This is a genomic window from Mongoliibacter ruber, assembly GCF_003003005.1.
Lineage (GTDB): Bacteria > Bacteroidota > Bacteroidia > Cytophagales > Cyclobacteriaceae > Mongoliibacter > Mongoliibacter ruber.
On sequence record NZ_PVTR01000002.1, the window covers coordinates 173,015 to 230,685 of the forward strand.

The 57,671-nt window shown below is 39.6% G+C and carries 57 protein-coding genes (2 of these 57 running past the window's edge); 39 read left to right on the plus strand and 18 right to left on the minus strand.

Annotated features, from left to right (window positions below):
* On the minus strand, positions 1-173 hold the 5' portion of the coding sequence (locus CLW00_RS04035) for an HU family DNA-binding protein (RefSeq protein WP_106132376.1). 136 nt of this gene lie to the left of the window's left edge; 173 of the gene's 309 nt are visible here — the first part of the coding sequence; its start codon is at positions 171-173; its stop codon lies beyond the left edge, outside the window.
* A 161-nt stretch (positions 174-334) separates the two neighbouring features.
* On the opposite strand from CLW00_RS04035, the gene mutY reads away from it, so the two are divergent.
* The 5 genes from mutY to CLW00_RS04060 all read left to right on the plus strand — a co-directional run bounded on the left by mutY (position 335) and on the right by CLW00_RS04060 (position 9,700).
* Positions 335-1,408: an A/G-specific adenine glycosylase gene (mutY, locus tag CLW00_RS04040; protein ID WP_106132667.1), complete on the plus strand. Its 1,074-nt coding sequence runs from the start codon at positions 335-337 to the stop codon at positions 1,406-1,408.
* Between the two features lie 51 nt (positions 1,409-1,459).
* The gene (locus CLW00_RS04045; RefSeq protein ID WP_106132377.1) at positions 1,460-1,912 is read left to right on the plus strand and encodes a single-stranded DNA-binding protein; all 453 of its coding nucleotides are present in this window, start codon (positions 1,460-1,462) and stop codon (positions 1,910-1,912) included.
* Between the two features lie 63 nt (positions 1,913-1,975).
* Complete coding sequence (gldE, locus tag CLW00_RS04050; RefSeq protein WP_106132378.1) at positions 1,976-3,325, plus strand: gliding motility-associated protein GldE; 1,350 nt, start codon at positions 1,976-1,978, stop codon at positions 3,323-3,325.
* 407 nt (positions 3,326-3,732) lie between these two features.
* Positions 3,733-8,223: a glutamate synthase large subunit gene (gltB, locus tag CLW00_RS04055; RefSeq protein ID WP_106132379.1), complete on the plus strand. Its 4,491-nt coding sequence runs from the start codon at positions 3,733-3,735 to the stop codon at positions 8,221-8,223.
* A gap of 1 nt (position 8,224) precedes the next feature.
* Positions 8,225-9,700, plus strand: coding sequence for a glutamate synthase subunit beta (locus tag CLW00_RS04060; RefSeq protein WP_106132380.1), 1,476 nt, complete (start codon positions 8,225-8,227; stop codon positions 9,698-9,700).
* 260 nt (positions 9,701-9,960) lie between these two features.
* On the opposite strand, the gene CLW00_RS04065 is transcribed toward CLW00_RS04060, so the two are convergent.
* Positions 9,961-10,407 carry a Spy/CpxP family protein refolding chaperone gene (locus CLW00_RS04065; RefSeq protein WP_106132381.1) on the minus strand — a complete coding sequence of 149 codons (447 nt, stop codon included), beginning with the start codon at positions 10,405-10,407 and terminating at the stop codon, positions 9,961-9,963.
* 173 nt (positions 10,408-10,580) lie between these two features.
* Here CLW00_RS04065 and CLW00_RS04070 point away from each other — a divergent pair, with 173 nt between their 5' ends.
* Positions 10,581-11,021, plus strand: coding sequence for a gamma-glutamylcyclotransferase family protein (locus CLW00_RS04070; RefSeq protein ID WP_106132382.1), 441 nt, complete (start codon positions 10,581-10,583; stop codon positions 11,019-11,021).
* A 3-nt stretch (positions 11,022-11,024) separates the two neighbouring features.
* Here the strand turns inward: CLW00_RS04070 and CLW00_RS04075 are convergent, their stop codons facing one another.
* On the minus strand, positions 11,025-12,368 hold the full coding sequence (locus CLW00_RS04075; RefSeq protein ID WP_106132383.1) for an NAD(P)/FAD-dependent oxidoreductase: 1,344 nt from the start codon (positions 12,366-12,368) through the stop codon (positions 11,025-11,027).
* Between the two features lie 148 nt (positions 12,369-12,516).
* Here CLW00_RS04075 and CLW00_RS04080 point away from each other — a divergent pair, with 148 nt between their 5' ends.
* The 4 genes from CLW00_RS04080 to CLW00_RS04095 all read left to right on the plus strand — a co-directional run bounded on the left by CLW00_RS04080 (position 12,517) and on the right by CLW00_RS04095 (position 14,772).
* Positions 12,517-13,224, plus strand: a complete 708-nt coding sequence (locus CLW00_RS04080) for a YebC/PmpR family DNA-binding transcriptional regulator (protein WP_106132384.1) — start codon at positions 12,517-12,519, stop codon at positions 13,222-13,224.
* A gap of 330 nt (positions 13,225-13,554) precedes the next feature.
* Complete coding sequence (yjjX, locus tag CLW00_RS04085) at positions 13,555-14,145, plus strand: inosine/xanthosine triphosphatase (RefSeq protein ID WP_106132385.1); 591 nt, start codon at positions 13,555-13,557, stop codon at positions 14,143-14,145.
* A gap of 74 nt (positions 14,146-14,219) precedes the next feature.
* Complete coding sequence (locus tag CLW00_RS04090; protein WP_106132386.1) at positions 14,220-14,534, plus strand: thioredoxin family protein; 315 nt, start codon at positions 14,220-14,222, stop codon at positions 14,532-14,534.
* Positions 14,515-14,772, plus strand: a complete 258-nt coding sequence (locus tag CLW00_RS04095) for a DUF6952 family protein (protein WP_106132387.1) — start codon at positions 14,515-14,517, stop codon at positions 14,770-14,772. Before CLW00_RS04090 ends, CLW00_RS04095 begins: the two co-directional genes overlap by 20 nt.
* A 71-nt stretch (positions 14,773-14,843) precedes the next feature.
* On the opposite strand, the gene CLW00_RS04100 is transcribed toward CLW00_RS04095, so the two are convergent.
* Entirely contained in the window at positions 14,844-15,845 is a 1,002-nt protein-coding gene (locus CLW00_RS04100) for an NTPase (protein ID WP_106132388.1), read from the minus strand.
* 73 nt (positions 15,846-15,918) lie between these two features.
* On the opposite strand from CLW00_RS04100, the gene CLW00_RS04105 reads away from it, so the two are divergent.
* The 3 genes from CLW00_RS04105 to CLW00_RS04115 all read left to right on the plus strand — a co-directional run bounded on the left by CLW00_RS04105 (position 15,919) and on the right by CLW00_RS04115 (position 18,646).
* Positions 15,919-16,830 (plus strand): M20/M25/M40 family metallo-hydrolase, encoded by a 912-nt coding sequence (locus CLW00_RS04105; RefSeq protein ID WP_106132389.1) that lies wholly within the window; start codon positions 15,919-15,921, stop codon positions 16,828-16,830.
* Between the two features lie 705 nt (positions 16,831-17,535).
* Positions 17,536-18,015, plus strand: a complete 480-nt coding sequence (locus CLW00_RS04110) for a TlpA family protein disulfide reductase (RefSeq protein ID WP_106132390.1) — start codon at positions 17,536-17,538, stop codon at positions 18,013-18,015.
* Between the two features lie 7 nt (positions 18,016-18,022).
* Positions 18,023-18,646 (plus strand): thioredoxin family protein, encoded by a 624-nt coding sequence (locus tag CLW00_RS04115; RefSeq protein ID WP_106132391.1) that lies wholly within the window; start codon positions 18,023-18,025, stop codon positions 18,644-18,646.
* Positions 18,647-18,721: 75 nt separating this feature from the next.
* Here CLW00_RS04115 and CLW00_RS04120 read toward each other — a convergent pair whose 3' ends face one another.
* Positions 18,722-20,077 (minus strand): FAD-dependent oxidoreductase, encoded by a 1,356-nt coding sequence (locus CLW00_RS04120; protein ID WP_106132668.1) that lies wholly within the window; start codon positions 20,075-20,077, stop codon positions 18,722-18,724.
* Positions 20,078-20,102: 25 nt separating this feature from the next.
* Positions 20,103-21,389 (minus strand): kynureninase, encoded by a 1,287-nt coding sequence (gene kynU, locus CLW00_RS04125; RefSeq protein ID WP_106132392.1) that lies wholly within the window; start codon positions 21,387-21,389, stop codon positions 20,103-20,105.
* A 153-nt stretch (positions 21,390-21,542) separates the two neighbouring features.
* On the opposite strand from kynU, the gene CLW00_RS04130 reads away from it, so the two are divergent.
* Positions 21,543-21,923 (plus strand): RidA family protein, encoded by a 381-nt coding sequence (locus CLW00_RS04130; protein WP_106132393.1) that lies wholly within the window; start codon positions 21,543-21,545, stop codon positions 21,921-21,923.
* A 3-nt stretch (positions 21,924-21,926) separates the two neighbouring features.
* Here CLW00_RS04130 and CLW00_RS04135 read toward each other — a convergent pair whose 3' ends face one another.
* Positions 21,927-22,376 carry a DUF2867 domain-containing protein gene (locus CLW00_RS04135; protein ID WP_106132394.1) on the minus strand — a complete coding sequence of 150 codons (450 nt, stop codon included), beginning with the start codon at positions 22,374-22,376 and terminating at the stop codon, positions 21,927-21,929.
* Positions 22,377-22,432: 56 nt separating this feature from the next.
* Here CLW00_RS04135 and CLW00_RS04140 point away from each other — a divergent pair, with 56 nt between their 5' ends.
* The 3 genes from CLW00_RS04140 (at position 22,433) to CLW00_RS04150 (ending at position 24,816) form a co-directional block, all read left to right on the plus strand.
* Positions 22,433-22,903, plus strand: a complete 471-nt coding sequence (locus CLW00_RS04140) for a hypothetical protein (protein WP_106132395.1) — start codon at positions 22,433-22,435, stop codon at positions 22,901-22,903.
* 171 nt (positions 22,904-23,074) lie between these two features.
* Positions 23,075-24,475, plus strand: a complete 1,401-nt coding sequence (gene fumC, locus CLW00_RS04145; protein ID WP_106132396.1) for a class II fumarate hydratase — start codon at positions 23,075-23,077, stop codon at positions 24,473-24,475.
* A gap of 20 nt (positions 24,476-24,495) precedes the next feature.
* Positions 24,496-24,816, plus strand: a complete 321-nt coding sequence (locus tag CLW00_RS04150; RefSeq protein WP_106132397.1) for a hypothetical protein — start codon at positions 24,496-24,498, stop codon at positions 24,814-24,816.
* Positions 24,817-24,822: 6 nt separating this feature from the next.
* On the opposite strand, the gene CLW00_RS04155 is transcribed toward CLW00_RS04150, so the two are convergent.
* Together CLW00_RS04155 and CLW00_RS04160 are read right to left on the minus strand one after the other, a co-directional pair.
* The gene (locus CLW00_RS04155) at positions 24,823-25,791 is read right to left on the minus strand and encodes a sugar phosphate isomerase/epimerase family protein (protein WP_106132398.1); all 969 of its coding nucleotides are present in this window, start codon (positions 25,789-25,791) and stop codon (positions 24,823-24,825) included.
* 77 nt (positions 25,792-25,868) lie between these two features.
* A complete protein-coding gene (locus CLW00_RS04160; RefSeq protein WP_106132399.1) occupies positions 25,869-26,315 on the minus strand; it encodes a hypothetical protein in 447 nt (148 codons plus the stop codon).
* A 67-nt stretch (positions 26,316-26,382) separates the two neighbouring features.
* Here CLW00_RS04160 and CLW00_RS04165 point away from each other — a divergent pair, with 67 nt between their 5' ends.
* Positions 26,383-28,056 (plus strand): amidase, encoded by a 1,674-nt coding sequence (locus CLW00_RS04165; protein WP_106132669.1) that lies wholly within the window; start codon positions 26,383-26,385, stop codon positions 28,054-28,056.
* Between the two features lie 134 nt (positions 28,057-28,190).
* Here CLW00_RS04165 and CLW00_RS04170 read toward each other — a convergent pair whose 3' ends face one another.
* Entirely contained in the window at positions 28,191-28,613 is a 423-nt protein-coding gene (locus CLW00_RS04170) for a nucleoside-diphosphate kinase (protein WP_106132400.1), read from the minus strand.
* 189 nt (positions 28,614-28,802) lie between these two features.
* On the opposite strand from CLW00_RS04170, the gene CLW00_RS04175 reads away from it, so the two are divergent.
* Genes CLW00_RS04175 through CLW00_RS04190 form a run of 4 tightly spaced genes read left to right on the plus strand, consistent with a single transcriptional unit; the run spans position 28,803 to position 31,878 of the window.
* Positions 28,803-29,843, plus strand: coding sequence for a DHH family phosphoesterase (locus tag CLW00_RS04175; protein WP_106132401.1), 1,041 nt, complete (start codon positions 28,803-28,805; stop codon positions 29,841-29,843).
* On the plus strand, positions 29,830-30,768 hold the full coding sequence (locus tag CLW00_RS04180; RefSeq protein WP_106132402.1) for an FKBP-type peptidyl-prolyl cis-trans isomerase: 939 nt from the start codon (positions 29,830-29,832) through the stop codon (positions 30,766-30,768). Before CLW00_RS04175 ends, CLW00_RS04180 begins: the two co-directional genes overlap by 14 nt.
* Before the next feature lie 4 nt (positions 30,769-30,772).
* Positions 30,773-31,333 carry an FKBP-type peptidyl-prolyl cis-trans isomerase gene (locus CLW00_RS04185; RefSeq protein ID WP_106132670.1) on the plus strand — a complete coding sequence of 187 codons (561 nt, stop codon included), beginning with the start codon at positions 30,773-30,775 and terminating at the stop codon, positions 31,331-31,333.
* Positions 31,330-31,878, plus strand: a complete 549-nt coding sequence (locus CLW00_RS04190) for an FKBP-type peptidyl-prolyl cis-trans isomerase (RefSeq protein WP_106132403.1) — start codon at positions 31,330-31,332, stop codon at positions 31,876-31,878. Before CLW00_RS04185 ends, CLW00_RS04190 begins: the two co-directional genes overlap by 4 nt.
* A gap of 232 nt (positions 31,879-32,110) precedes the next feature.
* On the opposite strand, the gene CLW00_RS04195 is transcribed toward CLW00_RS04190, so the two are convergent.
* Positions 32,111-32,704 carry a methyltransferase family protein gene (locus CLW00_RS04195; RefSeq protein WP_106132404.1) on the minus strand — a complete coding sequence of 198 codons (594 nt, stop codon included), beginning with the start codon at positions 32,702-32,704 and terminating at the stop codon, positions 32,111-32,113.
* A gap of 235 nt (positions 32,705-32,939) precedes the next feature.
* Between CLW00_RS04195 and CLW00_RS04200 the strand changes: the two genes are divergently transcribed.
* Both CLW00_RS04200 and deoC read left to right on the plus strand, forming a co-directional pair.
* The gene (locus CLW00_RS04200; protein ID WP_106132405.1) at positions 32,940-34,154 is read left to right on the plus strand and encodes an NAD(P)-dependent oxidoreductase; all 1,215 of its coding nucleotides are present in this window, start codon (positions 32,940-32,942) and stop codon (positions 34,152-34,154) included.
* Between the two features lie 97 nt (positions 34,155-34,251).
* Complete coding sequence (gene deoC / locus CLW00_RS04205; protein ID WP_106132406.1) at positions 34,252-34,911, plus strand: deoxyribose-phosphate aldolase; 660 nt, start codon at positions 34,252-34,254, stop codon at positions 34,909-34,911.
* On the opposite strand, the gene CLW00_RS04210 is transcribed toward deoC, so the two are convergent.
* Complete coding sequence (locus CLW00_RS04210) at positions 34,912-36,093, minus strand: Na/Pi symporter (protein ID WP_106132407.1); 1,182 nt, start codon at positions 36,091-36,093, stop codon at positions 34,912-34,914.
* Positions 36,094-36,422: 329 nt separating this feature from the next.
* On the opposite strand from CLW00_RS04210, the gene CLW00_RS04215 reads away from it, so the two are divergent.
* The 5 genes from CLW00_RS04215 (at position 36,423) to CLW00_RS04240 (ending at position 43,116) form a co-directional block, all read left to right on the plus strand.
* Complete coding sequence (locus CLW00_RS04215) at positions 36,423-37,553, plus strand: hypothetical protein (RefSeq protein ID WP_106132408.1); 1,131 nt, start codon at positions 36,423-36,425, stop codon at positions 37,551-37,553.
* A gap of 73 nt (positions 37,554-37,626) precedes the next feature.
* The gene (locus tag CLW00_RS04220; protein WP_106132671.1) at positions 37,627-38,070 is read left to right on the plus strand and encodes a nucleoside deaminase; all 444 of its coding nucleotides are present in this window, start codon (positions 37,627-37,629) and stop codon (positions 38,068-38,070) included.
* Positions 38,071-38,174: 104 nt separating this feature from the next.
* The gene (locus CLW00_RS04225) at positions 38,175-38,780 is read left to right on the plus strand and encodes a superoxide dismutase (RefSeq protein WP_106132672.1); all 606 of its coding nucleotides are present in this window, start codon (positions 38,175-38,177) and stop codon (positions 38,778-38,780) included.
* Between the two features lie 236 nt (positions 38,781-39,016).
* Positions 39,017-41,449 (plus strand): TonB-dependent receptor, encoded by a 2,433-nt coding sequence (locus CLW00_RS04230; protein ID WP_106132673.1) that lies wholly within the window; start codon positions 39,017-39,019, stop codon positions 41,447-41,449.
* Positions 41,450-41,793: 344 nt separating this feature from the next.
* A complete protein-coding gene (locus CLW00_RS04240) occupies positions 41,794-43,116 on the plus strand; it encodes a serine hydrolase domain-containing protein (RefSeq protein WP_106132410.1) in 1,323 nt (440 codons plus the stop codon).
* 59 nt (positions 43,117-43,175) lie between these two features.
* Here the strand turns inward: CLW00_RS04240 and CLW00_RS04245 are convergent, their stop codons facing one another.
* Positions 43,176-44,879: a capsule assembly Wzi family protein gene (locus CLW00_RS04245; RefSeq protein ID WP_106132674.1), complete on the minus strand. Its 1,704-nt coding sequence runs from the start codon at positions 44,877-44,879 to the stop codon at positions 43,176-43,178.
* Positions 44,876-45,541, minus strand: a complete 666-nt coding sequence (locus CLW00_RS04250) for a hypothetical protein (protein ID WP_106132411.1) — start codon at positions 45,539-45,541, stop codon at positions 44,876-44,878. Before CLW00_RS04250 ends, CLW00_RS04245 begins: the two co-directional genes overlap by 4 nt.
* Positions 45,542-45,716: 175 nt before the next feature.
* Here CLW00_RS04250 and wecB point away from each other — a divergent pair, with 175 nt between their 5' ends.
* From wecB to CLW00_RS04280, 6 genes are all read left to right on the plus strand, one after another.
* Positions 45,717-46,814 carry a non-hydrolyzing UDP-N-acetylglucosamine 2-epimerase gene (gene wecB / locus CLW00_RS04255; protein ID WP_106132412.1) on the plus strand — a complete coding sequence of 366 codons (1,098 nt, stop codon included), beginning with the start codon at positions 45,717-45,719 and terminating at the stop codon, positions 46,812-46,814.
* The gene (locus CLW00_RS04260) at positions 46,811-47,287 is read left to right on the plus strand and encodes a cupin domain-containing protein (RefSeq protein ID WP_106132413.1); all 477 of its coding nucleotides are present in this window, start codon (positions 46,811-46,813) and stop codon (positions 47,285-47,287) included. The genes wecB and CLW00_RS04260 overlap by 4 nt, the downstream gene beginning before the upstream one ends.
* Positions 47,288-47,289: 2 nt before the next feature.
* Complete coding sequence (locus CLW00_RS04265) at positions 47,290-47,982, plus strand: response regulator transcription factor (RefSeq protein ID WP_211300145.1); 693 nt, start codon at positions 47,290-47,292, stop codon at positions 47,980-47,982.
* The gene (locus tag CLW00_RS04270) at positions 47,979-49,355 is read left to right on the plus strand and encodes a sensor histidine kinase (RefSeq protein ID WP_106132415.1); all 1,377 of its coding nucleotides are present in this window, start codon (positions 47,979-47,981) and stop codon (positions 49,353-49,355) included. The genes CLW00_RS04265 and CLW00_RS04270 overlap by 4 nt, the downstream gene beginning before the upstream one ends.
* Before the next feature lie 105 nt (positions 49,356-49,460).
* The gene (gene omp85, locus CLW00_RS04275) at positions 49,461-50,966 is read left to right on the plus strand and encodes an Omp85 family outer membrane protein (RefSeq protein ID WP_170073166.1); all 1,506 of its coding nucleotides are present in this window, start codon (positions 49,461-49,463) and stop codon (positions 50,964-50,966) included.
* A gap of 73 nt (positions 50,967-51,039) precedes the next feature.
* The gene (locus CLW00_RS04280) at positions 51,040-51,954 is read left to right on the plus strand and encodes a hypothetical protein (protein ID WP_211300146.1); all 915 of its coding nucleotides are present in this window, start codon (positions 51,040-51,042) and stop codon (positions 51,952-51,954) included.
* On the opposite strand, the gene CLW00_RS04285 is transcribed toward CLW00_RS04280, so the two are convergent.
* Together CLW00_RS04285 and CLW00_RS04290 are read right to left on the minus strand one after the other, a co-directional pair.
* Positions 51,947-52,636 (minus strand): carbonic anhydrase, encoded by a 690-nt coding sequence (locus tag CLW00_RS04285; protein ID WP_106132416.1) that lies wholly within the window; start codon positions 52,634-52,636, stop codon positions 51,947-51,949. The genes CLW00_RS04280 and CLW00_RS04285 overlap by 8 nt on opposite strands.
* A 94-nt stretch (positions 52,637-52,730) precedes the next feature.
* Positions 52,731-53,168 carry a DinB family protein gene (locus tag CLW00_RS04290; protein ID WP_106132417.1) on the minus strand — a complete coding sequence of 146 codons (438 nt, stop codon included), beginning with the start codon at positions 53,166-53,168 and terminating at the stop codon, positions 52,731-52,733.
* A 483-nt stretch (positions 53,169-53,651) separates the two neighbouring features.
* Here CLW00_RS04290 and CLW00_RS04295 point away from each other — a divergent pair, with 483 nt between their 5' ends.
* The 4 genes from CLW00_RS04295 to CLW00_RS04310 all read left to right on the plus strand — a co-directional run bounded on the left by CLW00_RS04295 (position 53,652) and on the right by CLW00_RS04310 (position 56,338).
* Positions 53,652-53,984: an ArsR/SmtB family transcription factor gene (locus tag CLW00_RS04295; RefSeq protein WP_106132418.1), complete on the plus strand. Its 333-nt coding sequence runs from the start codon at positions 53,652-53,654 to the stop codon at positions 53,982-53,984.
* Between the two features lie 9 nt (positions 53,985-53,993).
* A complete protein-coding gene (locus CLW00_RS04300; protein ID WP_106132419.1) occupies positions 53,994-54,617 on the plus strand; it encodes an arsenate-mycothiol transferase ArsC in 624 nt (207 codons plus the stop codon).
* Complete coding sequence (arsB, locus tag CLW00_RS04305) at positions 54,617-55,648, plus strand: ACR3 family arsenite efflux transporter (protein WP_106132420.1); 1,032 nt, start codon at positions 54,617-54,619, stop codon at positions 55,646-55,648. The genes CLW00_RS04300 and arsB overlap by 1 nt, the downstream gene beginning before the upstream one ends.
* Positions 55,649-55,798: 150 nt before the next feature.
* Entirely contained in the window at positions 55,799-56,338 is a 540-nt protein-coding gene (locus CLW00_RS04310; protein ID WP_106132421.1) for a DUF6428 family protein, read from the plus strand.
* A 136-nt stretch (positions 56,339-56,474) separates the two neighbouring features.
* Here CLW00_RS04310 and CLW00_RS04315 read toward each other — a convergent pair whose 3' ends face one another.
* Both CLW00_RS04315 and purU read right to left on the minus strand, forming a co-directional pair.
* The gene (locus CLW00_RS04315; protein ID WP_106132676.1) at positions 56,475-57,077 is read right to left on the minus strand and encodes a hypothetical protein; all 603 of its coding nucleotides are present in this window, start codon (positions 57,075-57,077) and stop codon (positions 56,475-56,477) included.
* Between the two features lie 304 nt (positions 57,078-57,381).
* Positions 57,382-57,671: the final stretch of a formyltetrahydrofolate deformylase gene (gene purU, locus CLW00_RS04320; RefSeq protein ID WP_106132422.1), read on the minus strand. The gene runs 565 nt beyond the window's last position; only the last 290 of its 855 coding nucleotides appear in the window; its start codon lies beyond the right edge, outside the window; its stop codon occupies positions 57,382-57,384.

Genomic DNA, 57,671 nt, shown 5'->3' on the forward strand with positions numbered 1-57,671 from the left:
TTCTTCGCTCTCTTCTTGTTGATGAAGCTTCCAAACCCTCTTACATAAATATTCTCACCGTCCGCCATGGAATCTTTTACCACTTTGAAGAATGCCTCAACAGTCTGAGTTACATCGTCTTTCTGAATACCGGTTTTATCCGAAATTTTTGTGATTACTTCTGCTTTAGTCACTGTCTAATTAATTTAAATTATTATCAAATAAGCTTAACGACCTATTAACCAACTAATTTTGGGACTGCAAATTTAAAGGAAGCAATCCAATATAAAAACAAAAAGCACAAAATAAGATTGAATTGTTTAACATTGCCTTCATATTGAAATTTAAGACCGTTTTGAGTTTACACCCTTTCGTCCATACAATATTGGAGTGGTATCCCCGACACAAAAGGGATTTACCTTGGAGAAACACCAAAGACCCGTATATCATTTGGTTATCAGAAATCATCCTGCAGCAAACACGTGTAGCTCAGGGACTACCTTATTTTTTGAAGTTTGTGGAAAATTATCCAAATGTTGAAAGTTTGGCCAATGCTCCTTCTGAGGATGTCATGAGATTGTGGCAAGGACTTGGATATTACAGCAGGGCCAGAAATCTTCATGAATGTGCCAAAATGGTGTTTAACCAATACGGAGGAGTTTTTCCAGACAATTATAAAGATTTACTCAAACTAAAAGGAATCGGATCTTACACTGCAGCGGCAATTGCTTCTTTTGCATTTGAAGAGGCCGTAGCGGTAGTAGACGGAAATGTCTTCAGGGTCTTGTCTCGATATTTTGGTGTGGCTACTGACATTGCCAGCCCTGCAGGAAAAAAGGAGTTTGAAAAATTGGCAAATGAACTTATTCCCCATGATTTTGCCGGAACCTTCAACCAGGCGATTATGGAGTTTGGTGCACTACAATGTGTGCCAAAAAGCCCCGATTGTACAATTTGTCCACTCAGGGAAGGATGCTTTGCCCACAACAAAAAAATTGTTGCCGAACTTCCTTTAAAAATAAAAAAGCTTAAAATCAAAGAACGGTACTTCAAATACACTTATATCACATGTGGTGATTACATTGTTGTTAAGAAAAGAGGCGAAGGTGATATCTGGCAGGGATTATTTGACTTTCCGATGACTGAAGTCTCTGAGAAAAGCAAATTGATTGATCTTTTACCTGATTTTGTGGAATCCTTGAAAAAAATTGAGACACTTAATGTCGAGAATTCTTCATATACTTATAAACATATCCTTACCCATCAAAGAATTTTTGCCAACTTTGTTAAGTTTGTGATTGATCCAAGTGAAATCGATCGATTAGCAGAGTGGACAAGATTATTCGAATTTCAGATAGTAGAAAGAGAAAGGTTTGAAGATTTAGGCAAACCAAGACTGATCTTAAAGTATTTGAACGATGAAAAATAATGCTTAATTTTAATCATAAACTTTTTATTAAACCTTTAAACAATCAACATTATGGCCGGAGTAAATAAAGTAATTTTAGTAGGCAATTTAGGAGCAGACCCGGAAGTAAAGCATTTGGAAGGGGACAAAGTGGTAGCCAACTTGAGATTGGCAACGACTGAAGCTTACAAGGACAAAATGGGCAATAGGGTGGAAAATACCGAATGGCATGACCTTGAGCTCTGGGATGGTCAGGCAAAAATCGCCGAACAGTACCTCAAAAAAGGAAGCCAACTTTTCGTAGAAGGAAAAATCAAATCAGATACCTGGCAAGATGATCAGGGAAACAACAGGAAAAGAACCAAAATAAGGGTACTGAGCTTTACTATGCTCGGAGGAAGACCTGACAATGCTGGAGGAGGTGCTCCTCAAGGTGGAGGATATTCGCAGCAGCAGCCTTCAAATGTATCTACTCCAAGTGCAGTGTCTGAAGGACCACAAGAAGAAGACGATCTTCCCTTCTAAGCTAAATAGTTGAAGAATTGATTGGGAAATGTTTAATTTTGCAATCATCATCTTAATAAATTGATGGACGACCCCTATCCGAGTATTATGTTGCTGGCTGAAATCGCTTCGGTTTCGGCCAGCTATATCTTTATAAATGCATTAATTTTTGTCTTTTTGCTGTTAGCGTCTGGCTTGGTTTCAGGTTCTGAAGTAGCTTTTTTCTCTCTCACATCAGAAGATTTGGCCACAATTCAGGACAAGGACGATGCCAGGGCTTCCAGAGCAATTTCATTAATTGAATCTCCCAAAAACTTACTGAGCACCGTATTGATCCTCAACAACCTGATCAACATCGGAATGGTTACGCTCACTACATTTGTAGCTTGGACCATTTTTGGGTTTAATGCCACAGGTATCATTGTAATCTTAGTACAGACAGTAGGGATTACCTTTGCCATCGTCTTCTTTGGTGAAATTGTGCCCAAAGTGTATGCTACCAAAGCAAATATTGAGTTTTCCCTGATGATGGCTCCATACATTTACTTTTTTTCTTTGTTGTTAAAACCCCTGACTTTTTTGTTACTGTCCATTTCTAATATCATTGAAAAAAGAATTCAAAGAAAGGGGTATTCCCTTTCCGTTGATGAATTGAATCAAGCTTTGGAGCTTACCACCGAGCATACGACCGATGAGGAAAAGGATATCTTAAAAGGAATTGTGAACTTTGGAACACTCTCGGTAAAGCAAGTGATGCGTTCCAGGATGGATATTACAGCCATCGATATGGAAATGGATTTTCATGAATTGATGGATAAAATCAACAAGAGTGGATATTCAAGAATCCCTGTGTATAGCGAAACAATTGATCACATTGAGGGCATATTATATATCAAGGACCTGCTTCCTCATATCGATCATGATGAGGATTTTCAATGGCAAAGCTTGGTAAGGAAAGGATTTTTTATTCCTGAAAATAAAAAAGTAGACAGTCTTTTGAAAGATTTCCAACAGAAACGGGTTCATATGGCAATCGTTGTCGATGAGTATGGAGGCACATCAGGACTTGTTACATTGGAAGACCTTATAGAGGAAATTATCGGCGAAATCAATGATGAGTTTGATGATGCCGAAGATTTTTATTTCAAGGAAATCGACCCTAACACATTTGTTTTTGAAGGAAAGGTCTCTCTGAATGATTTTTGCAAAAAGCTTGAAATTGATCCACAGGAATTTGATGAAGTCAAGGGAGAAAGTGAATCACTCGGAGGCTTATTACTAGAGCTCAATTCAAGTTTCCCAAAGAATGGATCGAAGATTAGGTTTGAAAAATATGAGTTCACGGTCTTGGCAGTAGATGCAAGAAGGATCAAAAAAGTAAAGGTTCATCTATGGGAGGGTGAGAAGCAAATGAATGGGGATAATGAAGATTAAGCCAAAAACCTGTACCGAATAATATTCTGCATTTAACCTATTTGATAGAATTATTGAATCCTCAATGAAACTTCTATTTTTTTGTTGAATCCTCTAAATAAAAATTCCGTCAAATTTTCTCGATTTTTTTTTCTTAAAATCCGCACCAACCGATATTTGGTAATTTATTAGCTAAAACCAAAATAATGGTCAAAAATTAAACCTAATTTTTAAACATTGAAGTCTTTATTGCGGTTCTATGTCTTTTTTAAAACTGATTAAACAATTTCTCTAAATCTAATTTTTACACCATTTCTGTGTAAAGTATGCATTCATAACCTTGTTTTGTTGCCTCTATTTTAAAAAAAGGAATTTTTTTTGTAAATTTTGCATCCATTTTAGATCAACCTATAATAAACCAAACATACATGAATCAAGGACTTTATCGTGACGAATTTGAACACGATTCCTGTGGGATAGGAGCTGTTGTCAACGTAAAAGGAGTAAAAAGCCATGAGACCATCAGCGATGCATTGTTTATGCTGAGCAACATGGAACACAGGGGCGGACGAGGCAGTGATCCCAAGACAGGTGATGGTGCCGGCGTACTTATTCAAATACCTCATACATTCTTGAAAGAAGTGACTTCAAGGTCAGGATTTGACCTCCCTGAGGAGGGAAGCTATGGAGTCGGGATGACCTTCTTTCCAAGAAACAAACAGTTGTACAAAAAATCCAAGGAGCAACTTAAAAAAATCATCGATGAACTAGGCTTCAAATTGATCGGATACAGGGCAGTACCTGTGGATGAAACAGTGCCTGGCTCAGGTGCTTTGGAAGTAATGCCAAATATCGAAATGGTATTTGTGAGCCACAAGGATGGCCTAAGCGATATTGACTTAGAGAGGAAGCTTTACGTTCTTCGAAATTACTCTACCAATTTCATTAACAACACCATCCCCGGTGTCAATTCAGCTTTCTATTTTGCGAGCTTTTCAGCATTTACACTTATATATAAGGGTCAGCTCAGAACTGATCAGGTTTTGCCATTCTATAAAGACCTCCAAAACAATAAAATCACCTCAGGTCTTGCAATAGTTCACTCTAGATTTTCTACCAATACATTCCCAAACTGGAGACTGGCACAGCCTTTTAGGTATCTTTCCCACAACGGAGAAATCAATACCATCAGAGGTAACCTCAATAAAATGAAGTCCAAACAGACTTTGATGAGGTCTATCTACTTCAGTGACGATGAACTTGGCAAACTTATGCCTATTACCAACAAGTTGAACTCTGATTCGGCAAATTTAGATGCCATGGTGGAGCTTTTGACCCTCAGCGGAAGGTCATTGCCACATGTCATGATGATGCTGGTACCAGAGGCTTGGCAGGACAATCAGACCATGAATAAGGAAAGAAAGGCCTTTTATAAATTTCATGCAGCCTTGATGGAACCATGGGATGGACCTGCAGCACTCTTATTCACCGATGGAAAATCACTTGGTGCTACTTTGGACAGGAATGGACTCCGTCCTTTAAGGTATTTTGTCACCAGTGATGATAGACTAATTTTGTCTTCTGAAGCAGGTGCTTTGCCTATTAGAGAGGCAACTGTAACAGATAAAGGACGAATCAGCCCTGGAAGGATGCTACTTGCAGACTTACAAAAAGGCAAAATATTCCACGATGATGATATAAAATCAGTGGTTTGTGACAACAAACCTTACGATGCATGGGTGAAGGAAGAAAGGCTGAAACTTAGGCTCATGCCAAACCCTAAAACTCTAGAAAACCCCTATTCTCTGGAGGATATCAAAAAGAGACAGACCGTTTTTGGATATACAGCCGAAGAAATCAAAGTCGTCCTTTCTCCAATGGGAGAAAATGGATATGAACCAATTGGCTCAATGGGTGCAGATACGCCTCTGGCAGTGTTATCTAAGCAAAGTCAACATATCTCAAATTACTTCAAACAGCTTTTTGCACAAGTAAGTAATCCACCGATTGATCCTATCAGAGAGCGATTGGTGATGTCCTTATTTACCAGAATTGGAGAAAGCCACAACATCCTCGCTGAAAGCCCACGACATACAAGGCAGATTCATATCAGCCAACCCGTACTTCTAAACGAGGATTTGGAAAAATTAAAGCATTTGGAGGAACTGGGATACAGGTCAGTTACCCTTTATGCGCATTTCGAAGCTGACCATAAAGCTGGAAGGCTTTTGGAAGCACTGGAACAACTTTGCAAGCAAGCCGAAGGTGCAATTTATGCCGGAAAAAACATCATTATTATTTCCGACAGAAATAGTAACGAAACCCAAGCTCCGATTCCTTCTTTGATAGCCATTGGAGCAGTACATCACCACCTGATCAAAAAGAAACTCAGGACGAGGGCTGGCTTAGTAGTAGAAGCTGGGGATATTAGAGAAACTCAGCACTTTGCAACTGTGATTGGGTATGGTGCCTCAGCGATCAATCCATATTTGGCACTCGAATCTTTAGCAAGTCTAAACGAAAAGGGTGTGTTCAGTAAGAAGTTTGAACAGAAAGAAATATTTACCAATTATCAAAATGCCATAGGAAAAGGGCTTTTGAAGGTGCTTTCTAAAATGGGAATTTCCACTCTGCAATCTTATCAAGGTGCCCAGATTTTCGAAGCAATCGGACTCGGACCAGAAGTTATAGACAGGTGTTTCAAAGGAACAGTATCTAGGATTTCGGGTATATCATTCGATGAACTGGCTGAAGAAGTTTTGATAAGGCACCATGCAGCCTACAAGACTGAAAGTCCGATTTTGGAGGCCGGTGGAGTTTATCAATGGAAAAGAAGGGGCGAAAAACACCTTTTCAACCCTGAAACTATCCACTTGCTTCAGAAATCCACTCGCTTAGGTGATTACAATTTGTATAAAAAATTCGCTCAAAAGATCAATGACCAAAGTAGAGATGCTTTGACATTGCGAGGCCTTTTTGAGTTTAAGAAGCGGATTTCTATTCCGATTGAGGAAGTAGAGCCAGCAGAGGACATCATGAGGCGATTTGCCACAGGTGCCATGTCCTTTGGATCTATTTCGCATGAGGCACATTCTACCTTGGCTATTGCCATGAACCGCATAGGTGCCAAAAGCAATTCAGGCGAGGGTGGAGAAGATGAAATCCGATTTGAGAAAAAAGAAAATGGAGACTGGGAAAGATCAGCCATCAAGCAGGTTGCATCCGGTCGATTTGGAGTGACCAGCAATTACTTGAGTAACGCGGAAGAACTTCAGATCAAAATGGCCCAAGGTGCCAAGCCAGGAGAAGGAGGTCAGCTTCCCGGACATAAAGTGGATGATTGGATAGGAAGGGTGCGACACTCTACACCTGGAGTAGGACTGATATCTCCCCCACCACATCACGATATTTATTCTATTGAGGATTTGGCCCAGCTGATATATGACCTGAAAAATGCAAATAGAAAAGCCAGGATCAATGTAAAACTCGTCTCCCAAGCAGGAGTCGGTACAGTCGCTGCGGGTGTTGCCAAAGCGCAATCGGATGTCATCTTGATTTCAGGCGCTGACGGGGGTACAGGTGCGTCACCATTGAGCTCTATCAGGCACGCAGGTCTTCCTTGGGAACTCGGCCTGTCAGAAGCCCATCAGACCTTGGTCAAAAATAACCTGAGGAGCCGAGTGACTTTACAGACAGATGGACAGATTAGAACCGGCCGTGATTTGGCAATAGCTACCTTACTCGGTGCAGAAGAATGGGGTATTTCTACCGGTGCACTTGTAGTAGAGGGTTGTATCATGATGAGAAAGTGCCACCTCAATACTTGTCCTGTTGGTATCGCCACGCAAAACCCTGAATTGAGAAAGCTTTTTACAGGAGATCCAGACCACGTTGTCAATTACTTCAAGTTCCTGGCGGAAGACTTGAGAGAAATCATGGCTTCATTAGGCTTTAGTACAATAGACGAGATGGTGGGACAAAGTGATGTTCTAAAAGCATCTGGAAATATGAACCACTGGAAATGGGACAAAGTAGATTTAAGCCCAGTATTCCATAAAGTAGAAGTACCTGACCATGTAGGTGTATTCAAACAGATTGATCAGGAGTTTGAGCTCAAAAAAGTATTGGACAGAAAGCTGATCAAGCAAGCGATACCTGCATTAGAGCAGGCCAACCCAGTCAAAGGCTCTTTTGAGATTAAGAACATAGACAGAACAGTTGGGGCAATGCTTTCCAATGAAATTTCCAAGATTTTCGGCAGTCCCGGGCTTCCTGATGATACGATTCATTACAAGTTTATAGGTTCTGCAGGTCAGTCTTTTGGAGGATTTCTTACCAAAGGGGTAACGTTTGAGTTGGAAGGTGAGTCCAATGATTATTTTGGAAAGGGGCTTTCGGGTGGAAAACTGATCGTGTATCCAAGCAGAAATTCAAAATTTGTTGCGCACGAAAACATCATCATTGGTAACGTTGCCTTTTATGGTGCTACCTCAGGTGAAGCCTATATCAATGGAAAAGGAGGAGAGCGTTTTTGCGTACGGAATTCCGGTGTAGAGACTGTAGTAGAAGGTATTGGTGACCATGGTTGTGAATATATGACTGGTGGATTAGTGATCAATATTGGAGAGATCGGAAGAAATTTCGCAGCAGGTATGAGTGGAGGAATAGCATATATTCTTAAGGAATACCAAGATCAGATCAATCCTGAAATGGTTGATCTAGACCCTTTGAATGAAGATGATTTTGTTACTATCAAAAACAAGCTAAACACGCATCTTACTTGGACTAATAGTCAACAAGCTGCGTCGTTTTTAGATAATTGGGAAGAGTACAAAAACAAGTTCATCAAAGTTATCCCAAGGGATTACAAAGAAGTATTGAGAAAAAGAGCATTGGAAAAATCAACAACATTGATTTAAAATGGGAGCAAAAGAAGGATTTATAAAATATAGCAGAGAACTGCCTCAGTCCAGAAATACTGAGGAAAGAATAAAGGATTACAAAGAAATCTATCAGCCTTTTGATGGAGAAAAACTCAATAATCAGGCAGCTAGATGCATGGATTGCGGTATTCCATTTTGTCATCAGGGATGCCCCTTGGGCAATGTAATTCCGGATTTTAATGACGCCGTTTACAGGCAAGAGTGGGAAGAAGCATATCACATATTGAGGAGCACCAATAATTTTCCGGAATTTACCGGACGAATTTGTCCCGCTCCATGTGAAGCTTCTTGTGTCTTGGGTATCAACAAAGATCCTGTCACCATAGAATTGATAGAAAAACACATTGCCGAACAAGCCTACGAAAGAGGCTATGTAAAAGCCAACCCACCAAAAGCAAGAACGGGAAAAAAGGTAGCTGTGATAGGTTCAGGACCAGCTGGTTTAGCCGCTGCGGATCAACTAAATCAGGCAGGCCATGAGGTAACCGTTTTTGAAAAGGATGAAAAAGTAGGAGGTCTTCTGCGTTATGGTATCCCTGATTTCAAACTGGAAAAGTGGGTAATTGAAAGAAGGGTAGAAGTAATGGCAGAAGAAGGTGTCATCTTCAGCACTGGTACCGATGTAGGATTTAACATCAAAGCTGAAAATATACTCAGGAATTATGATGCAGTAGTATTAGCTACTGGAGCACAACAGCCTAGAGAACTGAACATCAAAGGCTCTGACTTGAAGGGAGTTCATTTTGCAATGGACTTTTTGGGAAAACAAAACCAAGTAATCGGCGGGGAAATTGAAGAAAACCCTATTTCAGCAAAAGGCAAGCATGTCATCGTCATTGGTGGTGGAGATACAGGATCAGACTGTATAGGTACTTCCAACAGGCATGGAGCAAAGAGCATTACCCAATTAGAGTTACTGCCCAAGCCTCCAAAGCAAAGGACCATCCTGAACCCTTGGCCCGAGTGGCCGATGACTCTCAAAACTTCAAGTTCTCACGAAGAAGGAGCTGAGAGAGTGTTCTCTATACTAACCAAGGAGTTTGTGGGCAATGAGAAAGGAGAGGTTACCGGTTTGGTACTTGTTGATATAGAGTGGAAAGAAGAAGGAGGAAAGATGCAGTTTGAAGAAGTATCCGGTTCCAAAAGGACACTCCCTTGTGATTTGGCCTTTTTGGCTATAGGCTACACTGGCCCTGCAAAAAATGGTCTTTTAGAGGCTTTTGATGTGCAGCTAATGGAAAACTCACTTCCAAAATCCAAAGAATACCAAAGTACAAGTAAAAAAGTTTTCCTGGCCGGTGATATGAGAAGAGGACAATCACTTGTGGTTTGGGCCATATCGGAAGGACGTGAAGCAGCAGTAAAAGTTGATGAGTTCCTGATGGGAAGTTCATCTTTGCCTAGAAAGGATGAAGGATACTATGAAGTAGAGGAAGATATCCTTTCCGATTAAAATTAGAAGCAATAAGCCTAAAATAAGAGTAAGCGTGATAGTAAGTTTAGTTCGACCAGCCAAATACTGGCTGACTAATAAAAGAGCAGGTCTTTGACTTGCTCTTTTTGATTTTCTAACTCGATCAAAGGTTTACCAATGCACAACAATGAAGGATTTGAAATAGCCCTAACAAAAAAAAGCAGACCAATGATCTGCTTTTTTTAATCGCCTTATCAGGGCTTATAATTAACCAACCTATCTATGAAATTATAAAACGTTTACCTTCCTCGTCCACCTGAACCTCTTGGAGAAGAGGCTTTTCCGCCCCTGTTGTTTCCTCCTTTTCTATACTGATTTCTTCGGTTATCATCACCTCTCCTCATTTCACCACCCCTTCGACGGTTAGATTCCTGGAGTTCATTCCACTTTTCCTTCTGTTCTGGGCTAAGAATAGCTTCCATTTTGGCGTGATGGGCTTCTCTGTTTTGCTCCATCTCGGTTCTTCGCGCCTCCATTCTAGCTTTTCTCGCCTCTGCAGTTTGAAGGTTCAATTCATAAACCTGCTTTTTTTGTTCTTCACTTAGATCTAACTTTTCGGCAAGTCTATCAGCCGACCTTTCAGCCCTTTCTTCAGGATTGATACTTTTTCTTTCTACATCTCTTTGAGCAAAAGCGCTTGCAAAGGTCAAAGAGAAGATTACGGCAATCATTAATAGCTTTTTCATTTCATTATAATTTTTATTGTGAAATTCAGATCATTAAATTGTCGCATGACTCATTTGCTTTCCCGGAAAAAGCATCCAAGCTATTTGGCTGCGATCTGTAGATTAGACCGATATAAGCAAGGTGGGTTTAATCCAGTTTTGAATTAAAATGTTAATAAACCTTAATTGAATAAATGGAGAAGTTTTTCTATTTCGGATATGCCAGCAATCTTGACTCGTCTACCTTGGATGGGAGATTAAAGTCAAAAGCAATAAAAGTAGCTGTCGGTATCCTGCCAAATTTTGGATTTAGATTCAATGTCGAAAATCCAGATGGCAGCGCAAGAGCAAATGTAGTAGCAAGCCCCAATGAATCTGTTTATGGGGTGATTTATGAAATTGCAGATGAAGACAAGGGTTATTTTTTGACTTCAGAGCCTGGTTATGATTTTGTGAAAAAGGAAGTATTCACTAAAAAAGGCCCTTTATCGGCATACGTTTTCATTTCCAAACAATCCAAACAAGGAATTTTCCCCAAAGAAGATTATTGGAAGGTGATAATAAAGGGAGGCAAGGAAGCTCAAATCCCAAATACCTATTTGTCACAAATTATCAATAGGGCTGGAAAATTATAAACATTATTCCAGATCATCTTGATCCAATAGCCATTCGCGCTTATTGGGTTTGACATATTTTGGCCGGATCAAAAGTCTTAGACTAGGGTCAAATGCCAGGTATTTCCATGCCCAGCTGATAAATATCAACAGCTTGTTTTTTACTCCCAAAATGGCCATCAAGTGTACGAAAAGCCAAACCAGCCATGCAAAAGTGCCCTGAAAACTGATAAATGGAAGATCTACTACTGCCATTTTTTTACCTACTGTGGCCATTGAACCAAGGTCTCTATATTGAAATGGCTTCCATGGTTTGTTTTGTAGGTCAAGTTTAAGGTTTTTAGCTAGATTGGAAGCCTGTTGAATCGCCACTTGCGCAACTTGTGGATGTCCATGCGGGTATTTTTCTTCTTTTTGTTCACATTGATCTCCAACTACATAAATGGAATCTTCATTGATCAAACGATTGAATTCATCTACGATGAGTCTGCCATTTTTGGCCACCTGTTCACTATCTATTCCCAATAAAGAATTTGCCTTGATCCCTGCCGCCCAAAGCAAGGTGATTGTTTCTATAGGCTCTTTGTCTTTGAGTTTAACTACTAAGCCATCATAATCTTCCACCATGGTACCAAGCATTACCTCGACGCCCAATTTTCCTAAATAACTTTTAGCTTTAGCCCGTGAACCTTCGGACAGTCCACTCAACAAGCTTGGTCCAGCTTCTATGAGGATTACACGCATATTTTCAAAACTCAATTGCGGATAATCCTTTGGAAACACATGATTCCTAAGCTCAGCAATGGCTCCTGCCAATTCCACACCTGTGGCACCACCACCGACGATCACCACGTTCATGATAGGACGACGGTCTTCAACACTTTTTAAATTTACCGCCCTTTCATAATTTGAAATGATTTTATTCCTGATGTAGAGCGCCTCCGAGGTGGACTTCATGGGAGCTGCATGAGTTTGGATATTTTTGTTTCCAAAAAAATTGGTGTTTGCTCCCTGGGATAGGACTAAAATATCATAGTTCAAATGTCCTAGATTGGTTTCCAGGATTTTTTTCTCCTTGTCAATCTTACGCACGATTGCCATCCGGAAGACGATATTCTCTGTTTTATGAAAAAGCCTTCTTAAAGGAAAAGAAACTGCACTTGGTGAGAGGGCAGCAGTGGCAACTTGATAGAGTAAAGGCTGAAACTGATGGTAATTATTTTTATCAAGAAGAATAACCTGATAATCTGATTTTGCCAGTTTCTGTGCAAGTTGGATCCCTGCAAAACCAGCTCCGACTATGACTATCCTCTTAAATTTGGATTCTGGGATATTCGGAATCGGGGTAAGTTCTTGAATAGTGAGCATAAAAATCAAAGTTTAAGATGGGAAAATATGGCTAAAATCCCTCCATAATTTATAAGATTTACTAAACTAACGATTTGAAGGGGTTTTTTGATTCTACTCCTTCCGAAAAGATTTCTTATTTTTACCCACCTTTAAATATAGCAAAGTAATGGGAAGAGCATTTGAATTTCGTAAAGAAAGAAAATTTAAGCGGTGGAGCCAGATGTCCAAGGTATTCACAAGGCTGGGTAAAGAAATAGTAATGGCAGTGAAGGCGGGTGGACCTGACCCTAGCAACAACTCTAAACTTCGTACGATCATTCAGAATGCCAAAGGCGCTTCAATGCCAAAGGACAGAATAGAAGCAGCCATCAAAAGGGCTTCCAATAAGGATGAAAAAGACTATGAAGAAATCGTCTATGAAGGATATGGACCGCATGCTGTTGCTATGATTATTGAAACCTCCACAGATAATATCAACAGAACAGTTGCCAACATCAGAAGTTATTTTTCCAAGGCCAACGGTTCACTTGGCACCTCTGGTTCCGTTAGTTTTATGTTCAATAAGAAGGCCGTGTTCAGGTTTGCACAAAATGACTTGGATATGGAAGAGCTGGAACTGGAATTGATTGATTTTGGACTGGACGAAATAGACGAAAATGAAGGAGAAATTTTCGTATACACTGCTTTTGAAGACTTTGGGAAAATGCAAAAGGCACTCGAAGAAAGAAATATTGAAATTGTAAACGCGGATTTCCAATGGTTTCCCACCACTACAGTAGAACTGAGTGAAGAGCAAGAAGAGGATATCAACAAGCTCATCGAAAAGATGGAAGAAGATGATGATGTAAATCAGGTATTTACAAATTTGGCATAAAATAATCTTAGGTTGTGGACAGACCACAACCTTTTATTTTTATCCTTGGTCTTATCAATATATGATTATCCGCAATCATGCCACTAATCAATTAATAGATGGTTTTTAAACAAATTGATAACAATAGATAAAAAATCCGCCACGGCGGACAAGTTATTTATTGATCTTGGTTCGAAATTCCAGGTTAATTCTATTAAATAGATTCTACTGGTATGAAAGCGGATATATATCAATATTCAGAGCAAAAAATGTAAGCGATTTTTAAAGATTACAAGTTTATGTTTTGAATGAAATGAACTAAAACCAAGGAAAAGTAAAAATTTTACAAAAATGGCATTTCCTAAAAGAAAGAACATACAACAAGGAACAAGGCAGCAACTGGTAATAGTTGGAAGTAAAAATCCGGTGAAAATCAACTGTACAGAAAGCGGTTTCCATCAAGCAATGAACACATCAGTCTTGGTGGAAGGCTTGAATGTAGACGCCGGAATATCTAAGCAACCGATAGGAGATGAGGAAACATTGCTTGGTGCTACCAATAGGGCCAAAAACTCAAAAAATGTATTCCCAGAAGCGGATTTTTGGGTAGGCATAGAAGGAGGAGTCGATACTTTTGCTGGTGAAATGCATGCTTTTGCATGGATCTTTATCATAGACAGACAGGGTAGAACAGGTAAAGCCAAGACGGCAAGTTTCATCCTTCCTAAAGCTATAGCCAATTTGGTAAATGACGGAATGGAGTTGGGTGATGCTGACGACAAGATCTTTGACAGAGAAAACTCCAAACAGGAAAGCGGTGCTGTCGGAATCCTGACAAAAGGAGCGATCGATAGGAAAGAATATTACCAACAAGCGGTTGTCTTAGCCTTAATTCCTTTTGTCAACGAAACGCTTTACGACAATATAAGCGATACCTTATAGAAATAATCAATTGGTTTTTGAAACACATAGTCTATACATTTGTGTTCACATTTAGAAAAGCAAAAATAAATAATATGTTACAGGAATTAGAGTCAGACAATTTAGACCAAATAGTGGCCGACAACGAATTGGTATTGGTACAATATGGTGCAACCTGGTGTGGAAACTGCCGCATCATGAAGCCAAAAGTAAAAAGGTTGTCAGGAGATTTTGAAAACATCAAGTTTATTTATGCTGATGCTGAGAAATTCCCTGAATCTAGAAAATTGGCGGAAGTTACCAACTTACCGACCTTTGCAGCCTTTAAATCCGGCAACTTGGTCAACCAAATTCAGACAAATAAAGAAGACGCCTTAAAATCCCTTATCAATGAGATTGCCGATAATTAAGCATGTTTTGGGTTTCATCGAACAAAACGATGAAGATTGGGTCAATGAGACCATCGAACTGTTGGAGAATATGAGTGAAATTCCTTCTTTGAAAGATGAAGAGCTTGAGGTGATGGGGGAGTTACTTTCTAATCTCTACGGAACACTTGAGGTCAACAACATGATCAAGGGTGGTATGGATAAAAAAGAAGCCATGAACGCTTTTATGAAAAGAGTAACTGGCTCAATTGATAAATAAAAATTAGGCTTAAAGTTGTTTGATCACCCAATTGAACAAAAGCTTAACTAAAGGACCTTCGGGTCCTTTTTTTATGGCTTGCTCTCAAGGTTTTCCAAAAACCCTCTCAGGGCCTTTCTCCAATCTGGATCTGCATCCCACACTGGCCCGAGATACAACTCATCTCTCACTATTAACCGTATATAATACTTGACTACAATGCGGGTAGGATCTTGAAGTGCTGAAGGGTCCAGTCCCATACTTTCCATAAGATCCGCTTCCCTTCCTTCTACCTTGATCAAAAGAAATTGTACCCTATCTTTGAGGAGGTCGGCATCAGTTTTGGCTGTACTGAGGTATGCTACATCATGTTGGTAATACGCATCAAAAATCCCCTCGAGTCCCCGTTTTTCAGCCTCTTGCTCTGCGAGAATAGCCTGTTCTGACTTGCCAAGCAAGTCATACCTGAAAGCACTTAAAATTCCGGCTTCACCCAAAGCACCACCAAGCTGCACGCCGAGCTTAAACACGTCAAGGTTAAGTGGATTTCTAGCAATAAATCTTCTCGCACTGACATTTGCACCCGACTGACCAGGTTCTTCATCAGGGTACTCAGGCACTTCCAGCACCAGATAATTTTGTGACTGGACATTTTGACCCAATTGGGAAATTGAATCTCTCAGATCTGCCAAGGTTTTACCATTTATAGACCACGCGGAAGTCGAACTGACTATACTGCTGGAATTAGAAAATGGGGCAATATGAAGTATAAATTCTCCATTGGCTTTTCTTGTTAGGATAACTACAGTTGAAATAAGCCTTTTGGTAAAGGAGTTTGCATATGCAGCCTGAACTTCCTCAGATAGCGTAAGGTCTTCCAATTCATAGTATGCTACAGGATCTCCACCAGCTTCAAGTAATCCCGTATGTATAGTTTCGGCAATTTCTTTCCAATCCAATATGGGCCTAGCTGAAGGGGCATTGGAAATCAAGACGATTGACTTTCCACTTAAAAACCCCTCAGGAAGAGCACTTTGGCCATTTACGCTCAAAATTGTGAACAAAAGCAGACAGCATGCTGAAATATATTTCATTTTTGACTTGATACAGAGAATTAAAACTTGCTACTTTTATGGTTAAAGATAACGATCAATTTAGCGCACTAATATGAAAAAACTTCTGGGATTCTTTATTTTCTTTTTGGCATTGGCAATAAATACAAGCTTCGCGCAACAAATAGACGATCAGAAACTACTATTTGATCTTGAATACTTGGCTTCCGAAGAACTTGAAGGAAGAAAAACTGGATCTGAAGGAGCTGCCTTGGCGGTAGATTTTATCAAAAACAGGTTTCAGGACCTAGGTCTAACTTCACAATACACTGACTTTAGCCAAAAATTTGATTTTTTTAACAAAAGGGAAATTAAACAATATACAGATGCAGTCAATGTGCTTGGTTTTATACCAGGGAGTGAGTCAGAAAAACTAATTGTAATCACTGCGCATTATGACCACTTGGGAAAAAAAGATGATAAGATTTTTTATGGAGCGGATGACAATGCATCAGGGACTGCAGCCCTTTTGGCATTTGCCGAGTACTTTTCAAAAAACAGGCCCAAGCATTCTATGATGTTTGTAGCATTAGATGCTGAAGAAATGGGCCAACATGGTTCGAAGGCTTTAGTGAAAGACTTTCCCTTTCCAATAGATCAAGTGGTATTAAATATCAATATGGATATGGTCAGTAGAAGTGATCAAAATGAGCTGTGGGCTGTGGGCACTTATCATTATCCAAGTTTGAAGCCTTCATTGGAGAAGGTCGGCAAATCATCATCTATTTCCTTAATGTTTGGGCACGATGAACCAAACAGCAATTTGCAGGATTGGACTTACTCTTCAGATCATGCTGCATTCCATAGAGAAGATATCCCCTTTATTTATTTTGGTGTGGATGATCATGAAGACTACCACAAGGAAACGGATACCTTTGAGAATATTGATCCTGAGTTTTTTGTAAATGCTACAAAACTCATTTTAAATGCAATAATTGAATTTGATACAACCTTACTGGGAAATTGATACACTTAAGGCATGATGTGGATCTAAGTACCAATATAGGTATAGTACCTTGGTTTTTATGTCAGTAATTAACTTTTGCTTAATTGGTTTTAAATACCAATTCTGCTTCTAATAATACCATTTTTTATCAATTGGCCTATTGAAGCATACGAGCCAAACACATGTAAACAAGCGTATTGTAATGGACTAAATTTCGATCACAGAACGATCAAAATTTTTATTGAGAAATTAAAGGTTTAAGATAAGATTTATCCAAGATTGCTTACAAAAGAAGAATCTTTGGTTTTATGAATTTATCCACCGTGTAATTTTTTTTGAACTTATAAAAAACTCATTTACAGCTAGATATCCACAAATCATAGTTTTTCAACATTAATTTAACAATTTGATTTTCAGACTTTTAAATCACTCCCTAAAGGATGTGTGGATAAGTGTGGATAAATGTGGATAAAAAAGACTTGCTTTTTTGCATGTTGGAAATTGGTCCAATTTCGATGTTTTTTATAGGTGGCCAAACAAGTATTGGCCCTAATCGTTACCACTTTTATAGTCCAAAAAAATCAAATGATTAAAATAATATTTTGATAGTGTTTTGCCGATTCTCCTTTAAATAATTTGGCAAGAATTTAGGCGCTCTATCTTTACTCATATCGTCTATATCTAAATAGGAAAAATTCAATTTTAAAATGCAAAGTGAAATTCACCATGAAAGTATTGATACTACCTCTACTTGTTTTCTTAAGCACATTTCTGTTAAGGGCAGACCGATCTGAAGATAATTTTAAAATCATCAGTTTTCCCGAATTCGAAGAGTTGACACAGCAGAATTCTGAAAAGATTAGGGTTTTCAATTTTTGGGCTACTTGGTGTGCACCCTGCGTGAAAGAGATGCCATATTTTCAAAACGTACAAGCTGAAGACCAGTCCTTAGAACTTATTTTTATCTCCATGGACGATGGTAGAAAGCCGGATAGGGTTACCACGTTTATGGAAAAAAGAAATGTAACCGCGCCTGTGTATTTACTCAACGACGTCGATTATAATAAATGGATTGACAAAGTAGATCCATCTTGGTCAGGAGCCATCCCAGCCACCTTATTTATAAAACCAGACGGCAGTAGGACTTTTCATGAAGGCGAAGTCAGTGAAGAAGAATTGAAATCAATGATCCAACAACTTAAATAATTTAGCCATGAAAAAAATTAGTTTATTTCTTTTGAGCCTTGTTGTTTTAGCGGCACATTCAATGGTAAGCGCACAGGATAGCCAGGGTTTTGGAATTGGCGATAAGGCCAAAGATTTTAACCTTAAAACTACAGAAGGGACCATGGTCTCGCTTAATAATTTGGAGGGTGCCAAAGGAGCGATTGTCATTTTCAGTTGCAATACATGTCCTTACGTCGTCGCTTATGAAGATAGAATGATTGACCTGCACAACAAATATGCTCCACAGGGTTATCCTGTCATTGCAATCAATTCAAATGACCCTAAAGTAAGCCCTGGAGACAGTTTTGAAAAAATGCAGGAAAGGGCTAAAGAGAAAGGTTTTACATTTCCGTATGCCTATGACCAAACGCAGGAAGTAATAAAAGCTTATGGAGGTACCAGAACCCCACATGTGTACCTTTTGCAGAAAGAGGGAAGCGATTTTAAAGTGAAATATATCGGAGCCATTGATAATAACTATCAAGATGCTTCAGCAGTCACTGAAAGATATGTAGAAGATGCGATTGGAGCTGTAATGAAAGGTCAACCTGTCGCCAATCAAACAACAAAAGCCATTGGATGCACAATCAAATGGACAAAAGCTGAATGATTTTGAATAAATTTTAAAAAGGAAAAGGCCGCTTTGATATAAAGCGGCCTTTTCCTTCTTCCATTATCTTTTTTATTAAACAGCTTTTACTTTATCCAATTGATCGATAATGTCTTCATAATCCAATTTATTCCAGTTCTGGGTAATTAACGGATCAGCCATCACTTTGTCCATAATGGATGCCTGAAGCTTTCCTTGAGCGTATGCTTCCGAGTAAGGAATATCAGAAAATGTCACCATCGTATAAAGTGGAATCCAATCCAATGGATACAATTCATGCAACCTAGCCTCTATCTTTTTGCGGATTTGGAATTTTGGATCCGAAACTACATTTTTCATTTCTTCAAAATTATCCATAGCCAATTGACAGATTGCGTCAGTATCAGGTTTACGGACTTTCTGGAATTTGGCGAAAACCAATTCCCATGCATTCGTCCCAAATTTGCTGATTAGCTTATCGAGAATATAACAGTCCTCAAACCCACAATTCATCCCTTGCCCATAAAAAGGAACCATCGCATGAGATGCATCCCCAATGAGCAATGCTTTATGCTCCATCCAAGGAAAACATTCAATATTGATAAGCGCGGACGTAGGATTGTCAAAGTACTCTTTCTTTAACTGAGGCATAATCTGATAGGCATCATCAAAGTAAGTTTTGAATACCCCCTCTAAATCTCTGTCATCCCTGATATTCTCAAAACAAACTCGCTTTCCTTCAAAAGGAAGAAAAAGTGTACAGGTAAATGACTTATCAGGATTTGGCAGAGCGATCAGCATAAAACTACCTCTTGGCCAGATATGAAGTGCGTTAGGGTCTAATGCAAATTCACCTTCAGAGGTAGCTGGAATAGTCAGCTCTTTGTAGCCATGCGAGATATACTCCTGTTTGTAATCGAACCGAACCTGCTTCAACATGGCATTTCGAAGTGCCGAATATGCTCCATCTGATCCTATTATCACTTCAGATGCAATTGTTTCTTTTTCAACTTCCGGATTTGAAACTGTCAAAGTATGATCACGAAGGTTTACATCCACAATTTTATGTTCAAAGTGAATGTCCACTCCAACTTCTTCTGCTTCTTCCATCAACAGTTGGTTGAATCTTCCTCTTGAAATAGAATAAATGGCTTGACCTTCCTTGCCATAAGGGATAAATGAGGTTTTTCCATGCTCATCATGGATTTGCCGCCCATACATCGGGATGGTGAGGGGTTTTACTTTTTCAGTAAGACCTAAATCATCAAGCGCCTTCCAGCCTCTATCGCTGAGTGCCATATTAATAGAACGTCCCTCTTCAAGGTACTTCCCTTTTCTATTGTCAGCTCTCTTTTCGTATATGTCTACTTTGAGGCCTCTTTTTTTCAAATATATACTCAACAAAGACCCGATAAGTCCGGACCCTAAAATGCTGATTTCATTTTTTTTCATAGGTTTGAGATTGTTACCCTTGTTTTTAAGCAAATTTTTCAAGGGATTGTTCAAGTATTCTGGCAAATCTGTATACATCCAGAAAACTATTGTAAAGAGGTGTAGGTGCCAGCCTAATCACATTGGGATGTCTCCAGTCTCCTACTACTCCATGCTTATAGAATTCATCAAAGACGTTTTTACCTCCTTTATGAATCAGCAAAGATAGTTGACAGCCTCTTTCTTTTGGGTTTTTAGGTGTAATTATTTCCAAAACCCCTGATTCTCCGCTGATTTGTCGGATCAGAAACTCAAGATAACCTGTCAATAGTTCACTTTTCCTACGCAAATTATCTATCCCCGCCTTTTCGAAAATATCCAAAGAAGCTTGATGAGCTGCTAGGGCCAGTACATTTGAATTGGCTAGCTGCCAACCATCAGCACCGTACATAGGGACAAAACCTTTTTCCATTTTGAACCTTTCACCTTCCTCATGGCCCCACCAGCCTGCAAACCTGGGGAGCTCTTTGGCCTCTGCATACCTTTCGTGGACATAGATCCCTGAAACATTGCCCGGACCTGAGTTCAGGTATTTATACGAACACCAGGTTGCAAAATCTACGCCCCAATCGTGCAGTTGTAAGGGAACATTACCAGCAGCATGCGCCAAGTCAAATCCAGCTCGGGCTCCAACTGCATGTGCAGCCTTGGTGATGGCTTTCATATCAAATACTTGGCCAGTGTAATATTGTAAGCCTGCCATCATGACCAAAGCCAATTCGTCTTTATGAGTTTCTATGGCTTTCAAAATATCCTCAGTCCTTAAGGTATGTTCACCCTCACGTGGACTTATTTCAATAATTGTCTGGTCTGGATCCAAACCATGAAACTTCACTTGGGTCTCCAGCATATACATGTCAGAGGGAAAAGCACCTGCTTCTGTGATGATTTTAGATTTTTGACCAGTCGGCTGATAGAAAGACACCATCAAAAAGTGAAGGTTAGAGCTTAGGTTATTCATGGCAACCACTTCGTGTTCCTCTGCCCCTAGAATAGCAGCCAATGCAGGTTTTGATTTTTTCCTGATATGATACCAAGCATCCTCTCCATGAAAATGCCCGTCCACAGCCAAGTTGGCCCAGTTGTCCAATTCTTTTTGAAGGTATTCTTTTGCGGTTTTAGGTTGTAAACCCAAGGAATTACCACAAAAATAAATGGCTTCATTGCCATCTACTTTAGGAAATAAAAACTCACTTTTAAAACTTGCCATAGGATCCTTGGCATCCATTGATTTGGCAAATTCTTCCGAAAACTGGTATTGGGTATTTTCCATGCAAATGGGAATGGTTTGGGTTATTTTTTCAACTGTATAGATATAATTAGACTTATCCACTATTCAAACTTAGCACCTTTATAACTTGAAAAAAACAGTTTTGATATGGTTGGTTGCTTATCTAATGCCTATTTTGCATAAAAAAATTAAACTATGTCAAAAGAAATAATCTTTTCCAAGGAAGCACCCGCACCAATAGGCCCATACAGTCAGGCAGTCAAAGCAGGCAATACTTTGTATGTTTCGGGTCAGATTCCCCTTGATGCGGAAACAGGTGAACTTATCAATGAAAACATAACTGAAGAAACTCATGCTGTGATGAAGAATCTTGAAGCGGTTTTACGTGCTGCAGGGTATGGTTTTGATGATGTTGTAAAATGCAGCATTTTTATCAAGGATATGGGACAGTTTGCTACGATCAATGACGCTTATGGGCAATATTTCAAAAACAATCCCCCTGCAAGAGAAACTGTAGAGGTGGCACGTTTGCCAAAGGATGTCAATGTAGAAATTTCCTGCATTGCAGTGAAATAATCATTAGCCCTTTGAAATTTCTTTTCCCATTTTATAAAAAATCCAATAATGGAGAGGCCTGACCATGTACCAGTAGGCCTTTCCTTTGATTCCTTCCGGTAAAAACCTTGTTTCTTGGATCAGTTTGGACTCAGATATCCTCCACTTTATAAACACCTTTCCAGGAAGACTCATTTCTGCCTGCAATGCAAGAATTTTTGATTTTTGATCCAATTTGATGATGCGCCAAAAGTCAATTTGGTCTCCAACTTCAAGTGCTTCAGGATTTTTTCTGCCTTGTCTGTACCCTATGCCACCAAAAATCTTATCGATTTTACCTCTTAATTTCCACAAAACCGTACCATAGTACCAACCATTTTCACCCCCTATGTGAAGAACTTTTTCCCAAACCCGAGCTTTATTATCTATACTGTAAGAAAAAATTTCTTTGAAAGTATAAGCACCTTTATCCATAACAGTGTTTTAATACCTTTGAAAATTAGATTATTTAGACCTTAAAAAAGACAAATATGCCATTTCTCCCTTTCCAAAGTGAAATATTGGTCTCATCCTTAAAAAAGGAAGAGGTTCTTTTACGTTTGGATAAGGTAACCCGAAATGTGAATTTTTTAGATTTAGAAGCCAGAAAAAGCGATGGATACAAATTCAATGGAGTCATATCCCCTGATGCCTTTAGGGTTTCTTTGGTAATTGATAAGGCTGATTCCTTTTTGCCTTTGATCAAAGGGAATATTGAAGATTCGGGAAATGGGAGCATCCTATTCTTAGAGTACCGCCTATTTCCAAGTTCAGTCTTTTTCCTTGTTTTTTGGTCCTTGGTGACCCTTGGCCTTTTTTTCTTTTTTGGTTTGACAGCAGAAAAACCCCTCTATGCGCTGATCAGCTTGGCTATTGGATTGGTAAACTATCTGTTTGCGTGGTCTTATTTTAAGAAAAAAACAAAAATCTCCCAGCAGATATTTCACCGGTTATTGCAATAGCCGTGGAAAAGAACAAAGTGCTTCTTTACTCTTACTGATTTTTTCTTAGGTTTGAGAAAACCCTCCAAAACGCACAAGCCTTAATTTAACCATATTCTATCCAATAGGTTATGGATTATGCTTATCAGCTAGTATTTTAGCGGACTCGAAAAATAACCAACAGATAATTTTATGAGCATAAGAATAGAAAAAGATACCATGGGCCCCGTGGAAGTCCCTGCAGACAAATATTGGGGTGCACAGACCCAAAGGTCTATCAATAATTTTAAAATTGGTGGTGAGCGTAACAGGATGCCGATAGAGATTATCCGAGCTTTTGCCATACTCAAAAAATCAGCCGCCCTTGCCAACGCAGAACTTGGTGTGCTTGAACAGGATAAAGCTGACATCATCGCCAAAGTATGTGAAGAAGTCATTGAAGGCAAACATGACGATCAATTTCCATTGGTGATTTGGCAAACAGGCTCTGGAACACAGTCAAACATGAATTCCAACGAAGTGATCGCATACAGGGCACATGTTCTCTTAGGCGGATCTTTGGAAGATGCAAAAAAGAAAATCCACCCAAATGATGATGTGAACAAGTCACAATCTTCCAATGACACTTTTCCAACAGCCATGCACATTGCTGCATACAAAATGCTTATGGAAACTACCATTCCTGGGTTGGAAAAACTACGTGACACGCTAAAGCAAAAATCTGAGGCCTTTATGGAAGTGGTGAAAATAGGCAGAACCCATTTTATGGACGCTACACCCCTTACACTTGGTCAGGAGTTTTCTGGCTATGTAGCTCAATTGGATCATGGTCTAAGGGCTTTGAAAAATACACTTCCTCATCTTTCCGAACTTGCTTTAGGAGGTACAGCTGTGGGTACCGGATTGAATACACCAAAAGGGTATGCAGAATTGGTAGCCAAAAAAATAGCCGAATTTTCCGGTCAACCTATGGTGACAGCTCCCAATAAGTTTGAAGCTTTGGCCGCACACGACGCCATAGTGGAATCGCACGGGGCATTGAAGCAGGTAGCTGTAAGCCTGATGAAAATAGCCAATGATATCAGAATGCTTTCTTCAGGTCCAAGGTCTGGTATTGGGGAAATTCTGATACCGGAAAACGAACCTGGCTCTTCCATCATGCCTGGCAAAGTAAACCCTACCCAAGTAGAGGCTATAACCATGGTCGCAGCTCAAGTGATGGGCAACGATGTGGCAATATCCGTAGGTGGCTCCAATGGTCACTTTGAACTGAATGTTTTCAAACCTATGATGATAGCAAACTTCCTTCAATCAGCACGGTTGATTGGTGATGCCTGCGTATCCTTCAATGACAATTGTGCTATAGGAATAGAACCAAATACTGCATTCATCAAAAGGCATTTGGAAAACTCTTTGATGCTCGTAACTGCCCTTAACCCCCATATTGGCTATGAAAATGCCGCCGCCATTGCAAAGAAAGCGCACAAAGAAGGAACTTCACTTAGAGAAGCTGCTTTGGCATTGGGATTGTTAACTAATGAGCAATTTGATGAATGGGTTAGACCCGAAGATATGACCGGAAGCTTGAAATAATCATTTAACAAACGAAAAATATGAAAAAGACTATTTTGAATCTTTCCCTGGCAACCGCAATGGTCCTAGGTGGCACTACAGCGACAATGGCCAAAGATAAACCTGCTAAATCCGAAAATGAGCTTACTGAAGCTCAAGCGCAAAGAATGGAGGAGATTGATGCTAGGGTGCTCGAAATCAAGCAGATGGAATTCGCTGAAATGAGCAAAGAAGAAAGAAAAGAAATCAAAAGTGAATTGAAATCGCTTCACAAAGAAGCAAAGCAGAACAGTGGAAGTGGTATTTACATTTCCACTGGTGCTTTGATCATCATCATTATTCTATTGATCATCCTTTTATAAGAACAATCATTTCAGCCCAAGATTTGAAAGAAAATTGTAGCTGTTTTGAAGTGCAGATTTAGGTTCAGGAGTCATGTCTTTTTCTAAGAAAAAGTGTTTGGCTCCTGAATTTTTTGCTGACTGTATGATTTCTTCAAGTGGCAATGCACCTGTGCCGGCATCTGCCAAATAAGGAAATAACTCCATCCATTCCTGCATCGTTTCGCCAGCACCTTGGAACGTTTTCATCTCGCTCATGTCTTTGAGGTGTAATAGCGGAAACCTGCCTGGATTATTCTCCAACATCGCAATGGGATCTACCCCTGCAGCTGTAAACCAAAAAACATCCATTTGCATTTTTACTGTTTCAGGATCTGTATTTTCTAAAATATAACTGAAAGGTACCGTTCCCTCCTTTGGCTGATGACCATAGCCATGATTATGATAGAAAAAGGTAAGACCATGCTTTTTGGCATTTTCACCTACCTTGTTAAAAACCTCCACAGTCTTTTTGTAACCTTCTAAATCCTGACGCATAGCATCCGGAATCATAGCGATTCCCACATATTTATGTCCAATTATATGCGCAGCTTCAGCTACAGCGCCCATGTTTTGTTCCAATGTAGGCAAGTCAACATGGATTGAGGGAGCAGTTAAGCCATAGGTGTCCAATAAGGTTTTCAGTTCTTTGGGCGATTTTCCAAAATATCCTGAGCCCGAAAAACCTAAGAATCCAGCTACATTTTTCCAATCATCCTTGGCAGATTGTACACTATAATCGTATGGGCCGTAAAACTCCAATTCCTTGTAGCCAATCTCTGAAATCATCTTCAAAGTACCCTCAAAATCCTCTGATAATGATTTTGGAAGTGTAAATAGGGCTACACCATATTTTTCAGCGCTTTGCATTTCATGCATACTCTTCGCCCAAGTAGGCAATACTCCTGCAGCGGCTGTAAGCAACACACTGCTTTGAATAAACTTTCTTCTATTCATGGTAATTTGATTCAATGATGAGCAGACAAAATAAGGATTATTTACTTTACGTACTATTTACACAATGATAAATTATATCATTCTTCTTTTCTAGAATCAATATATTTTTTGACCTGTGTGGACCTGAGAAATATAATTGAGAGTGGAATTAACCAAATAAGCTCATTGAACACCAAATGGAATATGGTTCTTTTGTTCCAATCCAATTCTGGCATAAAGATCAAAACAAACCAAAGGGCAAGGACAATTTTCCCTACGATGCCAGCCAAAATCAAGTAGCGCCAACTCAATGGATAAAAAGCACTTAAGAAAATCAAAAAACCCAACAACATCCCTACTGTACCCAAGGCAGTGCTACTGCTGATTGCTGTAAAGGCAGGATCCAATGAAAGCCACTTGAGTAAATCCTGTCCAAAATACCTGAAAAAAGCGCCTATGGCAAAGGTATACATCCCTGTCAGAAGCAATAAACCCCTCATGGGCATTGGAAAAATCGGAAAAGCACTATTTTTCTCTTCAGTCATGTGTGTTTATATTGTAGAAATTAACTTTTTTACATCACGGATGTTTTTCACCCAAATACAAATCTACATGAAGCAAATAAAAAACAAGTCAGTATGGACACTTATTATACTCCTACCTATAGCCTTGATAGTGGGGTTTATTTCAGGAAAGCAGGCAAATGAGATTACCCCCTCTATGATTGCCGCTGCAGAAACCCTGATTGGATTGGAATTCACACCTGCAGAACGTGACAGCATGATGCGCAATCTGGAGGGACACCGCTCGGGTTTTCAGAGAATGAGGGCGCTAAACTTGGATAACAGCACCTCGCCCGCCCTTTATTTCAATCCTTTACCACATGGATATGTTCCTGATCAAAATCAGCTTGAACTAGACTGGGGTTTGAAAGCGTCCGTCAACCTTCCTGAAAAAGACAATGATATTGCTTTTATGCCTTTGCATGATCTTGCAATATTGATCAAAAACAAGCAAATCAGCGCTGAAAGACTTACCAAGCTATTTATTGATAGGATAAAAACTCATTCTGATACACTTGAAAACCTCATCACTTTGATGGAAGACACAGCACTAGCCCAAGCAAGGTTGATGGACGAGGAATTGGCAAACGGAAATTACCGCGGACCCTTGCATGGCATTCCATATGGTGTCAAAGACCTGCTGTCCGTAAAAGACACCAAGACTACCTGGGGAGCCATGCCATACAAGGATCAGGAAATAAACCATACTGCTACGGTAGTGGAGAAATTGGAAAATGCAGGTGCTGTATTGATTGGAAAATTCACTTTGGGAGCTTTGGCTATGGGTGATGTATGGTATGGTGGAGTCACCAAAAACCCCTGGAATTTAGAACAAGGCAGTAGTGGATCCTCCGCCGGATCAGCATCTGCAGTCAGCGCAGGATTGGTGCCATTTGCTATTGGAACCGAAACGCTCGGAAGCATAGTATCACCTTCTACACGAAATGGTGTCACTGGGTTGAGACCTACCTTTGGAAGGGTAAGTAGAGACGGAGCCATGGCCCTAAGCTGGAGTATGGACAAAATAGGCCCCATCTCACGATCTGCACTTGATAATGGCATCGTCCTTTCGGTCATCAATGGCCATGATGCAAAGGATAAGAGTACAATTCCTGCAGCATTCAACTACCGCGCAGAAAAAAACTGGAAATCACTGAAAGTGGGCTATTTCAAAGAGTTTTTTGAAAACGAAAGGGCAACTGAACATGACAAACGTGTTTTGAGTGATCTTCAAGAAATGGGAGTCGAACTGCATCCTGTAAAGCTTGAAACGTCAGTAGACGTAAGCAGCATGCTGATATCACTATATGTGGAAGGTGCAGCGGCCTTTGATGAACTTACAAGAGAAAATATGGATGACCTTTTGGTAGCACAGCACAGAGGGGCTTGGCCAAATCTTTTCAGGTCTTCAAGGTTTATCCCTGCGGTGGAGTACATTCAAGCCAATAGGTACAGGAATATCCTGATTGAAGAAATGCATGCTCTTTTTTCCGATTATGATGTAATTGTGACACCTAGCTATGGTGGCAATCAACTTCAAATCACCAATCTGACAGGTCACCCTGCCCTGTGCATGCCTAATGGCTTTTTGGAAAATGGCTCACCGGTATCCATTACATTTCTAGCCAACTTATTTGAGGAAGAAAAATTGATTATGCTAGGTAAAGCTTACCAAGACCATACCGAATGGCAAAGCAAAAGACCGCCTCTTTTCGATAGATAATATCCCAATTGATGCCAGGAAATAAAAAGCATGGAAACCTGATAATCTTTCTACTCTTGAAAAATTGAATTCTTGCATAAAAAAAGTCCCCACAGCTCGGCTGTGGGGGACTTTTTAGGTTTAAAGAATATTTTTTACAATACCCTTTCAAATTGGCTGAAATAGAAGTTTCCTTCGATGGCAGCATTTTCGTCAGAATCAGAGCCATGAACAGCATTGGCTTCTATAGATTTGGCAAATATCTTTCTTATGGTACCATCTTCAGCTTTACTAGGATCCGTAGCTCCTATCAATTTTCTGAAATCTTCCACTGCATTGTCTTTTTCAAGAATAGCAGCGATAATCGGTCCGGAAGACATATATTTACAAAGGTCAGCATAGAAAGGTCTTTCCTTATGAACTTCATAGAATTTACCCGCCAGCTCTGCTGTCAATTGCGTAGCTTTCAATGCAACGATTTTAAACCCTGCCTCTTCTATCATTTTCAAAATAGCTCCTGAATTGCCTGCTCCAAAAGCATCAGGCTTGATCATGGTGAATGTTCTTTTTCCTGCCATTGTTTTTTATTTTTCTAGTTTTAAATCAGGGTGCAAAATTAGTTTAATTAGTCGAAACTCCGAATAAAGGTTATGAAATCTAGCTTATCTTATTCAAAGTAAGCCAATTATCTTTATTGGGAATTTTAAAAAATTATCCTGACCTTTGCGGACTATGTTTCTCTGTAGAGGGCGTATTAAAGCAATGAAATGCAAGAATTAGAGTCATTCAAAGAAGTAATTTCCTCCCCCAAAAAAGTTGTCATTACCACTCATCATAAGCCTGATGCTGATGCATTGGGGTCTTCCCTGGGTATGGCCAACTATCTGTTGAAGAAAGGGCATGAAGTTACTGTCATCACTCCTTCTGATTACCCGTCCTTTCTTCACTGGATGAAAGGAAATGATGATGTCATCAATTTTGAGGATAAGAGCAAACAGGAATTGGCTAGAAAACATATCCAAGAAGCTGAAGTCATTTTCTGTCTTGATTTTTCCTGTCTCAGTAGGATACAGGACATGCAAGCATCAGTAGAAGAGTCCAAAGCGTATAAAGTCAATATCGACCATCATCAGGATCCAAAAGATTTTGCTGACTTCAGGTATTGGAGTACAGATGCTGCGGCAACCTGCGAGTTGGTCTTTGAGCTTATAGAAGCGCTGGGGGACAAGGGCTTGGTAGATAAGGAGATTGCAGACTGTCTATATGCCGGTATTATGACGGATACAGGTGGTTTTAGACATCCCAACACTACGAAGAATGTCCACCTGATTACGGCGGAGTTAATCGACCTTGGTGCTGATAACAGCAAAATCTCCAGGTTGATCTATGACACGAACAGCATCAATAGGCTAAAATTCATAGGCTTTGCCATTACCAGGAGGTTGGTGATAATGGAGGATTTGCAGACGGCTTATTTTGCCATCAGCAAAAAAGACCTTAGAAAATACCACTCCAAAACAGGTGATACAGAGGGTTTGGTCAATTACGCTTTGTCGTTGGATGGAATCAAAATTGCCGCACTTTTCACTGAAAGAGAAGACGGAGTGAAAATTTCTTTCCGCTCAATCGAAGAAGTTGCCATCAATAAATTTGCTTCAGAATACTTTGATGGTGGGGGGCACAAAAATGCATCGGGAGGCAAGTCCCCTTTGAGCTTGAAAGAGACCACAGAAAATTTCGAAAAACTTATAAAAGAAAATCAAAAAACGTTGTTCAATCAATTAGAACTAATCCATGAAAAAAACTAAAACACTTTTATTTTCCTTGGCTATTGCCATGATAGCCTTTGGCGCTTCGTCTTGTAAAAAATCAAAGACAACCTCTGATGGTATAGAGTATACATATATCAAAGAAGGTAAAGAAACCCCTAAAAACGGAGAGTATGTCCTTTACCATTTGATAGTTAAAACAGCTTCTGATTCTACTTTTATTTCTACTTACGATCAGAACATGCCCGGATACCTTCAGTACAATGATTCTATCCCGAGACAAACGGGTATGGATGAGATATTCCTAAGCTTGAAAAAAGGTGACAGCATCGCATTTGAATCAAAAGCTGAGAAAATCTTCGGTTTGGAAAATGTTCCTCCTTTTATTCAAAGTGACGAGAATGTAAAAATCAGAATCGGTGTAGTGGATGTGTTGAGCCAGGAAGGACTTCAGACTTACTTCGAGGCTATGCAAGAGGCGCAGGCTAAGAAGCAAGCAGAGAATTCTATCAAACAATTGGAAATCGACACGCAAAAAATCGAAGATTACATTTCTGAAAATAATCTCAATGCAACCAGGACAGAATCAGGTTTATATTACGTCATCGAAGAAGAAGGAGACGGAACAGAAATCGAAACTGGCGACTTGGTATTTGTACACTACGCAGGTTATTTAATGGACGGTACATTATTTGATACCAGCATGAAGGCACTTGCTCAGGAAAAAGGCACTTACAGTGAACAAAGAGACATGCAAGATCAGTATGGTCCTTTAGAAGTAAGGGCTGGAATGGGACAGGTTATCCAAGGCTGGGACGAAGGATTGGTATTGCTAAGCAAAGGTGCAAAAGCAAAATTCTTGATTCCATCTACTCTAGCTTATGGAGACAGAAATGCCGGTGGACCAATTCAACCAAACTCTGTTTTGATCTTCGACGTAGAAATCACAGATGTTCAAAAATAATAGTATGAAAAGAATCAGTATAGTTGCCGTTATGGTATTTCTTGCTTTTGCAGGTTGTATTTCTGATGAAGCCAATTTAGAGTTGCTTCTCGATAGAGATAAACAAGCAATAGAAAAATACCTTCAAGAAAATCCTATTGCTTCGGTTAAGGAGTTTGTAGATGAACCAACGGGTTTGAGGGTCTTGTGGCAAGAATTGTCAGAGAGCGGAATCAAACCGGAGTTCGGGGACACGCTATTCGTCAATTATACTGGCAAATTACTCAACAATGTTGTTTTCGACTCTTCTATCGAATCAGTAGCCAAGGATAACAATATTTATAACCCTAACAGACCATATGAACCATTTGCTTTTCTGTTTGGCTATGGCAATCAAGCAATATTAGGGTTTGAATTCGCCTTGTCCATTATGGAAGAGGGTGATGTGGCAACTACCTTATTTCCGTCTCTTTATGGATACGGAAACGACGAAAGACCTTCCATACCAGCAAACAGCCCATTGTTATTTGAGTTGGAATTTGTAAGGATAGGAAAAATCACTTCTGAAGACCCTGATGATTTATGAAATTAGTAAGTAAAATGTTATTGGGCTTACTTGTGTTGCTGGCAGTAGTTGCCTGTAACCAAGAACCGCCTAACTTCTTCGGCCCTACCTACGATGTGGAGGCCAACCTTGCAAGAGAGGCTCCAATCATTGAGGAATTCTTGAGAACCTATGAATTGGACACTGTAGCAAGAATCAACGATAGAAATGGAGTAGTGATCCTTGTACAAGAAGAGGGGGACGGAGCCAGACCTAGTGAGTTTACTTTAGTCTATTGCAACTATGTCACAAGATTACTTGACGGCACTATCGTCGATACCAATATGGAGGATTTGGCGATTGCCAATGATATCTGGGAAGAAAATCGTCTTTACCGAATATTCCAATTCACGATTGGTGCAGGTGATGCCATTGAAGGATTTAGTATAGGGTTTAGAAATCTCAAAAGTGGCTCAAAGGCCCATTTTGTCGTGCCTTCTGTATGGGCATATAGAGACCAAGAAAGACCTAATATTCCTGAAGACTCTATTCTGCTATTTGAAGTGGAATTTCTGGGAATGGATTAAAAATTATGATTATCCGCAATCATGCCAACAATGAATTAAACGAGGGTTTTTGGGCAAAGGGATACTAATAGAAATTGGATATTTATCGATATTGGTTCGAAATCACAGGTGAATTCAATTATTTAGATTCTACTGGAATGAAAGCGGATATACATATTAAAAATATATAAAAAGAGGCTGTCAAAATTGACAGCCTCTTTGCTTTTCTTGGTTTTCAACAATTGTATTGAATCTATTTTTTGATTCTTAGCAAAGGTATGGAAGAGGGTACATTATCCTTATATTTTAGATACTCCTCCCCATATACACTGATCAGTTTTTTCTCCTCAAAATAAATCCCAATCGGAATATATATCAATAAACAAACCAAGTGGATCAATGAACTAAAGAATGGGGCAAAGAGAAAATAACCTAGAAAAATCAAAGCCAGCCCCGTGTAAATAGGGTGTCTCATCCGGCTATGAATACCTGAAGTGATCAATGGTTCGGTTTCTTCCAAGTCATCATGGATTTTGAACCCAATAAACCTCGCTCCTGAGAAGTTTTTGAAAGATTTCACAAGGATGATAGTACCAAAAGTAGCAAACATATACCCCATATAAGTCAATAACTCCGTGGAAGCGAGTACCTGATCTTTTTCCAAAGTAGCAGAATACACTAAGATGGCTAGAAAGAAAACACTAAAAATAAATGAATAGAAAAGCCTATACCACTTGTAGCCAGATTTTAACAATGATTTGATTTTTTCTTTCACGCTTATTGCTGCCATGTAGGAATGCGTGAAATAAAAGAGCCCCCAGAGAATCGCTAAAATTAGGTATGACATAGTTAGATTTGCTTTGTAATGCAATTAAATCAAAAGGCAGGAAGTTCCATTATGTAGAGATTTTTAGGTTTCAGTTTTTTCATTGAAAGGGTTTTCATAATTTGAAGCATTAAATCTTTTGATGTAAAGTCGTTCATGGATAAAATGTCTCACGGTTCACTTACTGTCTAAGATGCAAGATTCCATACAAGCCTGTCGGCGAATAAATGGAAAATAGAAAATAAATGTTAAACACATGAAAATAGGCCTGATTAAGGAGGGAAAGACCCCACCTGACAAAAGAGTAGCTTTTACACCGCAACAGGTAAAAGACATTCAGGAAAGATACCCTGGAGCTTTTGAGTTTTTTGTACAGCCAAGTCCTATCCGTTGTTTTGCGGATGAGGAATATGAAGCATTGGGGATTCCTTTAACTGAGGACATGTCGGATTGTGATTGGTTGATAGGAATTAAGGAAGTACCTATTCCCAACTTGATTGCTGATAAAACCTATTTGTTTTTTTCCCATACCATCAAGGAACAGGCATATAACAGGAAGCTTCTTCAAACTATACTTGAAAAAAATATTAAGCTTCTCGATTATGAAGTGCTCAAAAATGAAAATGGACAGCGAACTGTCGCTTTTGGCAGATGGGCAGGAATCGTGGGGGCATACAATGGGCTTTGGACCTATGGCAAAAAATCCGGCCTCTTTGACCTGAAAAGGGCAAATGAGTGTTTTGACAGAGATGAACTTGAAGAGGAACTCAAAAAAGTACAGCTTCCCCCCATTAAGATCGTTGTCACTGGAACTGGCCGGGTTGGAAAAGGGGTCTTGGAGGTCTTTAACAGTATCGCCTTACGCGAGGTAAGTCCTCATGAATTGATCCATAATTATTACGATGAGGCAGTTTTTGCTGTCTTAGACAATGACGACTATAACCGAAGAAAGACTGATGGGGGCTTTGACCAAAAAGAGTTTTATGCCGAACCGCAGAAATATGAGAGTCATTTCCTAAAATTTGCCGAAGTGTCTGACATACTCATTGCTGCTGCTTATTGGGACAATCGGGCACCAAGGCTATTTACAAGACAAGACATCAATTCTGAAGACTTTTGCATTTCTGTAATTGCGGACATTACCTGCGATATAGAAGGTTCTATTCCCACCACACTCAAGCCTTCCACAATCGCCGATCCGGTATATGATGTGGATAGGGAAACTTTTGAGGTATTGGAGCCTTTTGGCAAGCAGAATAGCATTTCGGTGATGGCAGTTGACAACCTTCCCACAGAACTCCCGAGGGATGCTTCTGAGGAGTTTGGCAGCCATTTGAGTGAACATTTTATTCCTGAATTGCTAAAAGAAAAGTCAAAGATCCTCGACAGGGCCACCATCACCAAGGATGGAGACCTGACAATCGAGTTTATTTACCTGAAGGATTACGTAGAAGGAAAGTCAACAGATTGACATAAAATCGGCCGTGATTAAAAACTACCTATGAGATAAAAATGGACATCCGCTTTTTCCGATGTAGAAAGAAATAACGGTTTAAAAAATTTAAATGATGAAAAATATACAACGATTTATAGAGCAGACGGTGCTCAAGCCACAGACCACTGATGCAGACATTGATAATTTAGTTCAAGAGGCTAAGAAGTTTGGTTTTGTAGGCATTTGTGTTCCTCCTTTTTGGGTCAAAAAAGCCAAACGTGAAATTGGAGAGGCAGACATACAAGTCGTGACAGTGGTCGGTTTCCCTTTAGGTTACAATATGACTGAGACGAAAGTTTTTGAAACAGAACAAGCCATCAAAAATGGAGCAGATGAAATTGATGTAGTTTGGTCCACGACATCTTTTAAGGCAGGCATGAACTGGCCAAAAATTGAATTGGCTAAATTGGCTTCTTTATGCCATGAACATGAAAGAATTTTGAAGGTAATCTTAGAGACGGCTTACCTGAGTGATGAAGAAATTATAGAAGCCTGTAAAATATGTGCTGATGCGGGAGTAGATTATGTCAAAACCTCTACGGGTTTTGCTCCCGAAGGTGCTCAAATTCACCATATCAAGCTGATGAGGGAAAATCTACCATCCAACGTCGGTATCAAAGCCAGCGGTGGAATCAAATCTTATGCGCAGGCGGTAGCAATGATAGAGGCTGGAGCCGATAGGATTGGCACCAGCTCGGGAGTTCAGATCGTAGAAGAGGCAGGCAAAAATTAATTAAGGCTTGATAAAAATCTCCTCTGTTTGAGGTTTCTGGTTTTGGTTGATGCCCATCTGCCGGATATCACCATCCTTATTAAAGTAGATCAGCAAGAAGGGAATGATAAAGAAGGTAAGTACGATGTAAGCAAAGCCCACAAATCTAGTCCTGACAGACTCTCTGCCAAGAAAAGTGGCAAGCTTGACCGGAATATTTCTTATCCCGGGAAAAGGCAAGAAAATCAAAGCACCAAAGAAATTGAATAAAAAGTGGACGATGGCGATGCTGATTGCTGCCTCTGTCTTGTAAATGGCCGCTATAGCTGCTGTAATTGTCGTTCCGATATTTGCACCGATTATAAATGGAAAAGCCTTAACCAAGGAGACTTTCCTGTTGGCTACTGCGGGAACAATAAGCGAGGTAGTCACCGTACTAGATTGCACGGCAGCCGTAAAGAATATCCCATAAAAGAAGGCCACGAGGGGTTTTTGAAAAATATGTTTGTTGGCCTTGTTGTAACTTGGTGACATAAAGACCTTAAACACCGAGGTGGACAAAAACTTGATTGATGCAAAAACCAAAGCTATTGCCAATATCAAGGATACCAAGGGTTGGGAAATAAGGTTGACCAACCATATCGTCACAGGCCTTGTAAAAAGCACATTGTAACTGTAGTTTCCATTGTCAGTCACAGCGGAGTCAAAAAATGTATCTGTAAGATAAATAGCCATTTGACTCAAAAAACCAAAGTAAACTTCAAGTGGAAAAAGCACCAATACAGACAGGATATTAAATATATCATGTAACACACCGGCAGAAAGGGCTTTTTTGAACTCATTTTTTTTCATGATAAATGAAAAAGCCACCAAAGTACTTGTGATAGTGGTACCGATATTTGCTCCCATTACCAAGGGGACTGCCTGCTCAAGCCTCAAAGTACCCGCAGCTACTACTGCCACAATCATGGCTGTAACAGTAGAGCTGCTTTGAAATAAGGCAGTCATCAATAGTCCTATGAAAAGCCCTACGAATGGATTGTTGGTAGCCTGAAACAGCTGTTGGACAAATTGGTTGTTGAACTGAACCAATGAAACCGTCAGCATATCTATAGAGAGCATAAAAAGTAAAAATGCAAGAAGCATTTTAAATAAAGTAAAAACCTTATTTGAAGAAGCGCTAGAATCTTGGATACTGCTCATTTATAGAAAAACCCCAAGCGGGGTCTCGAAATCTTTTAAAATTATTACAAAGTAAAAACAAGGTTTACAATTTATGGGGGTTTTGATATGAAGATTTTGTTAACATTGACGAAGGAGTCTACGACTATTCTTTAATTTTGTAAAAATATACTCAATTTTGTCCTCCATAAGTTCAATGTAAATTCTATATTAAGCTTACAATAAGAATTTGAAGCCTTTTTGAGTAAAACTTAATCAAGAAGAAAAGTCTATTAACAATTTCTTAACATAGAAGCCAAATAATCTTCTTTAAATTTGCACCGGATTAATTATCCGACACCTCATACCTTATGGCCAAACTTAAAGACCAGAATATTAATCAGGATGCTTTGTCAAAAGTAGCCTACTCACTTTTTGATTTTACCAAAAAAGAAAAGTCATTTCTTGTAGTTATCTGCATTCTGATATCCATTGCAGGAGTGATTACAGAATACACCTACTTATCCATGTGGTTTGGTTTTGGTCTTGCCGCCTATTCAGCAATTGCAAATGACAGTATACAGACGATAGGTACTTTTATAGCTTCCAATCACAGTAGAAAATGGTATTGGCTTTGGCTTTTTATGGGTCTGATTTTCGTTGGAACAGTCACTTACAGCTGGTTTACATACAATGGAGACGTCAGCTATCAAAGGCTACAGGTACCTGGTTTGGATAAGGCTCCCGAAAGCTTTGTTTTCCTTCAACTCGCGGCACCAATAGTCCTTTTGGTCATGACAAGGTTGAGAATGCCTGTGTCTACCACCTTTCTATTGCTTAATGTCTTTACCTATAAGGCGGGCACAATTGTAGATGTGGTAACCAAGAGTTTGTTTGGTTACGTACTGGCATTTTTCATTGCTATTGTAGTCTGGTTTGCCGTAGAGAGACTTGTCAAAAATTTCCTAAAAGGAACGGCCCACCCAGCTTGGTACATTGCCCAATGGATTACATCCGGTACCTTATGGTCCGTTTGGATCATGCAGGATGCAGCTAACATTGCCGTTTTCTTGCCTAGGCAATTGGATATTTGGGAGTTTGTTGGCTATGCCGGGTTCGTTTTCTTTGGTCTTGGTTTCCTTTTTTATCTCAAAGGCGATAGGATTCAAGGTATTGTCAATGAGAAAACCAAAGTAACTGATGTTAGAGCCGCTACTTTAGTTGATTTTGTTTACGCGATTATTTTGTTCTATTTCAAAATGCTCAATAACATCCCAATGAGTACTACTTGGGTATTTATTGGACTTTTGGGAGGCAGGGAGTTGGCAATTGCTTTAGCAAAATCAAAAAAACTCTCTAAAAGAAAAGCCAGAATATATAGGGCCTATACATTGGCAAGAAAGGATATTGTCAAAGCTGGAATCGGTTTGTTGGTTTCATTGATATTGGCCCTGATCATCAATGAGGGAATCCGAGAAGAGATATGGGCAATGTTCAAATAACGATCCTCATTTAAATTTATGTGGAGCAGGTTTTTTTGAAAAGCCTGCTCCATTTTTTTCAGTAATTTGCATCATGGAAATATACACAGATGCATATTTTATGAATGAAGCCTTCAAACAGGCAAAAATAGCCTTTGAAGAAAATGAAATTCCAGTGGGCGCAGTTATCGTGTGCCGGAACAAAATCATAGCAAGAGCATACAATCAGACAGAAAAGCTTACTGACGTGACAGCCCATGCTGAAATGCTGGCCATTACTTCCGCAGCAAATGCTCTTGGCTCAAAATATCTTACAGAATGTAAATTGTATGTCACCTTGGAGCCCTGTATCATGTGTGCCGGAGCTTGTTTTTGGTCCCAACTTGGTGAGATACATTATGCTGCAGCTGATCCTAAAAGGGGTTTTTCAAATAATCCGGAAAAACTTCTGCATCCAAAAACAAAAGTTTCTTCGGGATTAATGGCTGAAGAATCGAAAAATTTGCTGGATTCCTTTTTTAAAAAGCTCAGAAATTAAATCCTTTTTGCATATCGTAGAACCATTTGAAAATAGAATTGGTTGAATAAACGTAAATTGATACGAGAATTATTTAAATGTTTCATCATAAAACCCTTTTAAAAATGGCTTTTGAACTACCAAAATTACCTTATGACTTTAATGCGCTAGAGCCGCATATCGATGCAAAAACTATGGAAATTCACCATGGTAAGCACCACAATGGCTATGTAACCAACCTCAACAATGCAGTGGAAGGAACAGACATGGCTGGTAAGAGTATTGAAGATTTGATGAAAGTGGCTGGTTCTAACAATGCTGTAAGAAATAACGGCGGCGGACACTACAACCACAGTCTTTTTTGGGCTATTCTATCCCCTAACGGTGGTGGCAATCCGTCAGGCGAATTGGCTTCTGCAATTGATGCAAAGTTTGGTTCGTTGGATGCTTTTAAAGAGGAATTCGCCAAAGCTGCAGCAACTAGATTCGGATCAGGTTGGGCTTGGCTTTGTGTAGATGAGAAAAAAGAACTTTGCGTTTGCTCTTCTCCAAATCAAGATAACCCTTTGATGGATGTAGCTGAATGTCCAGGTACTCCAATTTTAGGTTTGGACGTATGGGAACATGCTTATTATTTAAACTACCAAAACAGAAGACCAGATTATGTTTCTGCATTCTGGAATGTGGTTAATTGGGACGAAGTCAGCAAAAGATATGCTGCAGCCAAATAATCTTATTTGGATATAAAAACATAGACCCCGGTTTTGCCGGGGTTTTTTGTTTTTACCCAAACAATCTATAGAATATGTATTCTTAGCGAACGGTAAAAGTGTTCGTTACCGATACACCTCCTAAATACTGTTTTTTTATATAGTTCTCTTTTTCAGTTGTTTAGCATGTTTTTTCTTCGATGGCACTAATTTTTCAAATGAGTTGGCACAATGACATGAATACTAAACCAACTATCATGAAAACTTCAACCCAGATTTTTGCAGCCTTGTTCTTTTTCTTTTTAGGAATGAGCAATTTAGCCGCTAAGGATATCAGCATTATTACCGGTCAGGTGACGGATGAGAAAGGAGAAGCACTTCCTTTTGCCAATGTTGCCATATTTGAAGCCGGCACGGAAAAACTTCTGACAGGTACTGTTTCGGATGAAAATGGGAAATTTTCCATAGAAACCTCTCGTACAGGTCAGGTGCAATTGGTGATTTCATCAATAGGCTTTGAGACTTTTAGATCCGATGCATTTGAAATCCAATCAGGCACAAACAGAGATTTTGGTCAGCTAAAAGTAACAGAAGAAGCAAGCAACCTATCTGAAGTTACAGTAAGGGCTACAAGACCAGAAATCATTATTGAAGCGGATAAAACTACCGTGAACGTAGAAGGCACTGTGATGGCAGAAGGCAATACTGCTCTTGATGTAATCGCTCGCTCACCTGGCATATTCGTAGATCAGGACAATAATATTGTGCTAAACGGCAGATCAGGCGTAACTGTCATGATCAATGACCGTCAAACTTACATGAGCGCCAGTGACCTCGCCAATTTCTTAAGGTCTATGCCAGCTGAGAATATCAAGAGTATTGAAATCATCAATAGCCCCACATCACGCTTTGACGCTGAAGGTGCTGCTGGAATCGTGAACATCAAGCTGAAGAAAAACAATATCGACGGGGTATTTGGAAATGTATCAGCCGGTGGAATGTATAATGGAATGTACAGCCCAAACACGGGGTTGAGCCTCAATATCAAAAAAGGCAAATGGACCAACACAGCAAGCTTCAACTACAATCAGTTCAATTTTCAAAATGAACTCAATATCAACCGTGAATTCCAACTAGATGAAGGTATCTCCAGATTTGAGCAAGAGAGTCCCATTACTACGCACAATGAGAGTATGTTTTTGCAAGCTGGTTCAGATTACGAAATCAATGACAAGCACAGTGTAGGCATGAGTCTTCAGGCTTCCAAATACAATGGCAAGGATATCGGTAACTCGCTGACAAGAATAACCAACCCTGGCACTGAAGACCTTTTATTTATCAAATCAGACAATGAGAGCTTTACTCATAACAATAGGCTATTCGGTAACTTCCACTACGTTGGGCTTTTGGATACACTAGGCACAAGATTATCTGCCGATATAGATTTCACCAAAATGGTACAGGACAGCGAAGCATTGTTGACCAACTCCAATTGGGTGAATGACAATCAGGACCAGTCTAACCTGGACTTTATCAAAACCATGAATGACATGGACTACAGGATTTTCACCGCAAAGGTCGACTTTGTAAAACCTTTCGGCAAAGGCAGAGTGCTGGAGACAGGTTTAAAAGGAAGCTGGGTGACTTCTGACAACAATCTGGATTTGAGTAGGGCCGTCGAGGAAGGACCATTTATCAATGATCCAAACAGCAATAAGTTTATTTACGAAGAGAATGTCTTGGCTGCGTATGCTTCTTACAAAAGCAGCTTTTCCGAAAAAGTGAGTTTCCAAGCTGGATTGAGGGGAGAATATTCTGATATCACCGGTACTTCGGTGACACTTGATCAGGTCAACAAACAAAATTACTTTGACTTATTCCCAAGTTTATTCTTATCTCATAAGGTGAGTAAGGATTACCAAATCAACTACAATGCGAATAGAAGGATCAGCAGACCAAACTATAGGCTTTTGAATCCATTCGTATTCTATATCGATCCATTGACAACGGAGCAAGGAAATCCTCACCTGCGACCACAATACGCGCACAATTTCGAGATGAACCATGTATTGAAAGGTGCCTACCAATTTACCTTGGGATACGCATTGACCAACGATGTTTTCCAACAGATTTTCACCCAGGATGAAGAAACAAGAATGACTACCACCTTTACGGACAACCTGGACAGGTCACAAAACTGGAACTTCAGGGCAATGATTCCCGTGGAGATCCGTCCTTGGTGGAATACCAGCAACATGCTACAAGTAACCCATTCACAATGGAAGTCTATGATCGGAGATGCTTTACTTGACGTGGCCCAGACCAACCTGACTTTGCGCACCCAGCATACATTCAACTTACCTCACGGATTCCGTGCAGAATTGATGGGCATGTATGTAGGTCCCGCTCAATATGGCCAAGCAACTATCAAAGGTTTCGGATGGGTGGACTTAGGAATTACCAAGCCATTGATGAAGGAAAAATTAACCTTGACAGTAAATGGCACTGACCTTTTCAGAAGTCAGATTATCAATGCAGACGTGCAATTTGATAAAATCAATACCCAATTCAGACAGTACAGAAATACGCAGGGCGTAAGGATAACACTTCGGTATAAATTTGCTCAAGGAGAAAGCTTTAGGGTTGCCAATAGAAGTGGAAGTACTGAAGAAAGAAGTAGACTGGACTAAAACTTAAAACACCATCAACGGTGTCAAAGGATTATTTACAAGTCACTTTATTTACCACAAAAGGAAACAAAAGTCACGAAGGTTTATGGATAACAGACATCCTCCAGAATAAAAATACCAATCCAAAATCTGTTAAAAATTCGCCTTCTCTTTTGTTTCTTTTTGTCACTTTTGTGCTTCGTGAAAAATCTGTAAGTGAGATTGGCACAGCCCAATACTTAACAGATCAGTATAAAAAGGTTTTATAACCTGAGGGTTAAATAAAAATGGAGTATATGACTGCAGAAACTAGAGGTTTTTTAATAATTTGTAATAGTTTTAATCTTTTTCAATAACCATCAACCATGAAAAATCTCATCACATTTGTTATTTGCTTTGCTATTTGCTTATCTACCTTGATGGCTCAATCCATCGATACTCAAAAACTTGATGCATACTTCGATTTGCTGGAGCAAAATGAAAAGCTTTCAGGTACTGTTGCCATCTCCGAAAAGGGAAAAGTAATCTATACCAGAGGCTTTGGGTATGCAGACAAGCAAAGTAAAAGAAAACCAGATGAAAACACGAAATTCAGAATTGGCTCAATCTCCAAAATGTTTACTTCAGTCTTGGTTTTTCAGGCTATTGAAGAAAACAAACTAAGCCTAAATACAAAACTTGACCAGTTTTTCCCCGAAGTTCCAAATGCTTCTTCTATATCCATTGATGACCTTTTGAGTCATAGAAGCGGTATTTTTAACCTAACCAATAGTCCAGAATACCTTACTTATCATACACAGGCCAAAACAAGAGAAGAGCTTTTGAAGACCATAGCAGATTACGAGTCCATCTTCGAGCCAGGAACAAAAGCTGACTACAGCAATTCCAATTATTTGCTCTTGAGCTGGATATTAGAAGATGTATTTGAAAAACCATATACCGAAATGGTGGATATATACATTGCCAAACCTCTAGGTCTCAAAAACACCAAAGTAGGGACAAAAATTTTGGGCGATCAAAATGAAGCTTTTTCTTATAATTTGATTGGAAATTGGGAGCTATCGCAAGAAACCGATATGTCTATTCCCTTGGGTGCGGGTGCTATTGTTTCGACCCCTACTGATTTATTGAAATTTTTACAAAGTCTTTTTGAACAACAATTGATTTCTGGTGAGAGTTTGGAGACCATGACAGATATCAGAGATGGTTTTGGCAGAGGCGCTTTAGTGATTCCATTCAAAGACAAAAAATCCTTTGGTCACACGGGAGGAATTGATGAATTTAGGTCCATGGCCAGTTACTTTCTAGAAGAGGATTTTGGATTCGCTATGATTGCTAATGCACAGGATTATAACCCCAATGACGTAGCTTTATTTGTATTGAACAGCTATTTTGGAAATGATCCTGAATTACCCTCCTTTGAAGAAGTGAGTGTATCAGAAGAAGAATTGGACCAATTTATAGGAGAGTATGGGGCTGAAGGGTTCCCTTTAACCATTTCGGTCAAAAGAGAAGGCAAAAGACTAATCGGGCAAGCGACCGGTCAGGGAGCATTTCCAATGCGATATGATGGGGAAAATACATTTTCCTTTGCGCAAGCTGGCTTGGTAATGGAGTTTTTCCCTGAAGATGATCTGATGGTCATGAAACAATCCGGAATGGAGTTCAAATTGACCAGAAATAAATAATATATTCTTCAGTTTTCAGGTAAAAAAGCCGAATCAAGCAAGGTTTGATTCGGCCTTCTTTATTTTAAAATATAGCTCACGCCTAAGGTAGCGACGAAATTTTTCCTGTCAAGCCCAGGCACAAAGTATTGATCGGGTTGGTTTTCTAAAAACCACATATAGTTTAGCGTATTGACATACTGGAAATTACCGTGAACCAAAAGGTTCCCAAACCTCCAATCAGCCACCAAGGAAGGCACCAAGTCTACATACTTGTTTCTCCAATCTTTGGATGCTTCGTATCTGAAATAATAAAAGTCATTGTTGTATACTATCCTTTCAAAGTGGAAGGCAATCCTGTTGAAATCTTTTACCCAACCGATTTCTATCCAGTTCACATTTGCAGCCGGACCATATCCCACACCCAGAACTTGGCCATTGTGGGTATAGCCATGTCTGACATGGTCGTGGATATACCAAGTATCAAGGTTGCGGATGGACTCACGTATGGTTTGTCCTGTTTGCGTCATTTCAGCACTGATTTGTAAGAAAGAGCCTTCTTTCCTCAATGGCATCAGGTTGGAAAATCCAAGTGTAAACCCTCTATTTCTTTCAGGAGTGATCAAAAATTCACTCATTCTTCTGCTATTGCCATTGGTGCCATATTCTCCATAAAATTCGAAATGACCTTCCTGACTGATCCATCTAAAAAAGCCTGAACTGAATTGTTGACGCTTGTCTCTGATTGGGTTTTCCACACTTGAGAAACCTTTTTGACCATTGAAAAACGGCACATAGTCGCCTAACCTGTCCATGTCCTGCCTGTACAAATGATTGGTTGCTGAGTAGCCCAAAAATAAACCAGGTACCCACTTGGGTTGGTAACTCAAAATGATGCCTGAAAGATATCGCCCGTCCACACTCCGCTTTGGGATATGAACTGGATTGTTCTGAATGGTGTAGTCGGCGTGAGGAGGGAGAAATCTGGAACCATTCAAAAAGCCCGCTATCATTTGTCCTTCAAAATGTCCTACAGGAGTTTCTATAGGTTTTCTGGTGTTGGCTGTAAAATGCATAAACCCTTGCGCATTATTACTCAGAATCAGAGAATTTCTGCGGGAGGGACCCCACCAAAGGTTTTCAGTAGATACACCCACAGAGAAACCCTCCAAGTTGTACCTGATGCTCGATTGTCCTGGTAAAAATCTTACATAACGACTGGTTCCAAACCTTTCAGGTGTATCAATCCTATTCATGTATTCATAGTAAAAAAGAATAGTAGACTGATGTTCTATCGGAAATCCGGAGAAATCCCGGTTGGCGGCGATAAGAAGTTCAGGTTGAAACTGTATGCTAAGGCCACCTTGTTCCAAGTAAATCCCACCTGATAAAACATGTTGAAATCCCCTATTGGGAATCATAGCCCCATTATTCAAGCCAAAAGGATATTCCGAATTGAATTGAGTCCTATAGGTGAAAGGCATAGCCATAAGCGTTCCTTCATCATCTTGACCGTATTTTCTATGAAATGTAGAGGTATCAAAATCAGTAAAGGTACTGTCTAAATCAATCCCATTGTACCTTTGAAAAGCATCCATAGGATATAGTGGCCTTATGGCAAAAGAAGAACTCCCATCCAACTTTCCGAGAAGCTGCATCCTGCGCATATATTCCTCCAGTACAGGTGTATTTAAAGGCACCGTTTGACCAAATGCGCATACCGGACCAATAAGCAAAAAACTGAAAACAGCGATCTTTTTTAAAATAGAATCTAAGCTCCTCATATGACCACCATTGTTGTGATTTTTATTTCTCCTATAGACCAACTCTCATCGCACAAAGGATCCGGCGAGTTGGTTTGTACCAATTCATCTCCGAGCGTTACTTTCACAGAAGACGCAGAATGCTTAATCAGCTTTGTAACCCTATATTTGGTTGTATATCTCTGAAAAGCCCCAAAAAGGCATAGCCCAGGAATGTTTGTTTCTATTGCCCCTGACTTAGGATCGTTCTGACGAAAGTAATTATTAGGGTAGGATTGCTTGAGACAAAAAAGTGACTCACATGGGGAGTTTGAAAAGGTTGTCCTAACAATATCTTGTCCATCTACTTTCATATACCATATATCAGGACCGCTGACTCCATCGTCAGGATTTCCATCCCAAGAATCGTGGATCCATAGTTCAACCTCCACTTTTATGACATTATGTCCTGGAAGATCATTTAAAGTAACAGAAACTTCTTCATTGTGATAATATCCCAATAGCGTATCCTGCCTGAAAATAAAAAGTCTCCCGTTTTCAAAATTAGCCAGATTCAAAGTGGTAAAATCATTCGAATAAACAATCTCTTCACTTTCCAATGTATCTTCACAGGAAACTAAAACTAGGATCAGGAATAAAATGATTGTAATAAGGGGTAAACTACCTGATTTATGAAGGTGCATAATGTACAATTACTTTACTCAAAGTTTCAACTTATTAACAAAACTTTGATTACAACAAATAAACGAAAAAACAACCAAATTTAGCCTATAATCCAAGGCAATACTCACACCTATTGATTTGGCCTGCTTTGATTATTGGTTAACTTGCATCTTGGAAATATTAATCTTTTAGATCATGATCAAACTAACTTTAGTAGCGGGAGCAAGACCAAATTTTATGAAAATTGCCCCGATTATCCACGCGATAATAAAATCCAAATCCGAGGGAAATGCAATTGATTACAGACTTATCCACACTGGACAGCATTATGACAAGAAGATGTCGGGTGATTTTTTTGAACAACTGAATATTCCTGAGCCTCATGCCAATCTAGGCGGTGGCGGAGGCACGCAAGCCGAACAGACTGCCGCTATCATGATTGCTTTTGAAAAAGAGTTGATGGAAAATAGGCCTGATCTTGTGATTGTGGTAGGTGATGTGACTTCCACTTTGGCTTGTTCTATTGCTGCCAAAAAACTGGTGATTGACGTCGCCCATGTGGAAGGTGGCATCAGGTCAGGAGACCTCAGCATGCCGGAAGAAATCAACAGAATGGTGACTGACAGTATCACAGATCATTTTTTCACTACCTCTGAAATCGCCAACACTAACCTGAGGAACCTGGGGTTTTCAGAAGACAAAATCCACTTTGTAGGCAACACCATGATTGATACACTGATGGCCAATATGCCTAAATTCAAGAAGCCGGAAGGAGAAATTTTCGAGAAAATCCAGCCAAAGGAATACTTTGTGATGACCATGCATCGACCAGCAAATGTCGATCAAGAAGAAAAACTGAAAGAAATGATTCAAGCGATCATCACAGGCACACAAGGACTTCCAGTGATTTTTCCGGTACATCCACGTACTGCCAAAAACCTGCAAAACATGGGAATCAATCATGAATCTTTACATATGACCGAGCCATTAAGTTACCTGGAGTTCAATTACCTGGTCAAAAATGCAAAAGGTGTCATCACAGATTCAGGAGGGATCACGGAGGAAGCTTCAGTCATGAATGTGCCCTGTATCACACTTAGAGACAATACTGAAAGAGCTGAAACAATTGAATTGGGCACAAACGAATTAATTGGTACTGACCCGATAAAACTTGCTCCTTATTTAGACAAATTGATGAAGGGAGAATGGAAAAGTTATAAAGGTATTCCGCTTTGGGATGGAAAGACTTCTGAACGTATTGTAGAAAAAATCTTAGACATCTATACAAAATGAAACGAGTAGCCCAACTTGTAAAAGACCTTAACCTACAACCTCATCCAGAGGGTGGCTATTATGCAGAGACTTACAGGTCTGAATGGCAATTATCCACAGACCATGGTCCAAGGAGCCTGATGACCTGTATCTATTTTCTTCTGACATCAGAGAATTCCTCCAAGTTTCATCAGATCAAAAGTGATGAAATGTGGTTTTATCATGAAGGAAGTCCTCTGACTGTACATGTCTTGAGCGAAGATGGCTACAGCAAGCTACTTGTAGGCCCTTCTGATAAAGTTGGCCATCTTCCATACCAAATGGTCAGCAGTGGGGTAGTGTTTGGTTCGACCGTAGATGAAAAAGACAGTTACAGTTTGGTCTCCTGTGTAGTTGCCCCAGGTTTTGACTTCAAAGATTTCAAACTATTTGAAACTGAGGAATTGCTTCAGCTTTGGCCTGAACATGAGGAAATCATTAAAAAGTTGACATAAATATGTACAAGGCCTCCATTTTGTTGATAGAAGATGATGATAGGCTCTCGTGGGTAATCAAGAAAGGTTTGGAAGAAAAAGGCTATGAAGTAGTTCAGTCCTTTGATGGAACCATGGGTTTAAGACTTTTTGAAGGTGGAGGTTTCGATTTGATTATCACCGATTTGATCCTACCCAAAATCAATGGTCTGGACTTATGTAAAAAAATCAGGGAAAAGGATAAGTCAATTCCAATCATCATGTTGACAGCCTTGGGCACTACAGATGATAAGGTGGAAGGCTTTGATGCCGGTGCTGATGATTACCTGGTAAAACCTTTTGACTTTAGGGAATTGTGGGTTAGGATTAAAACGCTACTCAAAAGAGCTGGCATGAGTAGAGAAAAATTACCTGATCCACACATCAGGTATGCTGATCTTGAAATCAATACCGATCTAAAAAAAGCATTCCGATCAGGACGTGAGCTCAAACTCACACCAAAAGAATATAATCTCCTAAGCTATTTATTACGAAATCCCGAAAGAGTCCTGAGCCGTGAAGAAATTTCAAGGGACGTCTGGGGGGTGAGTTTTGATACAGGTACTAATTTTATTGATGTTTATATCAATTACCTTAGGAAAAAAGTAGACAAACCCTTTGCTACCAAATTGATTCATACCCGCTCGGGTATGGGTTTTATACTCCAACAATCATGAGTATTCAACAGCGAATATCTATCCTATTTACGGCTATTACTGCCGGTATTTTATTGGTATTTATGTTGATCGTTTACTTTTCAGCCAATCAGAATAGAAAAAGTGAGTTTTATGAGATTCTTCAAAAAGAAGCTCTTACAAAAGTAAACCTATTGCTTGATGTTAAATTAAACGCAAATACTTTGCAAACAATTTATCGTAAGAATAGGGAAGTATTATATGAAGTAGAAGTAGCTATTTATAACCAAAACCAACAATTGCTTTATCATGATGCTGTGGACATAGATGTAGTAAAAGAAACTCCTCAACTGTTTGCAGACATTCAGGACAGGAAAGTGGTAAGGTTTTCACAGGACAGTTGGCAAGTTATTGGTCAATTGATAGAATTGGAGGGCGAACACTATTTTGTCACCGCTGCTGCCTTTGATGCATATGGTTACCGTAATCTTGAAAACCTTCGCAATACCATGTTAGTTGCATTTTTCTTAGGCTTGGCAATCATCTATTTCATTGGCAGGTATTTTTCCATAAAAACCATGGCGCCCATTACAGGAATGATCTCGGAGGCCCAAAAAATTTCTGCGTCGAATTTGGATTTAAGACTTCAAGTTGCCAATAATAATGATGAGTTAGGTGACTTGGCGGATAACTTTAACCAAATGCTGGAGCGTTTAGAAAAGTCGTTTGATTCTCAAAAGCAATTTGTTTCCTACGTGTCTCATGAATTGAGAACCCCCCTTTCGGTCATCATCGCAGAGCTAGAGTTGAGTCAAAGCAAAAAAAGGAGTAAGGAAGAATATAAAGACACAGTTGAATTGACTTTGGCAGAATCCAAAAAGTTAGCTAAACTCTCCAGTACCCTTTTGGACTTTGCAAAGGCCAGCTATGATCGCTCAGAGGTGAATTTCCGGGAGGTTAGGATTGATGAACTCCTTTTGGATGCAAGTCAGGAACTTCAACAAACAAACCGTGAATATAGAATTGATTTGGATTTTGAAGGAGATTTTGATGAAGAAGATATTACTGTTTTGGGGAACAGCTACCTGTTGATCATTGCATTTAAGAATCTGATGGATAATTCCTGCAAATATTCAGAAAATCAGTCCTGCAAATGTCGGATTTCTATTGCCGAAAATATGGTCCAAGTGGCCTTCAAAGATGATGGCGTAGGGATTCCTGAAGATGAATTGGAAGAAATCTTCAACCCATTTTTTAGAGGAAGAAACAAGTCTGTCTCCAAGGGGACCGGAATAGGATTGGCCTTGGTCGAAAGAATAATGACCCTGCATAACTCCAAAATTTTAGTGAAATCTACACTTGGAAAAGGGTCTATTTTTACACTTTACATACCTAATTTGGGTGTCTCTCTCTAATAAAATTCTAATTTTTTTCTAATTACCCTCCAATCAGATGAGGTACGGTGTTGACTTAATTTTGTAAAAAATTACCAACTACATATTTACCGGGATCACAAGGCTATGAAAAATCTAGCAATACTATTGACTTTTCTAATTCACTTTTCTGTTTTCGCACAAGAAGCGATAATAGGAGTCAGAGACCCTGAAGCACACAAAAATACCGACCGCTTAGCCATCCTGGACACCATCAGCCTGCCTTTTGAATTGTCTGATGACAAAAAGCTTTCCGCAGAGGATATTCTCAATAAAAAGGAAGGATTTTTTGTTACCGGACTCCCAAGGTTTGAGTTTGATCCTATCCGTGGATTTGGTGTTGGAGGGAACATATTTTTCTTTCAGAATAAAACCAAAGAAGATCCCTTCTTTTATTATACACCTTACAGGTACAGTATCAACACTGAGTTATTTGTTTTTGAAAATGGAAGAATCAAAGCAGCTGTCAATCTGGATGTGCCTTATATCTTCAACTCCAAGTGGAGATTAAGAGCAGATGCAGTGGTATGGGAAGATCCGAATGCCCAATATTGGGGGATAGGAAGAGAATCTCTTGAAAGGCTCAGTTTTCAGGATAAGTCGACCGGAGCTGAAGGCGGAGTACGTCAGTTCAACAGGGTAAATGACTACGAGGAAAACCTGAAGATTGCTATTCCTGGGAATGGTGGTAGGCTGCAGACCGATACCCACTACAATCAGTTTATCCAAAGGGAGTTGCTTTTTAATGCCCTGGGCGAGAGGGTAGAAATGGGGGGGAAACTCAGACTGATGTTTGGCTATGAAGCTTTATTTACTGCATTTGAAGATTACACTGGACAGGTTGCAGAAGAGGCATTCCTTGCAGATGGTACTGCAGTAGAGGCAATACAAAGACCTACTCTGGTAAATAAGCAAATCCAGGAAGGTACCTGGGATAGGTATAATTTATCGGGCTTTTCAGATGGATTTAAGTTTACATCTATGTTTGCGGCTGCTTTGATTTATGATACTCGGGATTTGGAGCCAGATCCATCCAAAGGTATATTTTTGCAATATTCCCATGAATACTCTGCCCCATGGTTGGGTTCTGATTTCAACTTCAACAAGTTTATGGTACAAGGACAGTTTATCCACACCTTCCACAGGTGGAAAAACAACCGGAACAGGCTGACATTTGCGGGCTTGGCAGCACTTGGGCATATCTTCGGGCCAAATATCAACTTTATAGAAATGTGGGATTTGTCTTCTCAGGCAGAAGCCGGAGGTATTTTGGTCCTTGGTGGTGGCCGGTCTTTGAGAGGATACCGGGAGGCAAGATTTTTGGCCCCTACTGTGGGTTTGGTCAATCTTGAAATGAGGGCCAGATTGCATGACTTCAACGCCTTCAACCAACATTTTGCACTAGGGATAACACCATTTTACGACTTTGGTACTGTTTGGGAAGGATTGAAAGATATACAGCTCAATAATTTCAGAGGAGCCCCGGGAATTGGCGGAAGAATCGCTTGGAACCAGTCCACCATCTTGAGATTGGATTATGCCCAGAGTTTTGAAGGGGGTCAGTTCTTCTTTGGATTTGGACATATTTTCTAAATATCCATTGTAGATTTAATTTTGAACCAAAATTGGAAACAGCTACTTTTAAAATCTAAGTAGCTGTTTTTTTATGTTAAAATTCTTTGTTCGGTTTGCAATACTATGCTTGGTTATTAATTTTTCCTGTGTAGGGAAAAAGATTATACCTGCACCCATGGCCTTTCAGGGAGAATGTTTGCAAGGACTGGATTTTGATAACAGAGCTGATGATTTTTTGATAGACTCACTTCAAATCAGTTCTGGTTTGAAAGAAAGGTTTGATGATAAGACACTTGATATGGCCATTGCTCTTAATGTGATCGGAGATTTGGAAAAGTACGCCGACGGAAATTTGGATAGGCTTGAAAAACTGGAACTCAAAACGAATATATATGGCAAAATTGCCAAAATGGAACTTGAGCTTCATTCCCTGATGTCTGCTATTGATTGTGAAGAAGAAAAAGGAGAACAGATTGCTTCATTTTTGGAAAAAGAATTACGGAAAAAGGAAAGAAACCTGACGGTAGCTGCCATCATTACCGGTGCAGTAGTAAGTGTTGGGACGGGAATTCTTCTTGCAACAAGCAGTCTGCAGGGTGACAATTTGGAATACATAGCGATAGCAGGAGGACTTACTGAAGTGTTTTTGGGTATTTCCATTCTTAGGCTTGACAAACAGATTACCATCAACCACCGCCGGAACGTACTGCGGGATGTTTATGAATCTAGCGACAGACCTGACTATTTCCCGCCATCTACTTGGTACTATTTTAACTCTGGGAATAATAACAAAGAAGGTATATCGCTCAAAGAACAATTGATTTCCCGCTGGGAAACCTATAACATGTCTGATGCAAGTTTGGCTGTTTTGCTTTCTGATGGGGGTAACTATTCTTCTGAAATGCTCAAAGGAAGATCAGACATGCTGGATCAGTTGGAATCTCAGCTCGGACTGATCAATAAGGACCTACTTTATTTTTTGAATCAGATAGAGCAGGTCAATTAGGATCCTCTACCAATCGGACCTTTCCAGTCTCCACATCATATATTGCTCCAATTACTTTCAGCTTTTTTGAAGCGATCAATTCATTTACAGAAGGAACCTTTAATTTGAGTTCATGAATTCCATGTAGCACGTTTGCCTCAATGGCCCGTTCATAGAAATCGGGAGCATCCCTTGGAATGGCTTTCTCCTCTTCCTCGGCATCAATGAAATCAATGATTTTTTGGATGTACTCAGAGTAATGGTGTGAGTGGTCATGGTCATGGTCTACATAGGCTCCTATAGCTCCACATTTGGTGTGGCCAAGGATGATTACCAAAGGAACTTCCAAGTGTTCGATAGCATACTCCAAACTGCCTATCTCATAATCTCCCACGATATTTCCTGCATTTCGAATGACAAAGAGATCGCCCAAGCCTTGATCAAAAACCAATTCTGGAGGAACCCTTGAATCCGAACAGCTCACTATAGCTGCTACAGGATGCTGCCCTACAGACAAATCTCTAAGTCTGTCAAGCGTCTGATCTGGGTGGAGCGGATGATCTCCAGAAAACCTTTCATTACCTTTAAGAAGCGCCTCGAGAAGATTTTCTTTGGGAATCTCTTCAAGGTGCTGATCTATAGGTGTGGGCTTACAAGCGATTGACAATACAGATAATATAATAATGTACAAATACCGGTGCATAACCTTTGCTTAGAAAGTCCAAATTTCAATAAGTCAAAGTGTTAATCACGTGATAAAAATCACTCAAAGGATTAATCAAAATAATACATCTTGATTATACCCCATACTTCAGCACTATAGCCAACTGACCTGCATGATAGGCAGTATGTGTGGTAATCCTGCCTAATGATTCTGCCTTGGTTTTCTTTCCAAATTCCTTGGTTTCAATGACCGCATCCCAATCCTCTTGACTTTCGATAGCTTTTTCCAATTGAATTCCTGCTTCCTCAATGATGGATTTTAATGACTCCAAATCTGTCCATTCCCCTGTATCCTTACCCGCCTTGAGCGTTTGGGCATCTACTTTAGCACCCATGTTTCCAAAGACATTTTTGGCAAAGAGCAGTTCTACTTCAGCGATATGCCTGATCAGAAATCCGGCGGAGTTCGGACTCTCCCCAAGCTTCTTTGTAAGATCTTCAGTTTTTATAGATGCCAATTGATTGGTCAATCTTGTGCGGCCTTCTTTCCAGAGTTCGATTAGTGTTTTCATACTTTTTTTTTGACAAGGTAATAAATTGAGTTCTTCAGACCACTGATGATTATCATGAAATCGAGCCTGCTTGTAGCAGACAAGCCTGCCTGAAGAAGACAGGCCTGCCTGTAGCAAACAGGCCTGCCTGAAGCAGGCAGGCAGGCATGACGAGAACGTCGCACACTGGGATGATTATCTATACTGCGAGATGCCATAGCCTGTCCCGACTAATCGGGGTGACCGTTAAAAAAATTATAAACACATGAAAAATAAGAACTGAAATATTTTTATCGTAATATTGCAATGTAATATTCAATACAAATATGATTGAGATAATAATAAGATAAATAAGACGATGCAAAGGTGATTCTTCTAAATCATTTCTTTTGAAAAATGAATTACGGTTTCCTAGTGAAAGACCTTACATACCAACTTGTATTTAATCTCTTGATTCTTATCTCTTGTCTTATTTCTAATCTCTAATCTCTAACTATCTCTAAAATGGGTGTAACCAAATCCGACTTATTTACCGAAACACAGAATGAGCTGGCAAACTATGCCAAAGTATTGGCCCACCCTGCCAGGATTGCAATTATACAATTTCTGCTTAAAACCAATACCTGCTGCAATTCCACACTTGTGGAAGATCTGGGTTTGGCTCAGGCCACCATCAGTCAACACTTGAAAGAACTCAAAAATGTAGGGATCATTCAAGGAACTGTAGAAGGCGTGTCTGTCAACTACTGCATCAATCCCGAAAAATGGCATTACATCAAAAAAATGCTATCTGATCTCTTTGATGGCTATGACCCTACTTACTGCTCAAACTGTTAACATTTGAAAATGAAAACTCTTGTATTTACTCAAATCGAAGACACCATCAAAACACTTGATGTAGCATCTATTTCACCTCAAAGAAAGGATGTTTTACAGCCTTTGATAAACTTTATCCAAGAAAAAGTGGATAAAAAAGAAGCTGTTCTTTTGAATTTCATCTGCACCCACAACTCCCGTAGGAGCCATTTGTCTCAAATATGGGCACAGGTAATGGGTGCATATTTCGATATTCAAAAGGTCTTCACATACTCTGGAGGTACTGAAGCTACTGCAATGTTTCCCAAAGTAGGAGAAACACTCAGCGCTCAAGGCTTGGAAATCATACCACTATCGGATGGGAACAACCCTGTCTATGCAGTCAAATATGCAGAAAACGCTCATCCAATTGTCGCTTTTTCGAAAACCTATGACCATGCCTTCAATCCTACTTCAAATTTTGCTGCCGTCATGACTTGCTCCCAAGCGGATGCTGGTTGTCCTTTTATTGCAGGTACTGAGAAGCGAATACCAATAACTTATGATGATCCAAAGGCATTTGATGGAACCCCGCAACAAGCCGAAAAATACAAAGAACGAAGCTTACACATTGCCACAGAACTATTTTATGTATTTTCTAAAATCAGTAAATAATGACAGCAAAAAATAAACAGCTCCCCATTTTTGAGCGGTACCTAAGTCTTTGGGTAGCACTTTGTATTGCAGCTGGAATTGGTATTGGTCAATTGGCAGGTGACAGCATGCAATTTCTCGCTGATGCAGAAATCTATAATGTGAATATTCCAATTGCAATTTTGATTTGGTTGATGATATACCCTATGATGCTTCAGATTGACTTCAGCAGTATCAAAGATGTTGGAAGAGCTCCAAAAGGTTTAATCCTGACTGTTACAGTCAACTGGCTGATCAAGCCTTTTACCATGGCATTTTTTGCCTGGATCTTTTTTGAGCACCTCTATTCTGCATGGATAGAACCTGATCAGGCTGGTGAATACATTGCCGGGGCTATTTTGCTTGGCGTAGCACCATGTACCGCGATGGTTTTTGTATGGTCTTATCTTACCGATGGTGACCCTAATTACACCCTGGTACAAGTTTCGATCAATGACCTTATCATTCTTGTAGCCTTTGTACCATTGGTAGGTTTCCTTCTCGGCATTACAGATGTTGAAATCCCATACAATACCTTGGTAGCTTCAGTATTGATTTTTGTGGTCATTCCATTGGTCGCAGGTGTCATTACCAACAAACTTATGATTAAAAAACATGGAGAAGAGTGGTTTAAATCTGTTTTCCTTCCACGCTTGAAGCCTGTTAGTATTTTGGCTTTGTTGGTAACTTTAATCCTGCTATTTGCTTTTCAAGGAACAAACATCTTGGATAATCCGCTGATTATCCTGTTGATTGCAGTGCCTTTGATAATCCAATCTTATTTCATTTTCTTCCTGACATGGTTTGCTGGACAAAAACTCAAATTATCCCATGCTGTCTGCGCTCCCGCTTCAATGATTGGAACGAGTAATTTCTTTGAATTGGCTGTTGCAGTTGCAATCGCATTGTTTGGACTTCAAAGCCCTGCAGCTCTTGTAACTGTTGTAGGGGTATTGGTGGAAGTTCCGGTGATGCTTAGCTTAGTAGCATTGGCAAATAGATGGAGGTATTAATCTTAAAAGTATATTCGGAATCATAGCAATATTGTAATATAGACCGATTCTATACACCAATTTGATACTAATTGAAACTGAATATTTATTGATATAAAATCGCGCCTGGCCGGTAGGCAGGTGTGACAACCAAAAAACAATTATAAACACATGAAAACAAATCAATTCACCAAAACCCTTCAAGAAAATCCCAATAAGGCACTTTTCTTCGAATACCAAAGCGGCCAATATGTGCGTACTGACTACCACATCACCGAGATCAAAAATGTCAACTTTGATACTGTAGATTGTGGTGGTATCCGTAATCAATGGTCAGAGGTTCATATACAACTTTGGGAAAATGAAATTCCTGAGCCAAACCATGCCGTGGACTCCAGCAAAGCCCTGAAAATCTTTGATGTGGTCAACCAGGTGAGGGAAACCTATCCCGATGCTGAGATTAAGTTTGAATATGGTAATGCAACTTTCCCAACGGCAGTACTTCCTGTTCACAATATCAAGGATACAGGCAATGCCCTAATTGTACAACTCATAGCTGATCAAACTACTTGTAAAGCTAAAGACAGGGCAACTACTCCAGAAGAAAAAGCAGCGGCTTGTTGTGGACCAGCTCAAGAAGCCAAACCTAAACTTGTCATGGCATCCATCCAAGATACCGGCAGTTGCGCCCCAGGATCAGGATGTTGCTAATGAACATAGGTCTAATTCAGAAACTTTTCCAAAGTTCAAAACTTTGGAAAAGTTTTTTCAATAAAAAATAACCGTCTTGTTTTAAAAAACAACACTTTTTACTCCAAATGATATTTGATTGTCTATTCAATAAATTTTATTTCTTCCCAATATTGAATCGCACTTTATAAGTAGCGTTGAGGTACCATGGAAAATAATATTCCGCGCCATAAGCTGAAATACCGACTGCATTTCTGATGTTGGGATTTCTTGTCTTCCACTCTCCTTCAAGTTCTAAAAAAAGGCCAATTCTTTGGAATTTATTGGTAAAAATAAAAGGAGTATTTTCTGGTCCAGAAAAATTGACCACTTCAATTGTGTTTCCGCCTAATTGAAGGGAAGGACCAGCTGCAAAAGCCAATATAAATCCAGAATCCCGTTGAAGGATATCGTATTTAAGTGTTGGCGTAATGAAAATACCAGAGGATTGGTCTAAACTTTTTTGTCCGGGGGAAACCCCTCTATTTTCCAAGTTTCCGAGAGATTGATAAAATAAAACAGCAGCATTGAGGGATGTTCTTCTACCTAATTTATAATTAAGCTCATTGTTCATATTAAGGCCCCACAGCAGGTTGTTCCCGTCAATAGAGGCACCCCCGCCAACTGTATATTGAACTTTTGGCTTTTCATCCTGAGCAAAGGAAACAGCTGGCACAAAGGCCATGAAGAAAAGGAGACGAAATAGTAGGTTTGTTTTCATGCCAAATAATTTCATTGATGTGAAATTCAAATATCAATGAAATTTTTTCTTTAAAAAATTATTTTTAATTATTCTTCATTCAAAAAAATGTTAAATTTTACGAGTTAAAATAATGATTTGAGCTTGGTTATGTTCCCTTTCGAAAGCTGAAATTGAGCGTAATTGTACGTTTATAAGGTTTAAATTCACCAAGCCATGAGATTGGAGCATACCGATAATCCACTCATTGACTTGAATAATTTACTTAAATTCAACTTAAGCTCGATTTCCCTTACCTACATACAAATTGGAACCTAAATACTTTTCAATAAAAAATAACCGTCTTGTTCCTATAAGCCAGTACTTTCCGCTCCAAGTGATATTTGATTGCTTTTGAAAGCACCACTTTTTCCACATCTTGACCAATCTGCACCAAATCAGACGGAGAGTTGTGGTGACGCACACGGGCTATTTCTTGCTCAATAATAGGACCTGCATCAAGTTCCTCGGTCACATAATGAGCAGTGGCCCCAATGATTTTTACGCCCCTTTCATATGCTGCATGATATGGTTTGGCTCCTACAAAGGCCGGTAAAAATGAATGGTGAATGTTGA

Coding starts and splice junctions, on each gene's coding strand:
- wecB (WP_106132412.1), top strand. CDS start 45,717: ATGATCAAACTAACTTTAGTAGCGGGAGCAAGACCAAATTTTATGAAA.
- CLW00_RS04245 (WP_106132674.1), bottom strand. CDS start 44,879: ATGAGGAGCTTAGATTCTATTTTAAAAAAGATCGCTGTTTTCAGTTTT.
- omp85 (WP_170073166.1), top strand. CDS start 49,461: ATGAAAAATCTAGCAATACTATTGACTTTTCTAATTCACTTTTCTGTT.
- CLW00_RS04180 (WP_106132402.1), top strand. CDS start 29,830: ATGAAAAAAACTAAAACACTTTTATTTTCCTTGGCTATTGCCATGATA.
- CLW00_RS04290 (WP_106132417.1), bottom strand. CDS start 53,168: ATGAAAACACTAATCGAACTCTGGAAAGAAGGCCGCACAAGATTGACC.
- yjjX (WP_106132385.1), top strand. CDS start 13,555: ATGGCATTTCCTAAAAGAAAGAACATACAACAAGGAACAAGGCAGCAA.
- CLW00_RS04240 (WP_106132410.1), top strand. CDS start 41,794: ATGAAAAATCTCATCACATTTGTTATTTGCTTTGCTATTTGCTTATCT.
- gldE (WP_106132378.1), top strand. CDS start 1,976: ATGGACGACCCCTATCCGAGTATTATGTTGCTGGCTGAAATCGCTTCG.
- CLW00_RS04075 (WP_106132383.1), bottom strand. CDS start 12,368: ATGCTCACTATTCAAGAACTTACCCCGATTCCGAATATCCCAGAATCC.
- CLW00_RS04045 (WP_106132377.1), top strand. CDS start 1,460: ATGGCCGGAGTAAATAAAGTAATTTTAGTAGGCAATTTAGGAGCAGAC.
- CLW00_RS04225 (WP_106132672.1), top strand. CDS start 38,175: ATGGCTTTTGAACTACCAAAATTACCTTATGACTTTAATGCGCTAGAG.
- CLW00_RS04195 (WP_106132404.1), bottom strand. CDS start 32,704: ATGTCATACCTAATTTTAGCGATTCTCTGGGGGCTCTTTTATTTCACG.
- CLW00_RS04270 (WP_106132415.1), top strand. CDS start 47,979: ATGAGTATTCAACAGCGAATATCTATCCTATTTACGGCTATTACTGCC.
- CLW00_RS04070 (WP_106132382.1), top strand. CDS start 10,581: ATGGAGAAGTTTTTCTATTTCGGATATGCCAGCAATCTTGACTCGTCT.
- CLW00_RS04120 (WP_106132668.1), bottom strand. CDS start 20,077: ATGAAAAAAAATGAAATCAGCATTTTAGGGTCCGGACTTATCGGGTCT.
- CLW00_RS04200 (WP_106132405.1), top strand. CDS start 32,940: ATGAAAATAGGCCTGATTAAGGAGGGAAAGACCCCACCTGACAAAAGA.
- CLW00_RS04210 (WP_106132407.1), bottom strand. CDS start 36,093: ATGAGCAGTATCCAAGATTCTAGCGCTTCTTCAAATAAGGTTTTTACT.
- CLW00_RS04190 (WP_106132403.1), top strand. CDS start 31,330: ATGAAATTAGTAAGTAAAATGTTATTGGGCTTACTTGTGTTGCTGGCA.
- CLW00_RS04250 (WP_106132411.1), bottom strand. CDS start 45,541: ATGCACCTTCATAAATCAGGTAGTTTACCCCTTATTACAATCATTTTA.
- deoC (WP_106132406.1), top strand. CDS start 34,252: ATGAAAAATATACAACGATTTATAGAGCAGACGGTGCTCAAGCCACAG.
- CLW00_RS04185 (WP_106132670.1), top strand. CDS start 30,773: ATGAAAAGAATCAGTATAGTTGCCGTTATGGTATTTCTTGCTTTTGCA.
- CLW00_RS04155 (WP_106132398.1), bottom strand. CDS start 25,791: ATGAATAGAAGAAAGTTTATTCAAAGCAGTGTGTTGCTTACAGCCGCT.
- CLW00_RS04100 (WP_106132388.1), bottom strand. CDS start 15,845: ATGAAATATATTTCAGCATGCTGTCTGCTTTTGTTCACAATTTTGAGC.
- CLW00_RS04260 (WP_106132413.1), top strand. CDS start 46,811: ATGAAACGAGTAGCCCAACTTGTAAAAGACCTTAACCTACAACCTCAT.
- CLW00_RS04300 (WP_106132419.1), top strand. CDS start 53,994: ATGAAAACTCTTGTATTTACTCAAATCGAAGACACCATCAAAACACTT.
- arsB (WP_106132420.1), top strand. CDS start 54,617: ATGACAGCAAAAAATAAACAGCTCCCCATTTTTGAGCGGTACCTAAGT.
- CLW00_RS04090 (WP_106132386.1), top strand. CDS start 14,220: ATGTTACAGGAATTAGAGTCAGACAATTTAGACCAAATAGTGGCCGAC.
- fumC (WP_106132396.1), top strand. CDS start 23,075: ATGAGCATAAGAATAGAAAAAGATACCATGGGCCCCGTGGAAGTCCCT.
- CLW00_RS04060 (WP_106132380.1), top strand. CDS start 8,225: ATGGGAGCAAAAGAAGGATTTATAAAATATAGCAGAGAACTGCCTCAG.
- kynU (WP_106132392.1), bottom strand. CDS start 21,389: ATGGAAAATACCCAATACCAGTTTTCGGAAGAATTTGCCAAATCAATG.
- CLW00_RS04295 (WP_106132418.1), top strand. CDS start 53,652: ATGGGTGTAACCAAATCCGACTTATTTACCGAAACACAGAATGAGCTG.
- CLW00_RS04315 (WP_106132676.1), bottom strand. CDS start 57,077: ATGAAAACAAACCTACTATTTCGTCTCCTTTTCTTCATGGCCTTTGTG.
- CLW00_RS04230 (WP_106132673.1), top strand. CDS start 39,017: ATGAAAACTTCAACCCAGATTTTTGCAGCCTTGTTCTTTTTCTTTTTA.
- CLW00_RS04175 (WP_106132401.1), top strand. CDS start 28,803: ATGCAAGAATTAGAGTCATTCAAAGAAGTAATTTCCTCCCCCAAAAAA.
- CLW00_RS04160 (WP_106132399.1), bottom strand. CDS start 26,315: ATGACTGAAGAGAAAAATAGTGCTTTTCCGATTTTTCCAATGCCCATG.
- CLW00_RS04130 (WP_106132393.1), top strand. CDS start 21,543: ATGTCAAAAGAAATAATCTTTTCCAAGGAAGCACCCGCACCAATAGGC.
- CLW00_RS04280 (WP_211300146.1), top strand. CDS start 51,040: ATGTTAAAATTCTTTGTTCGGTTTGCAATACTATGCTTGGTTATTAAT.
- CLW00_RS04165 (WP_106132669.1), top strand. CDS start 26,383: ATGAAGCAAATAAAAAACAAGTCAGTATGGACACTTATTATACTCCTA.
- CLW00_RS04265 (WP_211300145.1), top strand. CDS start 47,290: ATGTACAAGGCCTCCATTTTGTTGATAGAAGATGATGATAGGCTCTCG.
- CLW00_RS04110 (WP_106132390.1), top strand. CDS start 17,536: ATGAAAGTATTGATACTACCTCTACTTGTTTTCTTAAGCACATTTCTG.
- gltB (WP_106132379.1), top strand. CDS start 3,733: ATGAATCAAGGACTTTATCGTGACGAATTTGAACACGATTCCTGTGGG.
- CLW00_RS04170 (WP_106132400.1), bottom strand. CDS start 28,613: ATGGCAGGAAAAAGAACATTCACCATGATCAAGCCTGATGCTTTTGGA.
- CLW00_RS04140 (WP_106132395.1), top strand. CDS start 22,433: ATGCCATTTCTCCCTTTCCAAAGTGAAATATTGGTCTCATCCTTAAAA.
- CLW00_RS04115 (WP_106132391.1), top strand. CDS start 18,023: ATGAAAAAAATTAGTTTATTTCTTTTGAGCCTTGTTGTTTTAGCGGCA.
- CLW00_RS04095 (WP_106132387.1), top strand. CDS start 14,515: ATGAGATTGCCGATAATTAAGCATGTTTTGGGTTTCATCGAACAAAAC.
- CLW00_RS04310 (WP_106132421.1), top strand. CDS start 55,799: ATGAAAACAAATCAATTCACCAAAACCCTTCAAGAAAATCCCAATAAG.
- CLW00_RS04285 (WP_106132416.1), bottom strand. CDS start 52,636: ATGCACCGGTATTTGTACATTATTATATTATCTGTATTGTCAATCGCT.
- CLW00_RS04080 (WP_106132384.1), top strand. CDS start 12,517: ATGGGAAGAGCATTTGAATTTCGTAAAGAAAGAAAATTTAAGCGGTGG.
- CLW00_RS04105 (WP_106132389.1), top strand. CDS start 15,919: ATGAAAAAACTTCTGGGATTCTTTATTTTCTTTTTGGCATTGGCAATA.
- CLW00_RS04065 (WP_106132381.1), bottom strand. CDS start 10,407: ATGAAAAAGCTATTAATGATTGCCGTAATCTTCTCTTTGACCTTTGCA.
- CLW00_RS04215 (WP_106132408.1), top strand. CDS start 36,423: ATGGCCAAACTTAAAGACCAGAATATTAATCAGGATGCTTTGTCAAAA.
- CLW00_RS04150 (WP_106132397.1), top strand. CDS start 24,496: ATGAAAAAGACTATTTTGAATCTTTCCCTGGCAACCGCAATGGTCCTA.
- CLW00_RS04220 (WP_106132671.1), top strand. CDS start 37,627: ATGGAAATATACACAGATGCATATTTTATGAATGAAGCCTTCAAACAG.
- CLW00_RS04135 (WP_106132394.1), bottom strand. CDS start 22,376: ATGGATAAAGGTGCTTATACTTTCAAAGAAATTTTTTCTTACAGTATA.